Origin of the sequence: Rhodococcus sp. ZPP (assembly GCF_017656075.1) — a bacterium.
GTDB lineage: Bacteria > Actinomycetota > Actinomycetes > Mycobacteriales > Mycobacteriaceae > Rhodococcus_F > Rhodococcus_F oxybenzonivorans.
Genome location: NZ_CP058638.1, coordinates 1,261,050 through 1,317,293, shown reverse-complemented (window position 1 = coordinate 1,317,293; position 56,244 = coordinate 1,261,050). Strand labels below are relative to the sequence as shown.

Sequence of the window (56,244 nt, the reverse complement as noted above, 5' to 3'; positions counted from 1 at the left end):
ACTTCTGCTCGCGATGCCACGGGAACGACCGCTGCATCCTCGCTGCCGCCCGATGCGTTGCGTCGGCCGAGGACTTTACAATGCGTCGGGCAGCTGGAAGAGCATGCGGAACAAGCCGATTCGAATCTCGTCGCCAGCTGCCAGGTCTGCGCAGTCGACCGGCAGACGGTTCACATAGGTTCCGGTCAGCGATCCGCTGTCGCACACGACGTACCGCTCGCCGTCTCTGCGGATTCGGGCATGCCGGCGCGAGACTGTGCCATGCCGGAGCACGATTTCGGCGTCGGGGTGACTTCCGAGCGCGGTGAGATCACGGTCGAGGGGGAGTGCCACGCCCTTCGTCGGCCCCGGACCCCGGATAACGACCAGTTCTGGGCCGGGCCAGCGCTGGTCTCCGCCGCTGCGTTGACCCGGCAGATGCTCACGCGGTGGCACATCGGTCAGGTTCATGGTCGACACTCCCTTGTCACATACCCCGGTGGGTATGTCCTACAACCTGCCGGAGATGCCGGACATTCCCGGATCAGTCGGAGTGGTTCTTCCAGCGCCACGACGATGGGGACGATGCACGGTAGTCACCCACACCCGATCACAGCTACCACGGCCCGTGTTGCTGCCTGCGCATCCCACGGGCTCGCCACCTGTCCGGTCACCCACCTCACCGAAATGCCGGCGACTCGTACCCTCGTCCGGAAACCTCTCCGTGGACCCCGGGGTGCCCCAAGTACTCATTCGGGTGGGAGTGGCGACCATGAGCAGACGCTTCCGACCACATCTCGTCGTCCGCTGTCCGAAGTCCTCTTCAAGGTCCGGCCGGCGGCACCCGGACAGTGACACTGCGTCGATCACGCCGCAGTGCTGCCTCCGGATCAGATGCGTGCGAACAGGGCGGGATCGCTGCCCGGAACCTGTGCGACGAGGCCGCGGGCGACCAGGTGTCGCAGGTGGGCCGCGCCCTCGGAGAGCGCCATGTGCTTGCCCATCGGCGAGATGTCGGCCCACGGCTTGTACCACTTCATGCGTGCGGCCACATCCCACACGCTGAGCTGGTCGTCGCCGAACGCGTGGTGGAGGTGGTCGAGTCGTTCCTCGTGGTGTTCGATCAGCTCGCCGGCGCGACCCGCGACGTCGTCGATGGGGATTCCGTGGGCGCCGAGACCACGGGTTATCTCCATCTTCTGCACGCGGCGCAGCGAGTCGAAGAACTCGGCGAGGGCATCGCGCTCCTCGAGGGGATAGACGAAGTTGCCGACATGCGGGGTCGTCTTCTGCAGCACGTGGTCACCGGTGAACATGACGTCGGCGTCTTCGAGGTAGAAGCAGACGTGCCCGGGTGTGTGGCCGGGGGTGTAGACGGCGCGCAGCCCGCGGCCGGTGAGGGCGATCAGTTCGTCGTCGACGATAACGCGGTCGGGAGCCGAACTCGGGCCCGTGGGCGGCTCGGTGGTCGCCGCCTGCTCGAACGCCGCTACCTCCTCCGCGCCGGCCCCGGCACGCACCATGTTGAGGCGCTGAAACTCCAGCCACTCGTCGCTGCGACCCGAAGACATGTGCGCGAACAATTCGTGGTCCGATTCGTGCATCGCGATCCACGCACCCGACGCCTCCCGCACCCGTCCGCACAGCCCGGTGTGGTCGGGATGGAAGTGGGTGAGGACGACGCCCTCCACGTCCTTCACCGAGTGGCCGATCTCCTCCAGCCCGGAGGTGAGCCCGGCCCAGGCGTTGTCGTCGTCCCAACCGGCGTCGACGAGGATCAGCCCACCCGGGGATTCCATCGCGTAGACCAGTGTGTGACCGAGGGGGTTGTCCGTAATAGGGACAGGTATCTGGAAGATGCCATCACCGATGGCCGCCGCACCATTCATCTGCTTTACCTCGCACTAGAAACTGCTCTTGGGTTCCGAAACCAAATCGGTCTATCACTCCTTCATAGCCGCTGCGGACCGGTCGCGAAGAGCCGGGTCCCGTTTAGCGGGCGTTCAGACTGCAGGACAGTAAGTCCGTGACGTGTTGTATGACAGCGTCGCGTGATCCCTCGCCTGGTAGTTAAGCGGTCAGAGCCGCGAGTATCACCTTCTGCTTGGGTTCGTTCAAGGTGGTGTGGTCGCTGCGGACCGGGCGATCGATCCACGTGTTGCTTATCGAGGCCGGCGCCAACGAGTCGGATTAACAGTGCGGTCGGGGAAGGTGCCGACCACATCGGTCCGGCGCCGGATCTCGTCGTTGGAATAGATCTGCCGCAAGACTCGTTTCGGGAAGGCGGTGATGCCAGCAGTACGGTCGTGCGGCATTGAGTCGAGCGGCGACCTTCGGCAATTTCTCCGACAATGGGCGGATCCCCGGCCCTACGGCATGACGGAAACAGCGTCGGGCTGGACGCAAACCGACTGCAGCAACGTCATGACCCGAAACAGCTAGCCGACCGATCGGAGTCGAAACAATGAGTGGTACCGAGAAAGTGCTACCGCGAAGACCCTCTCCGACGTAGCTACAGCCCACACGTCCGCCCAGTCAACGAATCCGTCGACCGACTGCGCGATGAGTACCCCGGCGAGCGAGTCTCATTCTGTGTGTCGCCCGACGGACACCGGCGTCAATGCCCACATGCTCGCGCCGCACCAAGATCCGGGACCGGTCCACAGGCCGCACCTTCGGAACCGCGGTGTCACCGCTTAGTCCTGCCCCGTAGCGCGAGGACAGTGAGAGCGAGAAGTACTGGCCCCGCCAATCGAAGAATAAAGTCAACGACGGTCCCAGGCCCCGTCGTGGTTACGCTCGCGCTGGTACGAATCTGGAGTAGTGAGATGCTTTCTCTGGCGGCGAACTCAAGCGCCTCTGGAAAGCTCGGCGCGGTGATCGGCGGTGGGGTGCTGTAGGTGGCCGTACCGGTTATCGGTTGGATACTCTCGATTTGTGGTAGTGGAGGTGTTCGGGTAGCGAAGGTGGTGCTGGTAAAAAGCCCTGCTGCGGTGAGCAACACGAAAACCAGTGTTGCAATCGCACGCCAAGCACGCAGTCCGTAGCCAGAGACGGCCCAATAGGCGTGAAGCAGAGCGCTTTCCGTCAGTGCGGTAGAATCACTTCGGAAGTCGCTGGGCGTCCCGGTTCTCGATCCTCGGCGTGCAACGCGGCGCATCTCCATCTCGCCGTAATAGAAATCCGCAGCGCCTGGCTCGTTCTTCGTGTCTTCGAGTCCTTTGCGGAGGTCGCGATAGATGCTCGAGACGATGTGTGCTGAAGGAGCGTTCGGGGGGGTACCTTGGGCACCCCAGAAATGCCCATGCTGCTGCCGCCAAAGCACTTCCTCGGCGATCACGCGACGACGAGTGAATTGAGTCGGTCGCTGTAGAGACCACTTTGTGCGTTGGAAGGTGCAATCCTCACTGATTGTCAACGTGTCGAGACCGTGTGCGCCTGAGAACGAACACGAGTCCATCGCCGTCCCGGCGATCACGAGTTCGCCGACGTTGGCGCGAGATAATGATGTCACGCCACATCGGGCGGGCAGCTTTGACAGCCCGACTTCGTTCGCGAGTTGTCCTGCGAGGACCTTTGCCTCGTTCCGGGCCTCAGTGCGCGCGTCAGATGCGCGATCCGGGTCAGTAGCTGTAGATCTCCGACGGAAGGATATCTGACCTTTGGAGTCCGGAGGCCGATGAGGGATCCGGCGTGTGGAAGGAGGCGGCACCGACAGGATGCTGTGTCGGAGAAACTCTGCGTCACTAAGGTCCAAACTTTCTGTGTGAACCTCGAGGTGCACACTTTCGCGGCTTTGCAACCGACGAGCAATCACTTCTCTCGCCGTGAGAAAGATATTACTACTTTCGTGCAACACCGCGTTTGAGAGGTCAACTTTTATGCCAGTCCAGGGGCCTGGGTCGGATGCCAAGAACTTCGTCGATCGTAGGTTCCATTCGCGAGCGATCGCACCCGTGAATTGTGCAGTGTCGGTGAAAGTCACTTCATCGAAGTAAACCTGGTCGTGGGCGAACGTTGCGTCCAAGAATTGGACTGCGCCGGAGAACCTGGCGCGATCGAATCGGGCATCTTCAGTGAATATGGCTCTGGTAAAGACCGCGCCGCCAAAGGTTGCCCCACGGAAGTCGGCAAGGCGACCAAAAATCGCGTCCTCAAAGCTCGCGAAATGGTCGAACCTTACTCCTTGGAATGTGGAAGTATCTGTGAACGTGGTCTGGATGAACCATGCCACGGTGGCAAACTTAGCGCCTTCGAAGTCAGTGGCACCGTGAAAGTCGGCGCCTCCGAACATAACGTGGTCCGAGAAGGTCGCTCGTCCAAACTTCGCGTCCTTGCGAAATGTCGATGAGAGGAACCCTGCAGCATCCTCGAAAGTTACAGCGTCGAAACGGGCCTCGCCAGCGAATATCGCATCGTCGAACTTTACTTCACCGGTGAATGTCGTTCCATGGAAGTTTACGTCGCCGCCAAAGTAGGCCCCGTTACATAGGATGCCGTCCATGCGACAGTCGATCAAAGCGATCGGTACCACCTCGTCGAGTCCGGACGATCGGAGATCCCCCACGATCCGGGCTGCGCGCAGATCAATCGCTTCGACGTACTCCGTCAGATGCCTGTTATGCATGAGTTGCTGCAATAGCTCTGCACGCACCGTGCGGTCCTTGCCCCAGTCAGATGTTTCGTCTGACTGAACCAGATAGCTGCCGTCGGCGAGGTTGCACTCCTCATCCTCTCGAACGGCTTTCAGTAGTCTTTCCTCGGCAGGGGTCAGCGGAGACAGCTCGTCCATCTAGACAGAATGCCTCGACGCCAGTCGGCGAGATATTGTCAATACCTGTGGATGAGTGAGTTTCAGGCGACCTCCGATCCGGCGTTGGCGGGCTCGGCAGGTGAGGTGTCGGGGGTGATGTCGGTGGGACGCTCGAGCAGCTTGCCCTTGTGGAACACGGCGCCGGCTCGGACGAGCGCGACCAGATGCGGAGCGTTGACCGCACGCCAGCGAGCCTGTGCGGCGTCGATCAGCTTGTAGGCCATGGCAAGTCCCGCCGCACGGGATCCGGGGCCCTTGGTGACTTTCGTCCTCAAACGCACCGTGGCGAAGGTAGATTCGATGGGATTTGTGGTGCGTAGATGCACCCAGTGCTCGGCCGGGTACTTGTAGAATTCGAGCAGCACATCCGTGTCGTCGGTGATCTTCTTCACCGCCTTCGGATACTTCGCGCCGTAGTCGAGTTCGAAGGCTTTGATCGCCACTTGCGCCTTGTCGATGTCCTCGGCGTTGTAGATTTCCTTCATCGCCGCGAGCGCCCCGGGATGTGCCGTCTTCGGTAGCGCAGCAAGTACATTGGCCTGCTTGTGGAACCAGCACCGCTGCTCCCGGGTTTCGGGGAACACCACCCGCAGCGCCCTCCAGAACCCAAGGGCACCGTCACCGACCGCGAGGACCGGGGCGGTCATGCCGCGGCGGCGGCAGTCCCGCAGCAGGTCAGCCCACGACTCGGTGGACTCGCGGTACCCGTCGGTGAGGGCGACGAGCTCCTTGCGTCCGTCCGCACGGACGCCGATCATCACCAGCAGGCACAGTTTGTCCTGCTCGAGCCGCACCTTGAGGTGGATGCCGTCGACCCACACATAGACAAAGTCGGTGCCGGAGAGGTCCCGATCCTGGAAGGCCTTCGCCTCGTCCTGCCACTGCGTCGTCAACCGGGTAATCGAGGCCGCCGAGAGCCCGGCACCCGATCCGAGGAACTGCTCGAGTGCCGGGCCGAAGTCGCTGGTGGAGAGCCCGTGCAGATACAGCAGCGGCAGCACCTCGTTCATCTGCGGGGACTTGCGCACCCAGGCCGGCAGGATCGCGGACGAAAATCGCTGTCGCTCGCCGGTGTCCGGGTCGACGCGCTTGTCGTTGACCCGCGGGGCCTTCACGTTGACCGCACCAGCGGCGGTCAGGACGTCGCGTTCGTGGTGGTAGCCGTTGCGCACCACCAGGCGGCGACCGTTCTCGTCGACCTGGTCAGCGAACTGTTCGATATAGGCGGCGACCTCCGCCTGCAGCGCGGCCGCGAGCATCTGCCGGGCACCGTCACGGACGATCTCGTCGAGCAACGACCGCCCGTCGTCGTCGTCGGAGCGGTCGTTGTCGTGTACTACCGTAAGCACGGGCGTACCTTCCCAACCAGCGTTGCAGCGCTGGCCTTGATCGAATACCTGTTTTCTTGCAGATCATCATCCGGGAAGGTGCGCCCTCCCCGATCCACAGGTATTGATCATTTCTCAGTCGGCTTCGTTCAACGACTCACCGGATTGGCCGGCCCGGTTGTCGTTGAGGCTTAAGCTTGGCTCCTGGTAATCGCGGTGACCTGCGCGAACAAGCCTTCGGCGGTTCCATCCTCGTTGGATACTTAGTTGTCCGCTCTGGGGATGGCATACGTCCCGATTGTCTAGGCTTTCATGGATGTCCGTTGGGCTGCGAGTGGGCTCTCATTGTCGGATCAGCGCATAGTGCCCAAGTCGAATCGCGACTTAGACGTGAGGCTTGCGTCCGCTTGGGTGGACTCCTCTCAGAACCTTCGCTGGCGTCTACCCATGACATTCACATCCTCAGCTTTCGCCGCCCTCGGAGGAATTCAAGAGGTTATTCCGGCGAACTGGGCGAATGTCATGCGCACAATTCCCGGCGAACGCCGGTCCAACCATATTGTCAAACTTTCAGTGACGGTCTTCGAAAGGGTGAGAACCATGACTGAATGCGAGATGCAGCGCCTCACCTAGTCCTGAAAAACATCAGCGTTGCGGCGCGCGTTGCCGCCGTTCCTCAGCCGCCCGGCGAGCTCAGCGATCGCGCCATAAAACCGCTTTTTGGCATCCGCCGTGGCAATTCCCTGCCCGGAGCAGTGAGGGATGTCGCGACCTTGGCCGATCACGACTAGGCTACTGGGTCGTCCAGCGCGGCGCCATCCATCGCGTGCAGGTCCGCCTAACAACAGCACGAACTCGAGATTGCTACAAAGGGTGACAAGTTCGCGGGTCCAACGCGCGGCGCGTGCTCGTTCCGAGTCGAGAGATCTAGGGCCCTTGCTGGCGGTGGGAAATGGGCAGGAGTTCCAGTGAACGACAGACCGCCAGTCGACTCCCGCCTCCTTGTACGCCAGTCGGCAGGTCCACGCAGTGCGGTCGTCGTTGTCAAGGCTCAGCAAGCCAGATCCGGTACCGGCTTTGGCCTTCCTGCTTGGATTGTCCAGCAAGACCAGGACCCGTGCATGTATTCCGCCTAGATCCGGGTCGACGTAGGGGACGTGACCACGCGGGATACCCTCGGCATCGGCGATCCGGTTTGCCAGGTGATTAATCGGCGCGACGTGTGGCTCCCAAACTCGAGCATGTTTCGCCAGTAGGTGCTCGCGATGGCGATTGTCTCCGAAATCAGGCATAACCGGATAATGGCATAGGCGGCAGACGGAGTGGTCAGAGAGGAGTATTCTGCCGCCAACAGTGACTCCGCAAAGGTGACGGAATTGCCTACACGAACTCCGCCGGTCCACTAATTAGGTTCTTGACCAGGGTTCGCGGCGACGGCCGCCTTCGCAACGTACTAACTGGGTCGCTCTGACCCTATGAAACTCCTGTCCAGGCTCGGGTTCATCGTGGGATGAAGGTAATCGGATAGGTTGCGGCGCAGACTCTTCGCAGTCTACGAACCTCATCGAGGACTTGCAGCGGAGTATCTCGGTACCGTGCGACATTCCGGCAATGGGTTCCTCCCGATCCCTCGATCCGCCGCGGGTCGGCAAATGCTGTGGGATGCTCCCAATCGAGACGATCGATCGAGATCAGCCTGCGACGGGGGACGACTGATATGACAGATCAGCACACGAAAACACGGCGCCGCTGGTACACGAGCGGGGTGTGCGGGGCGGCCGTAGTCGGCGCATCCGCGCTGCTCGCGCCCAGTGTCGCCGTGGCCGCCCCGGCACTGCCGACGGGTTGCGTGCAGGGCCCGGGCAGTGCGGTGACGTGCACCTTCACGTTCACCGGCGGTGCCCAGTCCTTCACGGTGCCGGAGGGCATAACCAGCCTGGACGTGACCGCTACGGGTGCTCGCGGTGGAAACGCCGGTTCCGTTCTCGGCGGCGTCGGCGCTGTCGCAACTCGCGCACTTCCCGTCACGCCCGGCGACGCCCTGTATGTGCTCGTCGGCAGCAACGGTGGCGACGACACGGGCGCGGCCGGGTTCAACGGCGGCGGCGTCGGAGGGACCGGCGCGGGCGGGGGTGGCGGCGCGTCCGACATCCGGACCGGAACGGGTGAGATGGCCGATCGGCAGATCGTCGCCTCGGGTGGCGGCGGCGCAGGCGACACCTACATCGGTGGATCCGGCAACCTCGCTCCCAACGCGCCGGCGGGCCAGGCCGGCGGCGGGGGAGGAGCCGGTGGTGGCGGTCAGGCCGACGCGGGCGGTGTTGGCGGCAACGGTGGTGACAACCCCGACGGATCGGCGGGCCTCGTCGGAGTCGGCGGAGCCGGATCCGAGACCGGGGGCGGGGGAGGCGGCGGCTGGTTCGGCGGTGGCGGGGGCGCCGAGAACTTCGGTGGCGGCGGAGGCGGAGGCGGTTCGTCCTACGCGCCCGACGGGACCATCGGTGCTGCCGGTGTCGACGCCGTATCGTCCGTGGTGATCACCTACGGGGCCGGCTCGGGAACCGGGTCGTTGGGCGGCTTGTTCGGTAGTAGCTGAACGGCCACCGTCGCGGTAGTTCCGCCGTCGCAGCGGGCGGAAGTGATTGCGGTTCAATAACAACGGCAGCAGCCCGGACCTTTTGTCCGGGCTGCTGCCGTTGGAAAAACGCTGGGTGATTACACAACACGAACCGCCGAACTAGACAGCGACGGCGGTGGTTTCGTAGATCGATTCGATACGGCGTCTCGTGGCCTCGGGGGTCGTCTTCATGGCGAGGACGAGTTCGGAGATGACGAGCTGCATTGCGTGCTCGAGCTGGCGCTTCTCTCCGGCTGAGAGCGGCTTGGCCTGCGCACGGGTCATCAGATCGCGGATCACTTCACTCACCGTGAAGATGCCACCGACGGTGATCTTTTCCTGGTTGGCCTTGAACCGCCTGGACCAGTTGGACGGGTCGTCGATGGTCGGACCCTGCAGGATCTCGAAGACGCGGCCGACTTCGTCGTGATTGATCGCGTTGCGCACACCGATCGCCTCGGCTTTCGCCACCGGGATCTCGATCGACAGCCCATTCTGGGCGACTTCGAACTGCACGTATGCAGTGGGTAGATCGTTGAACATCCGGGTCGTGAGCTTCGTTACCGTCACGGACCCATGGTGCGGGTACAGGAAGATTTCACCGATATTGAGATTCATTGACTACCACCCTTCCCTGTCATTATGGCACACGCTGCCATATTGACAACCGGTGACCAGATGGGAACGATGACCGGTGAGTGCCCCTACTGATTGCGAGGGCCATTGATGACCAGACTTGGAACCCTCCCCGTGTCGCCTGATCTGCCTACCGGCCCGCTCGGCTTGCGTGAGCGGCGGCGTGTGCAGACGAGCGTGGAGATCAGCGAGGCTGCACTCACCCTGTTCGAGAGCAAGGGTGTCGAGGCCACGACGGTCGGTGAGATCGCGCAGTCGGCGGGCGTGTCTCAGCGGACCTTCTTCCGATACTTCGCCACCAAGGAAGAGGCCGCGCTGCGGGATCACTGGGCCTTCGAGGCGATCCTTGGCGCGGGGCTCGATCGGCTCGATTCCGATGTCTCACCAAGGCTCGCGCTGGAAGCGTCCTTCGCTGCGGCCCTCACGACTTATTCGGACAGTTCGTCGATCGCATCTCAGCGATTGTTGCGGGTGAACCGGATGATCAAGAAGGAGCCGACGCTGCGTGCCGTGTTGGCACGTGCGAGCGTGGGACGGACCGCGGCTCTGGTCGACGCGGTGTCGAAGCGATTCGAGTGTTCCGAACTGCAGATTCGACTGGCAGTCGATGTGTCGATCGCAGTACTCCGAGCTGCACTGGAAACGTGGGTGGACCGTTCATCCACCGACGAGGCGGCGAACCTGCCCGAAACTTATTCCACGGCACGGGCACTCGCGTATATGTGACTAGGAGTTCGCCCCCCACGTCAGCTCACCCGGCGAGGAAGCTGAATCGGACGCGGCGCACCGGGTTGTCGACGTTGGTGTCGACGAGGCACACGGATTGCCAGGTCCCCGTCGCAACGGTTCCGTCGATGACGGGCACCGACGCGTAGGGCGGCAGGAACGCCGGCAGCACGTGGTCGCGGCCGTGTCCGTGGCTGCCGTGGCTGTGCCTCCACCGGTCGTCGCGGGGCAGCACGTCGTCGATTGCCCGCAGGAGGTCGTCGTCGCTGCCCGCGCCGGTTTCGATGACGACGAGCCCCGCTGTGGCGTGTGGCACCCACACATGCAGCAGGCCATCGCCGGCGCCGGCCGAGGCGAGGAATTTCTCGATCTCACGGGTCAGGTCGTGCACCACCGGCTCAGCGCCGGTGCGCACCTCGATCTCTGTACTGAACATGGATCCGACGTTAGCGCGGTGGAGCGTGACATTCGATCCGAAGCGGTACGGCCCGCGCTGCTACTTGCGGCCGGCCGCCCACTTCATGCCCCAGCTGTAGGCCTTGTCGAGGTCGGCCTGGCTGCCTTCGATGTACTTCACTTCGCGGGTGACGGTGATGCCTTGTCCGGTGTTCTGCAGCATCGCGATGGCACAGATGCGAGCGGAGCTGTTCGACGAGTCGAGTCGAACTTCCACCTCGGGCCCGCTGGTGGGGAAGAGGGTGACGACACCGTCCACGGCTGCCCAGTTGGGTGCGCCGTCGTAGATCATCGCGAAGATGAGGATGCGCTTGAACATCTCCGGGCGATCCAGATTGATGTGCATGTTCTCGCCGCCGGTCACGGTGCCGGTGCGGTCGTCTGCGTCGAGCTTGATGAACGGGGCGTCCTGCAGCGATCCGAAGGTGTTGCCGAGTGCCTGGACCACGCCCTTCGATCCGTCGGCGAGTTCGTAGAGGCAGCCGAGGTCCAGGTCGATGCCGGTGCTTCCGCCGGCGGCCGCAGCGAGCTTCGCGAAGAAGCCGGTCTTCTTCGGTTGCGGCGCCACGCCAGTCGACCAGTTGAGGTTGACCCGCATCGCGCCCTGCCGCTCACCCGACTTCGTGAGGCTGACCGACGGTGCTGCCTTCGACAACGTCACCTTGCTCAGATTCACCCCGCCCTGCGGTGTGGCCGGAGTGGAGGGGCGACGGGTGTAGTCGATGGCCATGGGTAGAACCTTCCGTTTGACGACCGGGCGCCGTGCCGGATCGCTGTCCGATTTGCACGGTTTCGGTCCAGGGTAGTCATACGTTCGAAACTGCCCGACCCGACCTACGCTTGGATCGGCCAGTCAGCTCCGCTTGTTCCACTCGATTGCCGGGCACGTATCCATCACCATGGCCAGTCCCTTTTCGGTCGTGCGTCGGAACGCTTCTTCGTCGATGACGCCGAGCTGGAACCACACGCCTTTAGCCCCCACCTGGACGGCTTGGTCAGCGAATTCCCCCGCGGCGTCGGACTGACGGAACACGTCCACGACATCGATGGGGAACGGCACGTCCGCGAGAGTCGGGTAACCCTGCTCGCCCAGCACCGTCGGCGCGGAAGGGTGGATGGGAACGATGCGCTTGCCGCGTTCCTGCAGCAGCTGGGCGATGCGGTACGCCGTCCGGTCCGGGTTGCCGGAGAGTCCAACTATCGCCCACGTCTCCCAGTCGTCGAGCATCGACGAAACGGCGTCAGGGTCCTGCCATGAAGTGCTCATGACACAAAGATAACGAATTCTCAGTGCGGGATCTGGATCGAATTCGGTCATCGACGTGCATGAGATACCTGTTGTCAAGGAGCGCCGAGGCCGTAGGTTGCCTTCCCAGTGGTCCAGTTCATCGTTGCGTGGTATTTATAGCCACTCTTGGTGCCATCCCCGTTGTCTCGGGTCGCTGCGAAGCATTCGAAGACCGTCGTACTTTCTGTGAGATCGCCAGTCGAGCCCCCGCTCACGGGTGAACAAGTGACTGAAATAATTGAGCCGTCGATCAGGCCCTTCCCAGCGTGCTCCTCGGCCATCGTCTTGATGCTCGATTCGATAGCTGGCACCGATGCTGCCCTCGAGGCACGCTCAGCATCTTGGCGCTGTTGTTGACTCGCAAGGCGGGCTGCTTCCGCCTCCCGCGCTTCGTTCGCCCGTTCCTCTTCGGCTGCCGCCAAACTCGAGTCGTGCCAAATCTTCCACATGGTTCCTGCCCCACCTAGAAGAAGCACAACGGCGATGGCAGTGAGTGCCGCTCCTCGTGAGATTCTGGGTGCCCTGTTGGGTGGACTGCTCGACACAGTTGGCGAAGGCAAGTCCAGCCAGGACCTTCCGTCCCAATAACGTTGGCCGCCAGTTGGTGCTGGATACCAACCCGCAGGAGCCTTGTGAGGTTCGTCTGCCATCTTCAGGCCACCAACCTTTCATCTCCCTCGCGGACGCACCAGTGCATCGGCGGTATGCAGAGCCTATAGTGGAAGTGCCGACCGATGAGTGGAATACCTCGAACGAGCTAGGTATTCGCCGATCACACTGCTCGCAGCTTCTAGCGGAGACACGGTGCATGCGAGGTTGTCTCGGGTGTTCGCGTCGCCCCCTACCACGGCCGTGTCCTTGCTGAGCTTGCCGGGGAAGTCGGCCCGCTGTTCGTGGTGGCGTCTTCTCCACCGCCGCCTGTGGCGACGGCCGTGTCGTCGCCGCCGCCGACGCTCGAGACCACCGCGATCGAGCAGGCACCGAAGAGAAGTATCGGAACGCCGACGACGAACCAAGGCCGAATGTGGCGCGTTTTCGTCGGCTGCCGAGGGAGGGGCTGTCCGGGCTGTACTGGTTGGGCCGATCGGGAAAAGTCATCTCGCGCATCCCGCTGCGTCGTTTGGGACCAAGGCCGCGTCGAGAAGATCCTCGCTGAAACGAAACTCGGTGACGGCGTCGTCGCATCCCGCAATCCCGGTACCAGCGAGGGCTTCCTCCGCGGATGCCAAGTGATTCGTGAGTTTGTGGTCGGTGAGAAACGAGAGCAGCGTCGCGAAGGACGCCGACAACTCACCGTCAATCGTCTGCGATTCAACGAGTGTGGCCTCGCGGTGGGGCCCATCCTTACGTGGTTGGCAAGTGCTGGTTGTGAAGCCCATTCTGCGGAGGCGCGCAAGAGCTCGGTGTGACGTGAATGTTGACCGGGGATCTCCACTGAGTACTTGGTACACTTGTTTCGGTGGATAACGCACCCCGCCGACTTCCACCCAATGTTCTCGGATCGGCTCGGGCGCATGGTTTCCGAGGACTTTTGTTACTTCCTGAAAATCTGCCGGTCCTTCAAGCTTGCCCGTGTATGTCACATTGAAGATTGAACCATTGCGGGTTGAGCAGCCGGCAGTGCGGGAGGCATTGCTTCTGGCGCGCCAGGATCCCCGGCATGATCCGGCGCAGTGCCTTGGATGCCTACTGACCTCCACTACTGACTGCCAACCGCCCATCCGCGCGACTTCATGCGGGAGATGGGCGTTGGCTGACCCGTTCACCGAGTCCTCCACCGCCGGATGCTCGCTTGGACCTACGTCGATGCCATCGCGCTGTCACCACGACGGACAAGGCTCGGCAGTGGAAGGACGCCGATAAGCTGTGCAGAAATGAAGTAGTACCAGCTCGCCGCGCACTAACTTCAACGCTGAGGATCGAAACTCGACATAGTTCAAGTACAACCTAAATGCGCGTGTTCGGGATGGTGAGACTGACCGGAGTCGCTATGACCGCGTCGATCCCCTTACGCCCTGCACTCTCCTCTAGGGATTGGAGGACGTTCGTCTCGAGCTGTTGAGGAATAGTTGAGCTGATCCACTTGAATCATCTTTCCTGCTCGATACGCTTTAGTCCGCTCGTTAAAGTTGCCTATTTTAAACGCGCCCATCCGCTTGCCTATCTCCGCATCTTTGAGCGCCGATAGCGGCTGCGATTACATACCGGCTGAATTGGGCCGTAATAAACAAACTGATAGCTCAGGCTGAAGACTCTTACGCCCAAGAGCGAGTGCTGTCGGGATAGGCAAGATGTAGGGGGCACCATAATTTCAATCGCTACGAACCGGGTCAGAATTCTTGCGAGATCGTCGATACACTCGGACCCACAGTTATTGCGGTAAGCGGCACGATACTTTCTCTACCGCCATGACGTAGCCCGGCGGTTCAGCATCCAGCGGCCGGAGTTGTGACCGAGCAGAAATGCGAATAGGGACAGAAATGGCCGAGAGTCCTTTGTTGATGCATTGCTTAATCCCCTGCCGGTGGTGGGTAGGGAACTGTTCGCGAACTATCAGGCGGCGAGTTTTGGCACGGTGAGGCGATTGAATGGAGGAATGCGTCAATCCATTTTGAGCGCACAAGACATAGGCGGACCGGCTCGTCGTAGGTAGCGGACCACCTTCGCGGGTACTCAGGAAGTCTGTAGCTCTACTGGAGGCGCGATCGAGGAGGACGCCATGAAGCTGGGTACGGGGCTGGTTGCAGCGATGTTCGGCATCGCTACGCTCGCAGGTTGCTCGTCGGCCGACTCTGACGACGGTTCATCCGGCCCGAACCGGGCATGGGACAACGGTATCGCCCGTGAGCCGGTGCCTGAAGGAACGGATGAGGGGTTCAACGAGTCGCAGATAGCTGACTACAAAGTCGTTGGCGAGAATCCAAGAGGCAAAGTCGAGGTCATGTACGTTGCAAACACGCAAGACTTTGCGACGATGGTGGACAATGCCAAGGCGTGCGTCCAGCACTACCTGCCGAGCTTCCCAGCTGTTAACTGCTGGGTCTTTCCAACTCGAGAGGACTTCAATGTCACCGCGCCAGTATCTGAGCCGGGAGAGGTACCAGCGCGTCCCTGCTACAAGGTATTCCTATACATCCCACTAACCGGTGGTGACTATCCATCTGGGTACACAGACAATCAACCGCTGCCACCTTGGTGTCCGAGCACCTAGTCACACGCTAACAGCCGCACGATGGTGCTTGCCGCAACCATTTTTACCAGAGTGAACAGCCCGGCAGCACCGAAACCGTTCCTCGTGACGTTGTGCGGTCCGCCATAATCCAGTTCTCCTCGGACCGGTACCGGTCGACTGGGGCGTCGTCGAAGGTTGTGCGGAGATCGGGATCCTCCGGAGTCGTCGCGACCAAGACATGGACGTACATTGTGGCGAGCACCCGGTTGTCGACCCGTATATGTCGCGCGTTCCGCTGGCCGTCGGGGGACTGGCTCCGGTCGCTTCCAGTGACGACCAAAGGCGTCTCTAACGGTCCAGCCCCTATATTGGGACAGTTGTCAGCGGCCAGACGCATCGACGCCCGCAGCTTGACGCGTCAGAGCAACCGTCGCCGCTCGCAGCTGGTCGGCCGATTGGAGTGGCTCCGCGTACCCGACTCGCGTCATTGCGGCTCCGCGCGGGGTGACGACGCGCAGGTCCAACCCATACCGATCGGCACCCTCACAGGTGGCGGTGGTGGCGTCCGGGAATCCACCAAGCGCCTGGGCCATCGACAGCAGAGCGTCGGCGTGGTCGGCGTTGAGGTGCTCGACCGCGCGGCCGGCGTGCGGGGTGACCGGGTCCGGGGATGCCGCCGCATACGACTCGGCGGTGGCCGAGTCCATCCGCCCGTACCCGCCGACCCACCGCACGCGCTGGACGCGCAGCACCCAGAGGGCGAAGTCGCTGAAGTCGATGTAGACGTGCGCGGCCGGGATGGCTGCCAGGTGCGCCTCGCGTGCGGCGGCGAGCTCGTCGCCCTCGGGGCGATAGACGTACCCGGCGAGGGTGATGCGGGTGCTGGCCAGTGGATCGGCAGGTGGGTTGGGCGCGACGATCGCGATACTCGCCCGGGGGTTGTGCGCGAGGTTGCGGCCGTGCTCGGCCATGTGCGACACGCACAGCACGGGGGAGCCGCCCAGCAGACCGTAGGTCACGAACGACGCCCACGGGTCGCCGTCGGCGGTGAGGCTCGCAAGGGTGCCGATGTTGGTCGAGGCCGCCACCGTCCGGGCTTCCTCGGCCGCGGAGGGGCGGGCCGGATTCACGACCTCCGCCAGCGGCGGCGGCACAGTGGGGGCGTCGCCCGGATCTCCGTGATCTAAGTTGGTCATTCCCGAACGGTACGCCCGCGTCGAATTTCCGCTCACCATGCCTCGAACCGCGCGTGGACGTCGGCGCTGAGGGTGATGTTCTCCGGCTTGAGCGCGATGGCCTCGTTCGACCCGCCGGCGGCGAAGGCGCGGGCCCCGACAGCGCCATAGGACGACCCGGCGTCGACTCCGAGCATGCCAGGGTCGGCGATCGCGACGGGGTGAACGGTGTTGCGGCCCAGACTGCGGGCGTAGGTTTCGGCCTTCGACTGCGCGTCGCGGATGGCGAGTTCCCGCACCTGCACGATGCGGGCCGCCCGACTCTTGCTGGTGAGCGCCCAGTCGAAGTTGCCGACGTTCACCCCTTCGAGCGTCGACACCGAATCGACGAAGCCGCCGACGGCGCCCAGCTGGCTGAACTTCACCTCCAACCCGGCTTCCGCCCGGTACACATACGGCAACTGGAGACCGTCCTTGTTGTACGGGCGGTGCCGCGAATGACGGACCTGATCGAGCGACCACCAGTTGATCGGACCGTGATGGCTGTCGAACTGCGCGTTGATCAGCTCGGTGAGCCGGCTGACGGTGGCCGAGGCCGCCTTCACCGACCGTTCCACGTCGCCCGTCTCGATGCGGACGACGACCGTCACCGTGCACCGCTCGGGCGCAAACGTGGCCTCACCGTGGCCGGCGACGGTGACGACAACAGGGCTCGTATGCATGAGAAGAAGTGTGCCACCCAAGCGGGAAATTGCTGGTGGCGTGACCCCGCGCGCTCGCATACCGTGGATACCGAGGGCCCGATCGCCAGGTGGCTATGCGATGCGGCCGGGCCCTCGCGAAGCGTGATCGTGGGTGATGCGAAATGGCCGCGTTGGGTGTGCTGGCACTGATACTCGGTGTGCTGCTGATCGTGATCGAGGCACACGCACCGACCGCGGGTGTGCTCGGCGGGCTCGGTGCCCTGGCCTCCGCAGCGGGGGTGTGGCTGCTGTTCACCTCCAGCGACACCGCGCAGATGATCGCCGTCCCAGCGGCTGCGGGTGTCGCGGTGGTCGGACTCGGTAGCGCGGCCGTGATCGGCCGGAAGGCATTGTCGGCGCGGCGTATTCCCATCCGCTCCGGCCCGCAATCGCTGATCGGCACCGACGCCACGGTCCGCAGCTGGGCCGGGCGGCAAGGACAGGTGGAAACGGCCGGGGGACTGTGGAAAGCGCAGACCCAGTTCGGCGACGACGAGGAACCGACCGCCGGTGACGCCGTCATTGTCGAACAGATCCGCGGCCTCACCCTCACCGTGCGCCGCCGCGAACCGTGGGAGCTGTTATGACCGAACTCATCGTCATCGTGTGCGTCGTCATCATCCTTCTCGCCATGCTGGCGAGCAGCTCCATCCGCGTGCTCCGCGAGTACGAACGCGGCGTCGTGTTCCGGCTGGGCCGGCTGATCGACCTGAAAGGCCCGGGCCTGGTGCTGCTGATCCCGGCCATCGACCGCATGGAACGCGTCAGCCTGCGGACCGTGACGCTGAGGATTCCGGTCCAGGAAGTGATCACCCGCGACAACGTGCCGGCCAAGGTCACCGCCGTCACCTACTTCCGGGTGATCGACGCCGACCGGGCCATCGTCGAAGTCGAGGACTTCCTCGCCGCCACATCGCAAATCGCGCAGACCACCCTCCGCTCGATCCTGGGTAAGGCCGACCTCGACGCCCTGCTGTCCGAGCGCGAACGCCTCAACGAAGACCTGCAGCAGGTGATCGACCAGCAGACCGAACCGTGGGGCGTGAAGGTCACCACCGTCGAGATCAAGGACGTCGAGATCCCCACCAACATGCAACGGGCCATCGCCCGGCAAGCCGAGGCCGAACGCGAACGCCGCGCCAAGGTGATCAACGCCGAGGCCGAATTCCAGGCGTCTGCCAAACTCGCCGAGGCCGCCGACGTCATCAGCCGCAACCCGACCACCCTGCAACTGCGCTACCTGCAGACGCTGGGGGAGATGGGCGGCGACAACAACTCGACCATCGTCTTTCCATTGCCACTCGACCTGGTCCGCCCGTTCCTCACGCCCCCGACTGCCAACGGGCAGGACAAGGATCGGTCCGACGAACCGTCACAACTCGAGGCCAGACCCGACGTCGACCCGATGCGGGCCATGACGCGACCGGAACCCGTAGCGCACCCGCTGCGCAATTGAGCTTGGGCACGGTCAACGGCGCACCCGATAGCGCAGGTGAAGTACCCGATTGCCCTGAATCACCACGTCAGGATCTTCCACGAGGTGCTGTGCGTGGACCGACCCGAAGTAGCGCTTGCCGGACCCGAACACGACGGGTACGACGTCCATGCGCACCTCGTCGAGCAAACCTGCGGCAAGCACCTGGCCACCGACGTCGCCAGGGGCGACCTCGACGATGCGGTCACCCGCAAGCTCCTGCGCCTTGGCCACGGCTGCCTCGACGCCGTCGACGAAGTGAAACGGCGCCTCGGGGTCCCAGCCTTCGGGCTTCGGCCGGTGCGTCACGACGGCCATGTGGTCGATCCCGCCCGGAGGCTTGCCCTCCCTCCCAGCCTTGTCGATCGGATCGCGCCCTCGGAGCTCGTCCGAGGCCTGGCCACACTCGGGTGATACCGCACCCAGCCGCTGGGGCGCGGTAGCGACCCCTCGCAGTTCTCGCTATCATGAATTTGTGCCTGATAATCCGTGAAAGTGAGGGGGTTGGGTGTGATGAACGAGGCCACCGATACCAGCACCGAAGACCGCTACCTGCGCGGTGATCTCGGTTTCGAGGATGCCCTGCGGGAGGTGACCGGCACCGACGTCGGCCGCCAGTTCTTCGCCCAGATCCTGCACAGCCTGGCCGACCGGAACCCGGCGGCACCGCCGCTGTCCGACCACGACACAGCCCTGCTCGATCAGGCTGCGTTCGTCGACGACCCCGCCGCGGCGACGGCCGCACGGGTGAACCGCGACATTCGCATGCAGGAACTGGTCCGCAGATCCCTGTCGATCGCGGAGGCCGCGGACCGTCTCGGGGTGACCGCGGCCCGGATCCGGCAACGCCTCGGCGAGGGCACCCTGTGGGCGTTCCAGTCGGGCCGGAACCGATTGTTGCTGCCCGCCCAGTTCACCGACACCGGTGCGGTGCCGCACCTCGACCAGGTGATGCCGTTGTTGGCGAAGGACCTGCACCCGCTGACCGTGCAGGCGTTGCTGACCCTCCCACAACCGTCCCTGACCGTGGAGGGCCGGCCGGTGTCTATCGTGGCGTGGCTGACTGGCAGCGCCGGAACCGCCGCCGACATCGAACAGGTCATTGATGTGATCACCGCCGCCGAATGGGAATCGGCATAGATGGGGTCGATGCTGCCAGCACCACCGACCATTGCCGACCTTCATGACGCGGGCGTGCGCCCCGAGGAAGTGTTCGACTGGCAACCGGCACAGGTGGTGTGGCGAGTGCATCGCACCACCGGAACCCATGTGCTGCCGTGGAAGGCACTGCGCTCGTTCGGGCCGATCCTGCGGTTCGACCACCACCCGCCCCCGCGGGCCGAGCATCCCGGCTACGGCATCTGGTACGGCGCCTCCAGTCCCCGCGGTGGGTTGGCCGAGGCGTTTCAAAGCGCCCGCGTGATCGACCGCCACCGCGGTGACCCGTATCTGACCGGGCTGCGATTCACCCGGTCGCTCAGACTGCTCGATGTATCCGGCATCGGCGAGGGGGCGTGGGCGACCCGGGTCGGCGGCAACCATGCCCTCGACTCCGCCGCGCACGGCCGAAGCCAACACTGGGCCCGCACCATTCACCGCGCCCATAACGATCTCGATGGGATTGTCTACCGCGGCCGGTTCGCCGGCAGTGTCTGCATCGCGGTCACCGAACGGGCCACCGACGCGTTCCCTGCGCTGCCGGCGTTGTCGCTGCCGTTGTCGCATCCCGGGTTGTCTGGACCGATCGACAACGCGGCCTATCAGCTCGGCTACACCATCACCTGACGCTGCGACGACACGCGGGCAAACCGGCTGGGCCCACGGAACCTGCCCCGCTGGGAAACTGATCTCGGCAACTGGATTCACCCCCGCGACTGCAGCAGCTGTGAGAGGACGTGCGCCTGCTCGAGCAGCAGGGTGCCGAGTTCGGGATGACGTTCGGGGCGGAAGCGCGTCTCGACGCCGGTGAGACTCAGTGCCCACGCCGGCCGGCCGTCCCGGTCGAACACCGCCGCCCCCATGCCCCAGCTTCCCTCGACGATCAGACCTGGGTTGACCGCGTACCCGGTGTGGCGGGTGAGGGCGATGCGTTCGCGGAGTGCGTCCGTGCTGTGGTTCTCGCCCCAGCGTTCGGAGAGGTCGGTGCGCGCCAGGTACTCGTCGATGTCGCGGTCGGGGAGATGCGCCAGAATCACCAGTCCCGCGGAGGCGACGCCGAGCGGAAAGCGGATGCCCTCGTGCAGGACGTGGGAGCGGAGGGGGAAGCTGCCGTCCTCGGCGGCGATGCACACCGTCTCGTCGCCGCGCCGGGCCGAGAGGAAGGCGCTCTCCCCGGTGTCGCGGGCCAGTCGGTCGAGGACGCCGCGGGCGTGCCGGGTGATGTCGTAGCGGGTCGCGGCCGCCGCGCCCAGCAGATACAGCTCCGGGCCGAGGGTCCACCGGCCCGTCTTTGCGTCGCGGTCGAGGAGGCCCTCGTCGGCCAGCGAAGACAGCAAGCGGTGCGCGGTGGGACGGGCCAGTCCGGCGGTGCGCCCGAGCACCGTGGTGGACGCGCCGGCGGGTTCGTGTGCTCCGACCGCCCGCAACAGCGCACCCACCCGTCCGACTACGTGCGGTCCGCGTGTCTCCTCCGTCATGACACCATCGTAGCGTTCACTCAGTGAACGCTCAGCGCGTCGGTGTCCAGGCTGTGAACAACCTTGCCGAACTCCTTGAAACGTGAGGAAGAGCACGTTCTACTAGGGCTTACGCGTTCACCACGGCGGTCAGTGAAGCCCGCCAGGCGTGAAACCAGCGTCTGCTGGATGAACGCATGGAAGTGAACACCGGCTCGGAGGTCGAGCGGTAGCGAAGGGAGACACGATGACAGGGAAGGTTTCCGAGTCCGCGGCAGCGGCGGTCGCGGGCATCACCAGCGGCTCGTCACTGGCGGTAGGAGGGTTCGGGCTCTGCGGCATCCCCGATGCACTCATCGCCGCCCTCGAAGAAGCGGGCGTCGACGAGCTCGAGGTGTTCTCCAACAACTGCGGAGTGGACGACCACGGGCTTGGAATCCTCCTGTCGGCGGGACGGATTCGCCGCGTCACCGCGTCGTACGTGGGGGAGAACAAGGAGTTCGCCCGTCAGTACCTGGCCGGGGAACTCGAAGTGGAGTTGACCCCGCAGGGCACGCTTGCCGAGCGGCTGCGGGCCGGCGGCGCAGGCGTCCCCGCCTTCTTCACCCCGGCCGGTGTCGGCACCCCCATCTCGGACGGCGGCATGCCCTGGCGGTACGGCCACGACGGTTCCGTCGCCATCGCGTCACCGCCCAAGGAGACCCGCGTCTTCGGGACCAAGCGGTACGTGCTGGAAGAGGCGATCAACGCCGATTACGCGCTGGTCCACGCCGCGATCGGCGACACCGACGGCAACCTCGTCTTCGACAAGACGGCCATGAACTTCAACCCCCTCGCCGCGATGGCGGGCAAGGTGACCATCGCCCAGGTGGAGACCCTCGTCGAGCCCGGCGAGATCGACCCTGCCCACGTCCACCTGCCGGGAGTGTTCGTCCAGCGGATCGTGCACACCGGACCCCAGAACAAGCGAATCGAAAAGCGCACCGTGCGCGCGGAAGGACGCCCCTCGTGACCACACTTGCTGCCACCGGCTGGACCCGCGATCAGATGGCGCAGCGCGCCGCCGCCGACATGATCGACGGCGAATACGTCAACCTCGGTATCGGGCTGCCGACCCTCATTCCCGGCTACCTCAACGACGACGTGCGGGTGATCCTGCACTCGGAGAACGGGATCCTCGGCACCGGCCCGTACCCCACCGAGGAGGCCGTCGACGCCAACCTGATCAACGCCGGCAAGGAGACCGTGACCGTCAATTCCGGTGCAGCCTTCTTCGATTCGGCGTTGTCGTTCGGCATGATCCGCGGCGGCCACATCGACACGGCCGTACTGGGCGGCATGCAGGTGTCCCGCACCGGCGACCTCGCCAACTGGATGGTCCCCGGCAAGATGGTCAAGGGAATGGGCGGGGCGATGGACCTGGTGCACGGCGCCGAACGGGTCATCGTCGTGATGGAACACACCGACCGCGACGGCAACCCCAAGATCGTCGACGCGTGCACCCTGCCGCTCACCGGTCAGGGCGTCGTGAACCGGATCATCACCAACCTGGCGGTGATCGACGTACTCGGCGACGGCACGCTGGCCCTGCGTGAACTCGCGCCCGGGGTGAGCGTCGACGACGTGCAGGCCGCGACGGGCCCCACACTGATCGTCGACCTGGAGAACGCTGCCTGATCGGCACTCCAGTTCGACGACCCGCGGGATCGGGATCTAGACGCTGTCGTCGACCGTGTACTTCGCGAGGGTCGGGGCGCCGGCCAGCAGAGGTCCGAGGTCGGTGATGGCGCCCGGTCCCGCGCGGAAGGTGCGGTAGGCGGCGTCGTGCTCCTCCGACTCCCACTTCTCGATCAGCAGCCAACGGGCGGGATCGGCGGCGTCGACGAGCACCTCGACGCCCAGGCAGCCGTCGAACGCGCGGGTGGCCTTCAGCTCGCGGGTGAAGATGTCACGGGCAGCGTCCACGGACTCGGGCTTGAACTTCAGTTCCAGTGTTGCGGTGATCGGCATCTGGTCTCCTCGAAATCGATGTAAATGATATGACGTCGATCACGTTAGAGAACGCCCGCTCAGCATCGGTGGGCGGGCGGTCGATCAGCCGGATTCCGTCTGCGCCAATCGGTAAGCGGGATCGTCGTGCCACGTTCATTCGGTATCCGTCCGGCGTGCCCCTGGACGTTGCCTGCACGCACTTGTCTAGTGTGGATACCCAGCGGGAGTCCGCCTGGCTCCTGTCCCTCCGGGCGAGCGGAAGCGAGAGACCGATCAACGGTACCGAGGCAGCCGACCTACGTACGGCCGAGTATCCACGGCCGTCGCACTTCGTGCTCCATCTCAGCGACACGCATCTGGTCGACGAAACCCTGCTCTACGGGGCCGTCGACAGCGAAGCCAAACTGCGCCAGATCTTCGCCGAGGTGGAGGCGTCCCACGCCGCGCCCGACGCTCTGGTGTTCACCGGCGACCTCACCGACAAGGGGGAGCCGGGCGCCTACGAGAAGCTGCGCGACATCGTCGAACCCGTCGCGGAGTCACTCGGTGCGCAGGTGATCTGGGCGATGGGCAACCACGACGACCGCGGCCATTTCCGGACCGCACTGCTCCGGGAGGAGCCGTCGTACGCGCCGATCGACCACTCCTACGACGTCGACGGGCTGCGCATCATTACCCTCGACACCACAGTCCTCGGACACCACCACGGCGAGATCGAGCAGGACCAGCTGGACTGGCTGGCGGCGGAGCTGGCGGTCCCCGCGCCGCACGGCACCATCATGGCGCTGCATCACCCGCCGGTTCCGTGCGTCCTCGACCTGTCGGTCCTGGTGGAGCTGCGTGACCAGCCGCGACTCGCCGACGTGCTCCGCGACAGCGACGTCCGGGCCATCCTCGCCGGGCACCTGCACTACTCGACGACGGCCACCTTCGCGGGCATCCCCGTCTCCGTCGCCTCCGCCACCTGCTACACCCAGGACCTCAACGTCCCTGCGGGAGCGCTGCGCGGGCAGGACGGCGCGCAGGGCTTCAACCTGGTGCACGTCTACCCCGAAACGATCGTCCACTCCGTGGTCCCGCTGGGCTCCTACGAGACTGTCGGCGAATACGTCACCGCCGACGAGACCGCGCGCCGGCTCGCCGACAAGGGTGTGCGCATCCCGGACGCCGGGGAAGATTTCGTTTCGCGCCCGACCGTCCGGGTGTAGTCAGCTTCGACGCGGAAACTGCTCCCGATGCGCCAGCACATCAGAGAGCCGGAACCGGCGGTGGGTGCCGCGCATCTCGATGGGCAGCGCCCCCGAATCGGCGAGCCGGCGCACATATGTGTCCGAGACACCGAGAACCTCCGCCGCCTGTGAGGTGGTGAGCAGATCCGCCACCGTCCCGAGTGCCAGGCTCTGACCCTCACCGAGCAGCGCGAGCAGTTGGACGACGGCGTCGCGGACGGGGGCGGGTAGTTCGACGCGGTCGACGCTCACCGTGGGAGGGGCGCCGTCGGACAGCGCGGCGAGGACCGCCCGGAGTTCCGTGACGGTCTCGGCGTCGAGCGCGGGAACGATGTGGTCGATGCTCATGCTGGACGCTTCCTGCCGGGGGACGGACGTTTCACGATCTCACGACACCCGCAGACGGACCGTCACGGCGGTAGCCTTTCATTGTGGACGAGCTGCACGCTTCCGACCGATTCGAAGTTGCCGGCGACAACGACATCGATGTGACGCCGGAGATCGACGAGATCGGTGAGTTGCTGCGCAGGTCCGGCCGCAAACGGGGCATCGCCGAGGTAGACGAGCCGTGGAAGCACGGATACCCGTACGACGAGAAGATGACCCGCCGCCAGTACGAGGCCCGCAAACGCAAGCTGCAAATCGAACTGCTCAAGCTGCAGGCCTGGGTGAAGGAGAACGGCGAGAAGGTGGTCATCATCTTCGAGGGCCGGGACGCGGCGGGCAAGGGCGGCGCGATCAAACGGTTCACCGAACACCTCAACCCCCGTGGTGCGCGGGTGGTGGCGCTCGAAAAGCCCACCGAACGCGAGCGCACCCAGTGGTACTTCCAGCGGTACGTCCAGCACCTCCCGGCGGGCGGGGAGATCGTCCTGATGGACCGGTCCTGGTACAACCGCGCCGGCGTCGAACGCGTCATGGGGTACTGCACGCCCAACGAGTATCTGGAGTTCACCCGGTCGGCCCCCGAGTTCGAGCGGATGCTGGTGCAGTCGGGCATCCGCGTCGTGAAATTCTGGTTCTCGGTGGGCAGGGAAGAACAGCACGCCCGGTTCGTGGCCCGCAGCACCGACCCCGTCAAGCAGTGGAAGCTCTCACCCACCGACCTCGCGAGCCTCGACAAGTGGGACGCCTACACCGAGGCCAAAGAGGCGATGCTCTTCTACACCGACACCCCGCACGCGCCGTGGACCGTCGTGAAGTCGAACGACAAGAAGCGGGCCCGCATCGAGGCGATCCGGTGGGTGCTCCACAAGTTCGACTACACCGGTAAAGACGAGAAGGCCGTGGGCACACCCGACCCGCAGATCATCGGCCCGCCCGCCACCGTCTACGACGAGGGCGAGCGGCCCGGCGACTCGATCCCCGCGGTCTGACGGAGCCTCCCCGGAGGGCGGTCGCTCAGGCCCCGGTCTCCCACGGCGCCGGGATGGGGAAGTAGCTTTCCAGGAAATCGGTGACCCTCTTGGTGCGCAATTCCAGGTCGATCTCCGGTGCGCTGCCGTCGTTGAGGCAGAAGAAGTCCATGGACCGCTTGGCGAGCAGCGAATCCATGTCGCGCAGTCCCGCCTTCACAGTGGTATCGACGTACTTCACCCGCGCCGACGTCTGCACCACCGCCCGCCCGCTCATCAACGCGTAGTAGTGATACAGCGAGTTCGTCACCGAGATGTTGGAGCTGGCGCGGAAGGTGCTCGCGGCGGTGGCAGCGAACTCGTCGGGGAACTCCTTCTCCATCTCCTCGAGCACGCTCCGGCGGAGCGGTGTGGCGGCATGTTCGAGGTGCCGGGTAGTGGTCACACCGAAACGGTTCTGCAGCAACCGGCGGTTGACGCGTGCCGCGTTCTCGAAACCGCTGCGCTGTTCATCGTTGTGGCCCAGCCCGATTCGGGTGGTTGCCTCGATGAACATGCTGATGCCGCCGGGGGAGAAGAACATCTCCGGTCCCACCGGGCGGCCGAAGAACATGTCATCGTTGGAGTACAGGAAGTGCTCCGACAGGTCCGGGATGTGGTGCAGCTGGCTCTCCACCGCCTGCGAGTTGTGCGTAGGCAGCACCGACGGGTCGACGAAGAATTCCTCGCTGGGCACGAACGTGACCCGGGGATCGTCGGCCAGCCACGCCGGACGATCGGAGTCGGTGGCGACGAAGATGCGGCGAATCCACGGCGCGTACATGTGGACCGAACGCAGCGCATACTTCAGTTCGTTGATCTGCCGGAACCGGGCCGCGGAGTCGTCGCCCTCGCCCACCACATAGTTCTGCATCCGCTTGGCACGTTGCGCCTGAAACTCTTTGGACGATCCGTCCACCCACGAGAACACCAGATCGATGTCGAAGTTGATGTCGGAGGCGTGGTCGGCGAACATGTTCTCGATCGTCGGCCACACCCGGCCGAACCGCTCGACGGTGCCGCGGACGGCTTCTTCCGGCCGCACGATGTGGCGGGTCAGCGAATTCTCCATCGGCAGCACGATCTCGTCATCGTCGAACTTCCACAATTCGATCTGCACACCCGTCGATGCCCCGTAGCTCAGGCCGCTCGCAACGTGCACCCGCGGCCGGAACAGCCGGAAGATCCGCGCCTTCGAGTTCGCGGACAGGGCGCCGTCGGCGACGAGAACGGCCGAATCGCGCTTGGCGTCGACGGGTTTCGAGTAGAACGGGCGGTTTCGGCACGCGGCCACGAGGGCGGTGCGCAACTGCTTGCGCAGAGCCCAGTCGATCGCGATCACCGGACGTTCGTCGTTGCCCCGCACCAGGAGATAATCGATGCCCGCGCCGTCCAGTACATCGCGGATGAACAGCAGATCCTCCACCATCGCCTCGTGCGGCGTCGTGGTGGTGATGGTCAGCGCGAAGCGACCCTTGACCCGCACCACATCGGGTCGGTGTTCCAACCTGGACTGTGCCGCGGCGGAAGCGTGAGCGACGGCGTCGCCGCTCTCCTGCTCGGGTGGAACCAGGTAAACATCGTGCGGAGCAGAAGAATGAGTAATCTTGGGGGCCTTTCCGGTGACGGCTGCGAGTGCGGCGAGGCCCATTCTATGCCCTGAACCGGCGTTCCGAAGGACGGCGCCCTGCGAAACCTCCGCCCTAATCTGTTAGACAGGGTAAATGCCGCATAACGGGAATTCCGATACGACGCAGCACGACGACGGACAGGCGTTCGAGGACGTCGTCGCGTTGCTGAACTATCCGATGTTCGTGGTCACCACCCGCTGGGAAGAGCAGCGGTCGGGGTGTCTGGTCGGGTTTGCGTCGCAGGTCAGCATCAACCCACCGCGATTTCTGGTGGGCTTGTCGAACAAGAACCACACCTATGGGGTCGCGGTGAACGCCGAACACCTCGCCGTCCATCTGCTGACCCGGGAGCACCTCGCGCTGGCGACTCTCTTCGGTGAACAGACCGGTGACGAGATCGACAAGTTCGCGCAGTGCGAGTGGCGCCCCGGTCCGCACGGGCTGCCGATCCTCGACGACTCCGCGGCCTGGTTCAGCGGCAGAATCCTCGAACGCCTCGAACTCGGCGATCATGTCGCGTTCCTCCTCGCACCCGAAAGTGGTTCGGCGCCGGATGATCTGGGCGAACTGATCACCTTCTCGGACGTGCGGGACCTCGAACCCGGACATGAGGCATGATGCCGACCATGCGCACACTGAACATGGGCACGGACGAGGTGTCGGCCGAGGAGTTCTACCGCGACCCGCCCGACGGAGTCCGGGTGAACATGGTGGCCAGCTTGGACGGTGCCGCTGCCTTCGGCGGCCGGGTCCGGCCGCTGTCGGACGCGGTGGATCACCAACTTCTGCGAGCCCTGCGCACCTACGCCGACGTGGTTCTCGTCGGAGCCGGCACCATCCGGGCGGAGCGGTACGGGCCGGCGGTGCTCACCGAGGAGCAGTCGCGCTATCGCCTCGAACGGTGGGGCCAGGGCGCACCACCGCCGATTGCCGTCGTGACCCGCTCCGGGAACATTCCGCTCGACACGCCGCTGTTCACCGGGGACGTGCGGCCGCTCGTCATCACCTCGCAGAGAACTGCGAACGAGCGCGGCTCAGCACTCGAAGAGGCCGCGGACATCGTGGTCGCGGGCGAAGGCACCGTCGAGATGCCCACCCTGATCGCCGCACTCCGGGACCGCGGGCTCCGCCGGATCCTGTGCGAGGGAGGTCCCACGCTGCTGGACGACCTCGTCACGCACGACCTCGTCGACGAAATGTGCCTCACCGTTGCGCCGAGACTGGCCGGACCGCAACCCCAGCAGGCGACCGCCGGCCCCACCCTGAAAGCGCCGCGGACGCTGTCACTCCAGCACGTTCTGACCCACGACGACTTCCTGTACCTCCGATACGGCCGGGTTCGCTAAATTAGTCGACGACGGTGAAGAACGAGTCGCCGTCCTCGGCGGCGCCGTCGATCTGTCCCCTGTCTGTGCGCGAATCCTCGACGATGACACCCTCCACCACATCGGCATGCTTGGTGCCCAGCACCGGGATCACGATGTCGTCCTCGCCGTCGATGATGCGGTCGACGTCCTCCGACAGCTGATCGTCGGGCAGCTCGGCGATCGGGATGTCGAGTTGCTCCTCGAACGCGATGTCGGGCTCCTCCTCGGCCAGCTTCTCGTCCAGCGACTCGCCCTCGCGCTCCTCCCGCGCCGTGGTACCGAATTTGTCGGCCTCACTCCAGCCGTCGGGAGGATCGACCACATCGTCTCCGTCGTTGTTGCGCACATCGTCGGAGTCGAGGCTTTCGCTGGGACTCAGCGTCTCGCCGGGGCCGTCTTCGATACTCATGGTGCAGAAATGCCCAGTTCAGGCGCTCTCGAAACGCGGCGGTCGTGAAACCGACGTCATCGCGACGGTGTGACTGATGCGGTGCTCAGCGTCTCCAGAGCTGCAACCTGAGCCGGTGACCAGGGCGCCGAACCACGACGGCTCGAATCGAGTTGAACGAGAGTGGCGGTCACCTCGGCGGCCTGTGTGCCGTCCTGCTCGATGCCGATCTGCAGGGTGAGCGACGTGGTGCCGATCCGGGTCACGGTGAGGTCGACGTACGCCTCCTCCGTGAACAGTTCGCGGCGGAAGTTGCTGACGACGTTGACGGCGGCCATCTGCGTGGCCGGGTCGAGGAGGTCGCCGCACGCCTCACCGAGCGCTCGCACCCATGCTTCGGCGGCCGCTTCGTGCGCGACGTGAAACGGCACGTGCCGGCTGATGGACGCCGGCGCGTCGGGATCCGCGCGGTTATGCAGGGTCGTCGTGTATCGGGGCATTCTCCGGACACTACCCAGCACCTGCGGCGACCCTCGCGCCCGACTCCGTCTCGGCGAACCAGGACCGAAGTCGACCTCATTCCCTTTCTAGTGTCGAAATCGACGTGAAGGCCGCGCTCAGAGTGCGGTGCGGATGTGGTCGGCCAGCCGGGCGATTGTCTCTTCGTCGCGGCGGTAGTGGGTCCACTGGCCGATCCGATGGCTCGTGACCAGTCCGGCGCTCTGCAGGGCGGCCATGTACTGCGAGGCCGTCGACTGAGAGACCTCGGCCCGCGCCTGGATGTGTTTCAGGCACACGCCGACCTCTTCGGCTGGTTCGAGCTGCGGGGGAAAGGTGTCCGGTTCCTTCAGCCACTGCAGGATGCGCACGCGGGTCGGGTTCGACAGCGCTTTGAAGACCAAGGCCAGGTCGGTCGGGTCCGGAAGTTCACTCACGTGGTCCATAGTACCGCTATATCGCGATTTACCGATATGTGTGCTTGACTCGGTATATCGCAACTTCGCGATATACCGATAGGGGAGAATGATGACGAAGCGCAGAGTGGCAGTGGTTGTCGGTGCGCGCGGGGTGATCGGCGGCAATCTGATCGACCACCTCGAGGCGACCGGGGAGTGGGACGTCGTCGGACTGTCGCGCCGGGGCGGACTCGACACCGACCGAGTGCGGCACATTGCGGTCGATCTGCTCGACGAGCGCGACGCCGCCGACAAGCTGGGCGAACTGCGCGACGTGACCCACATCTTCTATGCCGCCTACCAGGACCGCCCGTCGTGGGCGGAGCTCGTCGCGCCCAACGTCGCGATGCTGGTCAACACGGTGAACGCGCTCGAACCGGTGGCTGCGGGACTCGAGCACATCAGCTTGATGCAGGGGTACAAGGTTTACGGCGCCCACCTCGGGCCGTTCAAGACGCCGGCGCGCGAGAGCGACCCGCCGCACATGCCGCCCGAGTTCAATGTGGATCAGCAGCAGTTCCTCGAGGACCGTCAGCGTGGCAAGGGCTGGACGTGGTCCGCGATTCGCCCGTCGGTCGTGTGTGGGTTCGCGCTCGGGAACCCGATGAACCTCGCGCTGGTGATGGCGGTTTACGCCACGATGTCGAAGGAACTCGGAGTGCCGCTGCGGTTTCCGGGTAAACCCGGCGCGTACACGAGTCTGATCGAGATGACCGACGCCGGGCTGCTGGCGGAGGCCACCGTCTGGGTCGCGACCACGCCCGAGTGCGCCAATCAGGCGTTCAACATCAACAACGGCGATCTGTTCCGCTGGGACGAGATGCTGCCGAAGATCGCGGATTTCTTCGAACTGGACGTCGCGCCGCCGCTGCCGATGTCGATGGACGTCGTCATGGCGGACAAGGAGCCGGTGTGGAACGACCTCGTCGCGAAGCACGGACTGAAACCCACGCCGTACGCGGAAGTCTCATCGTGGGCGTTCGGCGACTTCGTCTTCGGCTGGGACTATGACGTCATCGCCGACGAGTCCAAGGCGCGCAGGCTGGGGTTCCACCGTCACGTCGAGACCGAGCAGATGTTCCTCGACATCTTCCGCGACCTCCGGGCCCGGAAGATCATCCCCTGAGGGTGGCCGCAGTAACAGCACAGCCGGCGTTTGCGACGTTGAACGTGTGCGGACACTGACATTGATCGGAACGGCCCTCGGTCTCGGTGCGGGCCTGGTGTGTATCGGCCTGTTCTCCTGGTGGCTGTCGTACCCGGTGCACTTCTACGTGGGCAGCTACGAACCCGTCGGCGCCGCGGGAAGCACCGCGCACATGGACTCAGTGGACCCCCTGCCATTTCTCGCGGCCGGCCTGATTCTCAGTGCACTCATCGGTGCGGTGTCGGGTTTCATCGCCGCACGCCGTGGCTGGCGGCTGACCCGACTTGCTGTCTGAATCGGTGAGCCGGCTCGGCGCGCACCTTGACTCGACTGGGTGTTGATGCCCGGGATCGGGCACTCTTGGGTATGGGATCGAAGGCAGGTCGTCCCCACAGCCCGTCGGCTGCAGCTTTGGGTGGTCGACTGATGAAACTGGTCGGTGACCGTGACGCCGCCTTGTTCTCGCGGGAAATCTCCCGAGTGTGCGCCGAACCGCAGGCGACCGACGGTCAGCCGCACTACGGCGATGTGCTGGCCTGGGTCGTCGATGCCATCGTCGGCGTGATCACCGCCCGATTGGGCGCCGCGGGGCCAGGGGAGAGGTTCGTCCTCGATCTCCACTTCACGGACGGGACACATGTCGACGTCGACGACTTGTCGGCCTCGGAGCGTTGGGTGCTGCAGACGGTAGCGGGCTTCCTGGCCGAAGAAGTCGCGGCGGGGGAACGATTACTCGCCATCGCTGAACAATTCGACCCCACCCTGCGGGCGGACACTCTGGCCGACGCGATCATTTGGCTCGACTTCGTTCTCGATGTCGATCTCCCCGACCCACCCGACGTCACCACCACGTAGCACGGTGACCGGTCAGTTCTCGCGAGATCGCCGAACGGTCCCTGCGCTTCGGCACAGAACGATCGTCCGGTGAGGCGAGGATGGAACGCCCGACTAGGTCGTCGCTGGTGTGTAGGTCTCAGCCAGGACGATGGTGAGTGCTTTGCCCTGGTCAGCCCAGCGATGAAGTGGTCGCAATGCCGGTTGCGACGGTGATCCGACTGTGTACCGTTGCGGCGACCTTCGCGTGAGCCGAACGACTGCTAGGGCGGCGTTCTCGGCCGAGGCACTATTCTGGGGTGGTCGTGTGATGGGTGGAGCGGGGATGGAGAACCATGTGTGCTGCGAAGGTGACTGATTCCAGTGCGCGCACCGGGCGGCAGGTGATCCTCGACTCTGCGGTGGCGAATATGAATGAACGCGGATATCACGGCACCTCGATGCGTGACATTGCCCGCGGCGCCGATATCACTGTTGCGTCGATCTACCATCACTTCGCGTCGAAGCAGGAGATTCTGCAGGAAATCATGGTGCGGGCCTTACACGACGCCCTCGCGATGACTCGGGGCGCATTGTTGCGCTCGGGGGGTTCCCCAGCCGATCAGCTGCAAGCGTTGATTCGGGCATGGATCTTGTTCCACACCACTCGTCAGTTGGATGCGATGGTCGGCGCCACCGAGTTACGCAGCCTCGACGACGTCGGCCGGCGACTCGTGGTCGCCCTTCGGGACGAACAGGAGCACCTGTTCCGCGACGTCATCGAGCGTGGTGTGGAGGAGGGTGATTTCGCGACGAAGTACCCGCGGGACGCCGTCCGAGGAATCATCAACATGGGCCAGTCGGTGTGTGCGTGGTGGCGCCCTGACGGCCCTATGAAGCCCGACGAACTCGCCGATCGCTACGCCGACTTGGCCCTTGCGATGGTGAGACCGGTCGTCCCGCCGCGGGGTTGAGCAGTAAGCCGGTTTTGTCAGCGCACCGATGTGTTGGCGAAGCGTTCCTTCAGCGTGCGTTTGACGAGCTTTCCGGTCGGTGTCCGGGGGAGGTCGTGGGCGAATTCGATCCGGCGGGGCAGCTTGTACTTGGCGATGCGTTCGCGGAGGTAGTCGAGTAACTCGGTGGCGAGGGCGTCGTCGCCGTCGACCTCGGTTCCCGGGTCGATGACTGCGGTGACGATTTCTCCCATCTCGTTGTCGGGCAGGCCTATTACGCAGGCGTCGAGAACTTTGGGGTGCTCGACGAGTGCGTTCTCGATCTCCTGGGGGTAGATGTTGACGCCGCCGGAGATGATCATGAACGAGTCACGGTCGGTGAGGAAGAGGTAGCCGTCCTCGTCGAGGTAGCCGACGTCACCGGTGGTGGTCCAGGTGGGGTGGACCGGATGTTGTGCGCCGCGGGTCTTCTCCGGTGCGTTGTGGTACTCGAACGGCAGGGTGTCGCGTTCGAAGTAGATCGTCCCGGTCTGCCCTGCCGGCAATTCCTCGCCCCGATCTCCACAGATGTGCACGATGCCGAGCGCGGCGCGTCCCACGGTGCCGGGCTTGGACAGCCATTGTTCGGTGTCGACGAGGGTCATGCCGTTGAGCTCGGTGGAGGAGTAGTACTCCGACAGGATCGGCCCCCACCACTCGATCATCTGCCGTTTGATCTCGACCGGGCAGGGCGCGGCGGCGTGCACGGCAACCTGGAGGCTGGAGACGTCGTAGCGGGCGCGCACGTTCTCGGGGAGTTTGAGCATGCGCACGAACATCGTCGGTACCCACTGGCTGTAGGTGACTCGGTAGCGCTGGATGTACTCGAGCGCCTTCTCGGCATCGAAGCGGTCCATCACGACGACGGTCCCGCCGAGGGCTTGCACGGCGGCGCACGTGCGCAGCGGCGCCGCGTGATAGAGCGGCGCCGGCGAGAGGTAGACCGTCTCGGCGGTGACGCCCCACACCGTGGCGTTCATGGAGGTCATGGTGTCGCCGGACTCGTCGAGCTGACGATCCGGCAGGGCTGGTTTGATGCCCTTGGGACGGCCGGTGGTGCCGGACGAGTAGAGCATGTCGGCTCCACGAGGTTGATCCTCGAGCGGTACGTCCGACTCTGCGGCGGCCGCCCGGTCCAGGTCGGCATAGCCTTCGAGGGGACCACCGAATGCCAGCCGGTGCTCGGTGCCGAGCGCCAAATCCCGGAGTTCACCGGCGATCTCCGTGAGTGTCGCATCGACGAGCACAGCCTTCGCGCCGCAGTCGGTGACGATATAGGCGGCCTCTGCGGCCGTGAGATGCCAGTTGACCATCGTGATGTAGAGACCGGAGCGCATTGCCGCCCAATAGATGTCGAATACTTGCGGCGTGTTGCGAGCAAGTACGGCGAGATGGTCCCCCCGCCGCAGCCCCAGCGCGCGCAGATGTCGCGCGATCCGAATCGAGTTGGTTTCGAGCTCGGCGAAGGTGACGGTCTGACCGGACCCAGCCATGATGAGGGCCGGCTTGGTGGGTGTGGTGTCGACGTACGCACCGGGATACATCAGGTCTCCAAACGATCGTGTGCTGTATAGGTCAACGTCGCCGGGTGGCGAGAACGACGAGGCACCCGAGCGCGAGAGCCGACAGTGCGGTGATCAGCAGGCCCACCCGCCAGAGATTAGCCACCTCGCCGTTGATGAGAGCAACCATAGCCATGGGCGCCATGCCGCCGAAGATCGCCGCAGCCTGGTATCCGAGCGAGGCACCCGAGTAGCGGATCTCCGGCGGGAAGAGCTCGGCGAACAGGGCCGCTTGGGGTCCGGTCTGGAACGACATGACCAGGCAGGAGACGATCAGCGCCACGGCCAGCGGCCAGATGTTCTGAGCGCTCGACGCTCCGACGAGCTGCCACATCGGGACGGCCCACAGGCCCATGCCGACGATCCCGATTCCGTAGATCAGCTTGCGGCCGTAACGGTCCGACAGGTATGCGGTGAACGGCACCATGGGCACGAGCACACCGGCGGCAACAAGGATGATCGCCAGTACGTCGGAGCGGGCGATGCCGAGGGTGGTGGTCGCGACCTGCACAGAACCCGTAATGGTGATGTAGAACATCACAATGCCGACCAGGTAGGTGCCGCCCGCCAACAGCACCGTGCCCGAGTTGTGCCGGAGAACTTCCAGGATCGGTGAGCGCCGTTGCGTGGGCGCGGTCGCGAGCTTGGCCTCGACCCGCTGGAATTCAGGCGTTTCTTCGAGGTAGCGGTGAATCGTGAAGGCAACGAACAACATGAACAGGCTGATCCAGAACGGCACTCGCCAGCCCCACGACGTGAACGCGTCCGGAGAGACTGCCCAGGCCACGATCAAGAAGATCGCATTGCCCGCCACCACGCCGATCGGAATGCCGAGTTGGGCAAAGCTTCCATAGAAACCGCGCCTGTTCGCCGGGGCGTATTCGGTGGCGAGCAGCACCGCACCGCCCCACTGCGCACCGACGGCCAACCCCTGGCAGATGCGCAGCAGGACGAGCATCGCGGGGGCGAGCCAGGCGATCGACGTGCTGGGGACGAAGCCGATCAGGGTGGTCGCAATTCCCATCAGCAAAATTGCGGTAACCAGAACGGGCTTGCGGCCGACTTTGTCACCGAAGTGACCCGAGACGATCCCGCCGATGGGACGGGCGATGAAGCCGACGGCGACGGTCGCGAACGAATTGAGGGCGGCGACGACTTCACTGTCGGTAGCGAAGAACGTCTTGTTGAACACCAACGCCGCGGCGGTGGCATAGATGAAGAAGTCGTACCACTCGAGAGAGGTCGACACGGCGGCGGCGAGCGCCGCCTTACGGGCGGCCTTCTGTTGGGACGGCGTGGTCTCTGTCGAGGACGCGCCCGTTGCGACGTGTTGCGCCGGGGAGGTCGGGGAGGTGGCCATGAATGCCTCTTTCACGGTAGATCCGAGATGTCGCCTAGCGATCGTTCGGTTGCTGCCGGAGAACCTATGTGACACGGCGCACTGTCGTCAACACCCTTTCAGGCGGATGTTGGGATTCGGCACGCAGACCAGGCGTAACGGACTATTCACCAGGTGTAGCGGGAGGTCGTGCACCCAGGCGGCGGGCCTTTGAGCCGGCTCCTTCGGCGTTGACATTTAGCGATCGTTAAGGCAACACTGGGGAAGGAAGCCGATCGATCGTTCGGCGATGAAGGAACAACGAAGGGGCCCACGCGAATGACGACGTCCTCCGCCGACGCGACCGCACGTGACGATCGGGAGATGGCCGCGGGTCTCGATGTGGCGGCGCTGAGGACCTATCTCGCCGACGCGCTCGACGAAGGACTGGGTGGGCAGCTGACGGCGTCGTTGATCAGCGGTGGTCGGTCCAATCCGACGTATCGGGTGACCGACGGGAGTCGAACATGGGTGTTGCGGCGTCCGCCCTACGGGCACGTGTTGCCCAGTGCCCACGACATGAAGCGCGAGTTCACCGTGATCCGGGCCCTGTCGGGTACCGGCGTGCCGGTGCCGCAGGCGGTGTTGCTGTGCGAGGACACCGAGGTGCTCGGCGCGTCGTTCTACCTGATGGAACTGGTCGACGGCACACCGGTGGGCACCGTCGAACAGGCCTCCGCTCTCACACCGGCCGAGCGGCGGCGACTCGGATTCGCGCTGGCCGACACCCTCGCGGACTTGCACGAGGTGGATCCGGACGCAGTCGGACTCGGCTCGTTCGGCCGACCGGACGGCTATCTCGAACGTCAACTCGATCGGTGGGCGCGTCAGTGGGAGGCCTCGCGCACCGCAGACCGCCCGGAGGTGGCGGTGCTGCTGGACAAGCTGCGCCGCGCGCTCCCCGTGACCCGGTTCCCGGGCATCGTGCACGGTGACGTCAAACTCGACAACGTCCTTGCCGCGCCCGCCGATCCGGGACGGATTGTCGCGGTGCTGGATTGGGAGATGGCCACCCTCGGTGACAGTCTCGCGGACGTCGGGATCATGCTCAGCTTCTGGGACCAGCCCGGCTCGGTGGACAACCCGATCACCAAGGGTCTGGCTCGTCTCGACGGATTCCCCACCCGCGCGGAGCTCCTCGACCGGTACGCCACCCGGCGGGGGATCGAACTCCCGGACGTCGACTGGTACACGGTGTTCGCCGACTTCAAGATCGCCGTCATCCTCGAGGGCATCGGCGCCCGGCACGCGCAGGGCGGCACCGTGGGGGAGGGCTTCGACCACATCGCCGACATGGTCGGGCCGTTGCTGCAGCGTGCCCTCGACCTGGCCGCGACCTCGACAGTGACCGAACTGCGTCGCTGACCGCATCGACAAGAGAGACCACCGAGAGATGGATTTCGAATACAGCCCGAAAGTGCAAGACCTGCAGGCGAAGCTGACCACGTTCATGCAGGAGCGGGTACTGCCGGCCGAGGCAGTCGCCGAGCAGCAACTCGCCGACAAGCCCGACCACTGGGGTGCACCGCCGATTGTGGCCGATTTGAAGGCGGCCGCGAAACGCGAAGGCCTGTGGAACCTCTTCCTGCCCGCGCGAGAGGGTGCAGGTTTGACGAACCTCGAGTACGCACCACTGGCCGAGCTCACCGGGTGGAGCCCGCTGATCGCGCCCGAGGTGTTCAACTGCAACCCGCCGGACACCGGCAACATGGAACTGCTGCACCTCTACGGCACTGACGAGCAGAAGCGGCAGTGGCTCGAACCGCTTCTGGCCGGTGACATCCGGTCGTGCTTCTCGATGACCGAACCCGAGGTCGCGAGTTCGGACGCGAACAACGTCCGGCTCGAGATCGCCGAGGACGGTGACCACTGGGTGCTGACCGGCCGCAAGTGGTGGTCGACTGCGGCGCTCCGGCACGACTGCCGGGTCGCGATGGTCATGGGCGTCACCGACCCGGATGCCCCCGTCGGACAGCGGCACAGCATCGTCCTCGTGCCGATCGACACACCGGGGGTGACCATCTCCCGGTCCACCACCGTTCTCGGCTTCACCGACCGCCACGAGGGCGGGCACGGCGAGGTCGTCTTCGATCAGGTCCGCGTGCCCAAGGCCAACCTTCTCGGCCCGCGCGGCAAGGGCTTCGCCGTCGCGCAGGCCCGCCTCGGTCCGGGTCGTATCCATCACTGCATGCGGTTGATCGGCATGGCCGAGCGGGCGATCGCGTTGATGACCGAACGCGCCCGCACCCGAGTGGCTTTCGGCAAGCCCCTCGCCGACGAGGGCGTCGTGCAGGCGACCGTCGCCGATGCCCGCATCCACGTCGACGCCGCCCGGTTACTGGTGCTCCGGGCCGCCTGGCGGATGGACGCCGAGGGCACCAAGGCGGCCCGCCACGACATCCCCGCCGCCAAGGTGATGGTCCCGCTCACGGTCAAGCGGATCGTCGACGACGCGATGCAGATCTTCGGCGGCGCCGGACTGTCGCAGGACACCATCCTGCCGGTGCTGTACGCACAAGCGCGGTTCTTGCAGATAGCCGACGGCCCCGACCAGGTGCACCGCCGCTCCCTGGCCCGCGCAGAATTCGCCGCCACCCCGGTATTGAACGAAGTCCGCTAGTCACCGCGTGATCGCCACGCCCCAGGGCGCTCGCCAAGCTGAACGCCCACGTCATGGAAGGTAGCAATCACCGTGCCCGGTCCACTCCACGGTCTCGAGGTCCTCGAACTCGCCGGCATCGGCCCCCGGCCGCACGCGGCAATGATCCTCGGCGACCTCGGAGCCGATGTCGTGCGAGTCGAACGCCCCCACGGCGGACTCGATGTGACCAATGGAAAACCCGATCACATGCTGCGAAACCGGCGCTCGGTCAGCGCGGACCTCGAGACCGACGAGGGTCGGGATCGCGTTCTCGCGCTCGCGTCGGTCGCCGATGTGCTGATCGAAGGCTTCCGGCCCGGAACGGCGGAACGACTCGGGCTCGGGCCGCAGGACTGTGTCGAGGTCAACCCCGGACTGATATATGCCCGCATGACCGACGGCGACGCAGCTGAAGCCGCCCGTTGCGGACCCCAGCGCCCTTGTCACCATGGCTGAGGCGTGTCGTTATCCGCTTATATGATGTGGATCGATCTCACGCGGGCACCGCTTCGAGGACGGAGGAGCGGGGGCCGGGTGTGATCGATTCCAGCGTGAAACCATGACCACTCAACAGTCGGCGCCATTCGGTGGCGGTCCGTTCCCGACCACCCAGCAGAACCAGCATGTGGAGGTCCAGTAGGGCCATGGGGTGGGCTGTAGCCACTTCGGGTAAGACTTGCTCGACGATCAGCAGGCGGCCCTTTCTGGGGATCGCTCGCCGACAATTGCCGAGGATCTTGCCGGCGGATTCGTCGTCCCAGTCGTGCAGAATCTGGGACAACACATATACATCACCATTCTGCGGGACCTCTTCGAAGAAGTTGCCGCCGACAACAGTCGTTCGGTCACCGATGCCGGCCGAGCAGAACTTCGATGCCGATTCCGCGACGACGTGCGGCAAATCGAACACTGTGCCCCGCAGATGGGGGTGACTCCCGAGCAAGGTTTCGATCAATGTGCCGGCCCCGCCGCCGATGTCGACGACGGTCGTTGTTTTCGCCCAGTCGCGGTTGAGCAACGGCAACAAGCGCACCTCGACCAGTCCTGCTTGGCACCGGTCGAATTCATCGGAAGCCGAGGGGTTATCGGACAACCACTCGAAGTATGGCCTTCCGAACGCCTCGGTGAACGACTCTTTCCCGGTTCGGACAGAGTGGAGCGAGTGTCCCCACACGGTGTAGGCCTCCTTCGACATCAGTCCGACCAGGTGACGCAGTGAACCGGGAGTGTCGACCCGTAAGAGCTCGCCGGCCTCCGTCAACGCAAATCGTTCCTCGACCTCTTCCATGAACAGTCCTTCTGCTACGAGTACCCGCATGAATCGACCGAGCGCATCCGCGTCGGCGCCGACACTGGTTGCCAGATCGGGCAGCGAGCGGGATCCATTCGACAACTTGTCGGGCACCCCCAGTTCGCAGACGGCAGCAATAGCTTGGGACACGATGTATCCCATAATCTGCTTTCTGACCCGGTTGTTGATGTCGCTCATGCTCATGCCGCCTCGGGGAGTCCGGGAAAGAGTGACACCTTTGCGGCACTCTGCAAATACGACGCGCCTGCCGTGCCACCGGTTCCAGGTACCGTGCCGATGACCTTCAAGGTGATGCCCCAGTGGCCACGCTTCATGGCAACCCACGCGCGGTCGAGACGGCGCATCGATTGCTCGAGAGGCACTGCATCAGGGAGTACATGCCGCATCGCCAGAAATACGGCCTCCAGAGTCGGCTGCTCGTCATGAACTTTCGAAATGTGGTCGGTGCTGCGCTGACTACGCGGTGCGCACGCGAACTCGACGTCGCGGAATGCGCGCGACTGCACAGCGCTCCGCCCATGGGTGAAGCCGCGAATGATGGAGAAGGCGTCAACCGGCATCGTCGTCAGAACCCGGAAGAGAGCAGGTATCGCCTCGAGGCGACCTGACGCCCGATCGAGGCGATCCTTCGCATCAGCGGCATTTCCGTCGAGGAGATCCGTGATCGCCGTCGATATCGCCGTTGCAATCTGCCGGTACAGTCCCTCGAATATTTGAATGCATCGGATGAACATCTGCTCGTCGTGCAGACGAGTCGTCGGCAGCAAGGTCAGCCGAACTGCGGCTCCGATGTCTTCGGGAACACTTCTCAGCGCCAGCGTCGCAGCAGAACCAAACGAGTCGTAGTTAGTTCCTGCCTCGGCAAGCGCTGCGACACCCTCCGCAGCCACACTGGGATTGAGCTTGAAATCGGGTGCGAGACGGGAGAGTTGCGACACGACTCGGACGGCCGCACGCGTCCTGACCGATTGGGGAGGTCGGGGCGCCGCCGCTAACGCTCTCGTCTCCAGCAGTGCGAGGTCGATGGCAGCCGCGGCTACGAATGCGTCGACACGCTGGCAGTCGGCCGATCGGACGACCTGGTCGAAGTAATCGAGTCCGACATACGACGAATAGGAGGCATCGTTGTCGTCGAACGTCATCGGTAGCCATTCGGCGAGCACCGGGTCGGATCGGGATTTGCCGTGGAGATCGCGCAACATGGCCACCACGTGTGGCCGCACACCGCTTCGTCCGACTACCTGATAGTGGTCGACGACGGCCGTGAACGGAAATTCGGTGTGTCCCGCCGCCCATTGCCGAAGCGCTTCCGGTACCTTGCGACCGGACCGGGTATCGGGCGACGCGTCAGCGGCCTGAAGGCACGTGCCGCCGACACCGATCGGGGTGCCGTGAACGAGTTCGGCCTCAGCTTCGAGCAACGTTTCGGAAATCAACAAGGGATGTGCCTTTCATCCGTTCTGCTCTGCGGTATTCCGCAATCTTGTGCGCCGCCAGGCAGAAACGGATAGGCACCCTAGGGAGTTGCATCGGCCACCCCTGCTGCTGGGGTGTAGCTTCGGCCCCCCCTAGGGTGCCTATTCGCCGGGCCAACGCGCGCTGACCATTGGGTATCAGAGAAGCCAGGGTTTGGATAGCGAGGGCAATTTGACCACCGACGACGGGCAGCGCAGGAGACACATCGTCCTGATCGGCGGGCACGATGAAACGTTCCCGCATTTCGCAGGGTTGGGCTACGAGTTCACCGTTCTACAACTGCACGGCGCGATCGGTCCGAATCTGCGCGGCCTTACCGAACGCATCAGTCCCGTGGCCGATTTCGACCCGGACACCGTGGTCGCTGAGATCACACGAATAATGAGGTCCGAACGGGTCGACTACATCTTCTCCTTTACCGAGGGCGGGTTGCTTTCCGCGGCCCTTGCAAGCCACCGCCTCTCTGTCCCGGGTCTCGACCTCAGCGCATGCGAGCTGTGTATCGACAAACAATTGATGCGGACATTTCTCGACAGCACCGAGTTCGCCGTCGCGAACACGATATGTCGCACGCCGGCCGAGGTACGAGCCTTCCTCCTCCATCACCCTCAGGGGTTGGTCCTCAAGGATCCGGCTGGGTCGGGCAGCGAAGGCGTGTTCATCGTCCGCGACGAACGCGACCTGACCGCGGCGCTCGACGAGCTGCGAGGGGGCGGTTTCGTCATGCTCGCCGAAGAGTACTTACCCGGACGCGAAATCAGTGTCGAAACCCTGACAATCGACGGGAATCATCGGGTGCTCGCTGTGACGAACAAGAAGCTGCACAGGAATTCCCTTGCAGAAGAACAGCACGTCATCTCACCGGATGTCGTGGACGACGACATGTTCCACATTATCAGTGCCTACTGCGAAAGACTGCTCACACGAATCAATTACCAGCACGGGCCGTGTCACATCGAAGTGAAGATCACGGCTCGAGGGCTTCGCCTGATCGAGATCAACAACCGGGTCGGCGGTGACTACATCGGACTTCTGGTCGAACTCACGACCGGCGTCAGCCAATTCAGAGAAACGCTTCGTTGCTGGAGTGAAGTCGACTCGTCCGGCGTCGGCCCGGAACAGGCGCGATATGCGTACGCCGCATCGCACCAATTCTACGAACCCATCGACCCCGAGTGTCTTCGGAGCGCGCTCCGAGGCGTCGACATCATCAGGCTCCATATCGAGCCTGCACCATCGCGACTCGACAGACCCCGGACAAACGACGACAAGATCGGTTGGATTGTTCTCGCCTGCAACGAGAGTGAGCCATTCAAGCGAGCGATCGACTATCTCGACGTCAACTGTTCCTGAAAACTGACGCGATCATGGAATCCGCGTCCTCTCATCAAGAAGGGAAGAAATCGATGCAGATTATTGCCAGAAGCGCACTCGACACGATCAACGAGGTGGTGGTCGACGGCCACGTCCACAACCTGGGTGTCGTCAAGATCTTCTCCCAACACCCCGAACTGGCCCAGTTCATTCCCGCTTCCAGCAATCTGGCGATCAGCTGGGTCAGGTTGGAATGCGGTCAGGTGCTCTCTGTGCACAAACATCCAGAAGCGAGCCTCATCCTGGTCTGCGAGGGTTCCGGACGAACAATGGGGAGCGCAGAGCAGGACGTCGCTGCGGGAGATATGATCCTCGTACCCGGCGACTCATGGCACGGCTTCGAGGGAACTCGCAACGGGTTCTGGGCGCTGTCGATCCAGTTCAACGGCAAGGCCCTGTACGAGGATACCGACAACCCGAACGCCATGTTCGCAGCCGCTGAGTCCAGTCCGGCGGTCGCTCTCCTCGAGGACAACGAGAAGTACCTGGAGCACTTCAGAAACAGCAGTCTGCTGCGGTTGATCGACGCCCCTTCGATGACCGACCCGGACGTTCGCGAAAGACTACTCGACTGCCAGCAAACCTGGTCGGATGTGTTCCAAGATCTGCTGCATCTGCGTGTGGCGATGACTACTGATCCGCAACACAAGCATGTCGCACTCGATCATCTGGTCGAAGAACTGGGACACAACAACAACCTCAGACAGCAACGGAACTCGTCGCACTCGCCGGTCTCCGACGCGACGTTCGTATCGACAATGGACTGGTTCAGGCAGCAGATGCTCTGCAGGAGCGACATGGTGCGAACATTGCTGATGCACGTGGTGCTGGAAGGTAGCGGCGAAATCTGGCACCGAGAAGCGGCGCGCGCGTTTCCCGGCATTCCACACTTCGAAGAGCACGGTGAAGACGACGGCCACCATGTGAGCATGGGGATCGACCTTCTCGATCGAGCAAACCCAACGGAGATCCAGGAATTGCGGGAAGCGCTCGGTGAGGGATGGACCATGATCACACGACTGTGTGACCGAATCGCTTCCATCGCGGTAGACGACTCCGCAGACGCCACGCTGTCCACATGCTGAGTGTGCTCGCGAGAGTCGTCTGGTTCGAGGTTCCTCGTTCTGGAACCCAGTTCGACCGGCATACCAACGCTTCTCACCTTTCGCGATGGCAGCGCTGGTGCGATGCTGCGCGACGAGACGACCTGAACGCGCCCCAAGACGAGCGACTCCACAGATCCGTACTCAGAGCGCTCCGTCGCGATGTTCTGCTTGCGCTCCTCGCCATAGCGTTCAACGCTGGTTGCGCATTCGGTGCAGCCGTCACGCTGCGATCACTGATCCAGCACCTCGTCGAACCCGGCACACCGCCGATGGTGAACCTGACGCTGGGGATCACCTGCATACTGCTGACGTACTCGGCGTGGTTGGCGCTCAACCACACCTTCCTGTCAGCCGAACTGGCAGGCATCGGAGCCCGGACCTACATCGAGCAAAGACTGCTACGGAAGAAGCGCGACGGTGGCAATTCCGACCGACCCTCCGGTGTTGTCACGCTAATGGACCGTGAGGCGGCGCGCGTCGAAGCTGCCTGGTCCGGCCTGGTATTCATGATTCTATCGCTCGCCACGTTAACTTTCACCTCTGCGTTCTTCTTCGTGGCGCTGGGACTGAGTGCATTGTCGGCGCTGGCGATCATTGTCATCAGTTCGATGGCAATATTCTCGATTGCCGCACAACTCACCAAGGCCCACACAGAACTATCGGCAATTTCGGCGGAACGCATCGACGTCGGCATGTTCTCGATCAACAACCGAGGGGTTGCGTGGCTGAAGAACTGGAACGACGAACTGATACGGCGCTACGCCGACAAGCGTGATGGCGAAGAGCGCTCACTCGAGAAGGCGGCGCGTCTTGTCGCGGCGATCAACCTCATATCTACTCTGACACCGGTCGTAGGGATGCTCGCCGCAGCATTTACCCAGCTGGCTTATCAAGGTCATGTGGATCCAGCGGGCCTGCTGTCTGCTATGGCGTTGATCGGGGGTTTGAGATCGGTCGCCAACAATGTGCCCGAAATTGCCCAGAGCATTTCCCAAGGCGTGGTCGGGCACACCAACGTTGCGAAGTATCTGTCCGGCGCCGGCCCGTCAGACGCCGATGCGAGCGCCGTCCAGCTGCCGACGACAACGGCAAAGCACATTGCCGTCGTCGGAGCAGCGGGTTGTGGTAAAACGTCGATTCTGAAAGCCGTCGCGCGGCGGAACAACCGACTCGATACGACGACGATCTTCGTCCCGGACGAACCATGGATCTACCCGGGCGGACTGTACGAGAATCTGTGTCTCTATCGTCGCGACTTCCCGGACGACGAAGCCGCGCGAGCACTGGCGCAGTCCAGGCTGCCCGGCACCTTCTATGCCGAGTACCTCGACAGCAAGTCGCCACCTCGAACCGAGGCCTGGGACGTCTCCCGCGGGCAAGGAAAGCGGCTGGAACTGGCGCGGGCATTGCTGGCCGAGCCGGCGTGCGTTCTCATTGATCAGCCGACATCAGGGCTGGACGACGACCTGGGGAGAGGGTTGCTGAGCTCACTCCTCCGGGGGCCGTGGAGCGACACCACCGTTGTCTATGCAACAGACAAACCCGACGAGATCGACTCCGCGGAGGAAATCTGGGTGGTGGCCGACGGCGAAGTGGTCGAAGTCATACGTGATCTACCGACACAGTCGGATCTTCTACCCGAAAGCTCGGGTTGGCGCACTCCCGAACGTTCACTCCCTCGCCACCCTTCCCGCCGCGCGGATGTGACCGAAGTCCGGACGCCGTCCAGGCGTAGTTTGATCAGGTTCGGCATCGCGAAGGTCGCACTCGTTGCGTGTGTCCTGTTCGTGTGCCGAGAAGTTCTGACGATCGTCGGTGACTACGTTGCTGTCAGTGGACTGTCGACCGCGAATGTGGGTGCGTCGTCGACGATTCTGGTCTGTGTGGTGTCGGCCGGTGCACTCTTGTCGATCTCCGGCGCCTTGCTGACGGTGCGGCGCAGTATCGGTGCGGCATCGCGACAGTGCGTGCGGTACTTCTCGACGATCATGAGCCCGACGCTCGATGTCGAGGCAGTCGATCAGGTCAACCAAGACTCGCAGAGCAAGCTCACGTGGGATCAACGACGTGTCGACGAAGTGTTGCCTGCAATACTGCTGCATACGTTGGGTGCGGCGGCGCTTCTGATCACAACCACCGGTTTCGTCCTGAGCAAGAACATCTTTGCGCTGCTACCTTGTGCTGTGATGTGCCTGGTCTACTGGCACACTTCACGGCGATCAGGCAACCGACTGCGGTACTTCAACGAGTGCGAGATAGGTACGACATCGACCTTGTTCGCGCGTGTCGAGGCAACGACACGGAGTTCGAGCAGATTCGAGTTGGCCAGAGACAACGCGGTTCTCGTGAGTTGGCTGAACAACAGCCTGATGGATCGCGCCCTGGCTTCGATGAACAATGCGGCGGCGCGGCGATGGTTTACCTACAAGCTCGATCTGATGGGGGTGTTGTTCCTGTCGGCCATCGTGGGTTCAACGGTATTCGTCTACGCCCAGGGCGGCCTCGGCCTGGCCAATGTCCTGGCGCTGAGTCTCTCCTACAGCCTGATTGCACTCTTCGCAAGGTTGGGTAGTTGCCTGGTCGAACTCAGGCAGGTGCTGGACAGCGCGGATCGTCTGCTCACACCTCCGCTCCCCGCCGCGCCGAACCGAACGTGTCCGGCGATGAAAGACGACGCACTCGTGTCGTTCACCGATGTCGCATTCGTCGCCAGGCACACCGGCGCAGTGCTGCTCGAGAACCACACGGAGTCGTTCTATCGCCGTGACATCGTGGTGATCACGGGAGCCAGTGGGGTGGGTAAGTCGACCTTCGCAAAGCTTGTCGTGGGTTCGTTGCGCCCGACCACTGGTGTCGTTTCCACATTGGGCCGGACGACAGGATACGTGTCGGATTCGCACGACCAAGACGTCCTCCTGCTGACATCGAGCCCGATATTCAAGCCGGGACGATTGTCCGAGCACTTCCACAACCACTCACCTCAGGAACTGGCTCGCGTGGTCCGATACCTCGACGCTGAGGATGTCGTCGAACGACTACCTTCCGGGTTCGACGAGATAGTCCCCAGCAGCGGTCTGTTGAATCTGAGCAAGACGGAATTGCAACGACTGGCACTGCTCGACGTGATGATCAACCCACCCGCTATCGCGATTCTCGACGAAGCCACGTCGGAGTTGAGTGCCGCAGCGGAGCTCTCCGTATTGCGTGCCCTCACCTCTGCACTTCCGGACACCCTCTTCTTCATCATCACCCACAATCGCGAGCTGGCGAGACTTGCCAACCGAATCTTCCATTTCAACGATGAAAGCCGTCTACTCGAGATTTCGGGCGAGCCGCCCGCAACAGCCATCGATCGATGCTGGACCGACAAGGAGGAAGTCGATGGAATGGCAACCCCAGCGAATTGCATTCTGTGACAGCCATAATGTTTCGCAGCCGCACCTCCCTCTGATGGACATCGCTCACTGGGATGCTGTCCTCCAGAGAAAGGAGATCAGGAACTACGCGCTACACCAAGAGCGCGCCTATGTCGGTCCGGGATACTTCTATATGCCGGTGTCCGACGAGCCCGACGAAGGGCGACTGGCCGAGTTGCTGGATCTGGCGTCCGCCGCCGACTGGTTGTTGGTTCCCTCTCTTCTCAGATCCCAACGCTTACCCGATTCCCGGGTCATCGCGGTTCCGTTCATGCAAGCAGCGTACTTTCGGGCATCCGGACGTGTGGATTCGACTCTGCGAGCAACCGTCGGAGATCGGCAATACAAGGCAATCAGAAAGCTCACCACGAGGGCCGAGGCGGCGTGTGAAACCCAGATACACCGCCTGTCAGAGCTGGCGGACGGCGACCGCGCCCTGCACGATTTCGCCGTTCTCCAAGCCCTGAATGTGGCGAAGTATGGGCACTCCAGGAATCTATATACTGCCGACGTTCTGCGAATGTTGGCACGTTCGCCGGAAGGAACAAAATACTATCTGAAATTGGACTACGAGAAGTCGACCAATGCGCCCGTGAACGGATCGCTGAGCTATGCCGACGACGAGCGCGGTGTGTTCACGATGCTCGTTCAGGGGCTGGACCGTGATCGAATTCCGCGGGGGCTCAACCTGTATATCACCGACTATTACCAGTTGTACCAGTTCGCCGATCGGCTGGGTTTCGAGGACATCTGCCTGGGCCGCGGCGCAATCGAGAGCAAGGTTCGGGTGGGCGCAAACCATATTGTCGACCTGGACAACTGGCTGATTCCGGTCAACACACGCCAGAGGCAAGCGATGCACGACTATGCGATATCGGGGTAGGGAAACTAGATGATCAGCGACATGTCCTGGGCGGACGGTAGGTTCGTCCGTTACGACGAGATGACTCTGTCACCCGCGACTCATTCATTGTCCTATGGGTCCTCGGTGTTCGAGGGTATCCGTAGCTACGGCGGGAACATCTTCAAGCTCGACGATCACTTGGACCGGCTGCGGCGGTCTGCTGACGTGTTCGGGCATACGGTGCCGTATTCGAATGCAGATCTGGCCGATGCGTGCTACGAGTTGCTGAGAGTGAACGAGCTGAGCGACGCATACCTGAAGTGCCTGGTTTTCTACGACGATTCGGATGTCAGCTTCAGGGCGCAGGGATGCTCCAGTCGAGTCGTCGTTTTTGCGCTGCCCTTTCCTGCGAATTCTGCGCCAGCGAATTATCGGCTTGCGACGGCAACGTGGAGGCGTGCGCCGGCATCGTGCCACCCCTATCAGGCGAAGACATCGTCGACGTACGCGTTGAGCTATTTGAGCTACCGTCAAAAGGCCGATGGTTATGACGACGTCATCTTCCTCTCGACCACCGGCACGGTGTGTGAGTCAAGTGGTTCGAACGTGTTCTTCATCAAAGGGGATGCTTTGCTCACACCCACCACGGAATTGGCGCTCGCCGGAATTACCAGAAAGGTGATCATCGACGAGCTGTCTCCACGGTTGGGCGTATCTGTCACAGAGCGCAATATTTCCTACGCCGAGCTCGAATCGTTCGACGGCGCATTTTTGTGCGGAACTGCGATGGAGATCACGCGGATTGCCTGCATCGACGAGATTCATTACGAGGCGGCTCCCTTGGCTGATGTGCTTGCAACCGAGTATCAGTGCCTGACGAACAAGAAGTCGGCGCTGTGAAGCCCGGGCCCCGACCTCAGGTGAGGTGCCGGGCGAAGAACCGGTTGCCGTCGTCCCCCTCGAACTGCGGGACTCCAGTGTGCCCGCCCATATTGGCGTGCAGTGTCTTCTCCTTGGAGCCGAAGGCGTCGAACAGGTCCAGGGCCTGCTGCCGATCATTTCCTTCGTCGTCCCACTGCAGCAGGACCTGCAGCGGAATGGTGACCTGCCGCGCCTCGTCGAACATGCTGCGGGGCACAAAGCTCCCGGCGAACAGGAGGGCGGCCGAGATGCGTGGTTCCACCACCGCCAGCCGGATGCCGATGGCGATCACCCCTCCCGATAACCCGACCGCGCCGCGGATGTCGGGCAGCGCGAGGAGACCGTCCAGGGCGGCCCGCCATTCCGGGACCGCCTTGTCGACCAGCGGGAGGACGAGCCGGTCGACGATCTCGTCGTTGACCGGCTCACCGGCCTCCAGCGCCCGGCGCAGGTCGGCGCGGGCCTGCTCGGCGGCGGAGGAACGGGGCCGGTCACCGCTGCCGGGCAGTTCGATGGTGGCCGCGGCGTAACCTGCCGCCGCGGCGTGCCGGGCCCGGGCTGCCAGTCGCGGGTACATCATGTGCAGTCCGCCGGGATGGCCGACCAGGATCAGCGGCGCCGGTGTAAATGCGAATTCGGGCGTCCACAAGATGCCAGGGATCTCGCCGAGAATGAATTCGCGTTCGAGGACGCCGTCGTCGAGGCGTTGCTCGGAGGTGAAGTGCATGGTGGTGCCTTTCGGAGTGCTCGTGAACGGCGCTCCCGGACGACCTATCGCCCGACCGTGACCCCGGAGGGGAGCACCCATGTCGATACTGCGTTCACGGGTACCACCTCCTCGTCCTCTCGCACGGCCTCCGAAAGGTAGCAGTGGCCGCCGTGGCCCGCCAACAGTTTTTGCTGCCGCGCGCTTGCCTGCCGACCACCGGCGACGACGTCCTACCCGCCCCGATCGGAGTCCCGAGCGCGCACCCGCACGTCGCCCTGCTGATCGGCACCACACTCGAGGAAGCCAACCTCGGTCTCGTTCAGCCCGGGAGCAGGGCGCGCACGGCGCCGATCGTGTCGGCGTCCGCGGGGTCCTTGTCGGGCCGGTACCGCAGAACCCGGGCGAATCGGAGCGCGACGCCGCCGGGGTAGCGGGAACTGACCTGCACGCCGTCGAGTTCGATCTCGACGACGATCCTCGGGTGCAGGAATACGGTGTGGGAGTCGCGGGCGCGTTCGTGGCGCGGGAATTCGTCCGTCTGCCACTGCAACAACGCGTCGGTGAGGCCCTTGAACGTTTTGCCGACCATGATCGGATCACCGCCGTCGGGGTCGCGGGCACCCAGATGCAGATTGGAGAGGTAGCCGGTACGCCGGCCGTAACCCCACTCGGCGCCCAGGACCACCAGGTCCAGGGTGTGCTCCGGTTTCACCTTCTGCCACGCCCGACCGCGACGCCCCGCCGCGTAGGGGGCCGACAGTGACTTCACCATGACCCCTTCGTGCCCGGCGGCCAGGGCGTCGTCGAAATGTGTTGCTGCTGTGTCGGCGTCGGGTCGGCGCAGTCCTGGGACACGATGCTGCGGGGCCACGGTTTCGAGGGCGTCGAGACGCTGCTCGAGTGGGGCGTCCAGCAGGTCGATCCCGTCGAGATGCAGACAGTCGAAGAAGTACGGGTGCAGCAGTAGCTCGCGGGCACTTTCCGCGCCGAAACGACTCATTGTTTCCTGGAAGGGGCGGGGACGACCAGAGTCGGTCAAGGCCAGCGTCTCACCGTCGAACACCGCGGATTCGCACGGGAGGCCGGCGACGAGTTCGACCAGTTCGGGGACACTGCCGGTGATCTCGCGCAGCGTGCGGGTGAAGATATGAATTTCATCGCCATTGCGGTGCACCTGAATTCGCGCACCGTCGAGCTTGTACTCGACGCTGACGTCGCCGCCGAGTTCCGTCCAGGCGTCCGCGAGGGATTCGGCGGGAGAGGCCAGCATCGGCCGGATCGGCCGCCCCACCTCGAGCCGGAACGCACCGAGCGCCTCGACGCCGCCACTGAGCGCCGCGGTAGCAGTGGCCGGCAGCCGCCCCGACAACATGAACGCGCGCCGAACCGGCTCGACGGGCAGAGCGGCCGCGGCGGCGATGGCGTCGGTCATGATTCCTTCGAGTGCGCCCTGTCGCAGATCTCCTGTCAGGAGCCGAACGAGGAAGTCGCGTTCGTCCGGCGTCGTTCGGGTGAACAGGTCGGTGAGCAGAGTGCGTCGTCGTTCCGTCGAGCCCGATCCGGAAGTCCCGGCCACCTCCGTGAGCAATCCGTCGACATCGGCGACGGACACGGTGGAGTGATCCGCGGGCGTGGCGGGGAGGTCGGCGAGCGTCCGCCAGCCGATGCCGATACGGCCCTGCCGCAGTTCCCCGGAGAGCCAGGCCACCACGGGCTCTACCTCTTCGGGTTCGAGGTCGGCGAGTAGTGTGCGCAGCGCCTCGATCTTCACTTTGCGGGACCGGGTGGCCCCCACAGCGCGCGACGTGTCCACGATCCGCGAAACCAGCATTCCCCGACGGTAGCTGGATCGATGCTGCGGCGCGCGGCGTTTCCGGCCTCGCGAGGATCAGGCGTCGACGTGTAGCACCTTCGGCCCAGCACCTTCCGCCTCGCCTGGTCGCCCGCGGTCATAACCATCAGCGCTCGAGATGCTTCAGCGCCGACTGGGCGGCGTTGTAACCGCACATGCCGTGGACACCGGCCCCCGGCGCGGTCGCGGAGGAGCACAGGTATACCCCGGGGATTCCGGTGGAATACGGGTCGAGGCCGATGCGGGGCCGCATCGCGATCTGCAGTGCGGTGTTGGCGCCCACTCCGATGTCGCCGCCGATGTAGTTGGCGTTGTGCTGTTCCATCTGTGCCGCCGAGCGCACGTGCTGCCCCACGATGCGGTCCCGGAACCCGGGTGCGAACCGCTCGAACTGGTCGATGATCGCCTGCGTGGCGTCGCCCGAATAACCATGGGGCACGTGCGCGTACGCCCAGATCGGGTTGACACCCCCAGAAGAGCGGGACGGGTCCGCAAGGTACTGCTGCCCGACGAGCACCGTCGGCCTCGCGGGCATGACACCACGCACGATCTGTCCTTCGGCCTCAGCGACCTCTTCGAACGTTCCGCCGAGATGCAGCGTCCCCGCGGCGCGGCAGTGCTCGTTGGTCCACGGAACATGGCCGTCGACGGCGAAATCGATCTTGAAGGCCGCCGGCCCGTACTTGTACCGGCGGTAGGCGCGGGCGACCCTGCCCGGCAACCGATCACCCGCTATTCGCAGCACGGCACGCGGCGCCACGTTGAGCATCACGAGGTCCGGTGAGCCCAGCGACTCGAGGGAATCCACGGACACCCCGGTCTCGATGGTGCCGCCGAGCTTGCCGAGCAGCGACGCCATCGCGTCGGTGATCGACCGGGAACCGCCCTCCGCGACCGGCCACCCGTACGCATGGCCGGCGGCGGTGAGCATCAGACCCACGGAACTGCTCATCGGGGTGTGCAGAGAACTGAACGCGTGGGCTGCCACCCCGCCGAACAGGGCTCGTGTCTCCGGTCGCTTCCACCGGCGGGCCGTCAGTGCCGCCGGGGCGAGCGCGTTGACGCCGAACTTGGCGAGCTGCAGAGGATGTGCGGGCCAGTGCGCGATCGGACGGAACACGTCGCCGGTCAGCTCGTCGAACGACGTCGACAGCCGGCCGAACATCCGCTGCCAGGCCTTGCCGTCCTCGCCCATGTTCGCGGCGGTGCGATCGATGTCGCGCCACAGCACCCCGGCCGATCCCGAGTCGAGGGGGTGGACCAGGTCGATCTCGGGCCACAGCCACCGAAGTCCGTAGTCGCCCAGACCGAGCGACTGCAGAAAAGGCGAAGCCACCCCGGTGGGGTGGAACGCCGAGCAGTCGTCGTGGATGAGGCCGGGGAGGGTGAGTTCGGAGGAGCGGGTGCCGCCGCCGATCGTGTCCTTCGCCTCGAGCACCCGCACCGACACGCCCTGCCTGGCCAGGTGGATGGCGGCAGCGAGCCCGTTGGGCCCGCTGCCGACCACTACCGCAGTTGTCACGAGGTAGTCCTCACTTCAGTGCCATCGCCATCGGCGCCTCGGTCACCACTTCGTGTGCGAGTTGCGAGGCATCCCGTAAGACCATTCAACCTCGAGGGGGATGGGCCCGTCAGGCAACCAGGGCTGCGCGTCCACTGCATCCTTGACCAGGTACGACCCCCGTTCGATGACGCCGAGTGCTGCATCGACCACCGTGTATTGCTGACGATCCTTGTGGAGGGGCTGCGACTCGATCCACAACTTAGACGGCCGCCTTGTGCAAAAGGGACAACGTTCCGGTCATCCTCGCGATCGGGACACGACGGCGCGCACCCAGTACACGGCAACGCCGATACCGAGGACGGCGATGCCCCACACCACCGAGGGTGGGGGAAGGAACGCGGCGAGGATCATACATCCGGCCGCACCCGTCGACGCGACGAGCCGGGGCCGTAGCTGCGCAGACAACGTCCACGCAGAGGCGTTCGCGATCAGGTAGTAGACCAGCACGGCGAACGACGAGAACCCGATGACGCCCCGCAGATCCGCTGTCGCGGCGAGGACAGCCACGACGGTTCCCACGGCCAGCTCGGCGCGGTGCGGTACCGAATAGCGAGGGTGGACGGCGTCGAGGACCCGGGGCAGGTTTCCGTCGCGGGCCATCGCGAATGTGGTGCGGGATACGCCGAGGATCAGCGAGAGCAGGGAGCCGAGTGCGGCGACGACAGCGGCGACCCGCACGACGGGCTCGGCACCAGCGAATCCGGCGGCTGCGACCGCCTCGGCCAGCGGGTCGGTCGCTGCGGCCAGCCGGTCCGGACCGAGGACGGTCAACACTGCGACCGCGACGAGGAGGTACACGAGCAGGGTGACGGCGAGCGCAAGGGGGATGGCCCGGGAGATGGTTCGGCGCGGGTCCCGGACCTCCTCACCCAGAGTGGCAATACGGGCGTACCCGGCGAAGGCGAAGAACAACAAGCCGGCCGCTTGCAGAACGCCGGTCACGCCATGACCCCGGGTCAGAACCGGACCGTCGAAACCCGTGTCGGTAGCGGCGAGGCACAGCAACACGACCAAGGCCAGGACGGCGAGGACGAAGAACACGATTCCGCGGGTGGCCCACGCCGATTTCTGAACACCCAGATAGTTGACCGCGGTAATCACCGCGACGGCGACGACCGCGATGACGTGCTCGTAACCCGGCCAGGCGTAGGCGCCGACGGTCAGGGCCATGGCCGCACAGGAAGCAGTCTTCCCGACGAGGAAACCCCAGCCTGCCAGGTATCCGAAAAAGGGGCCGAGCCGTTCGCGGCCGTACACGTACGTCCCGCCGGAGTGGGGGTAGAGCGCCGCCAGGCGGGCCGAGGAGTTGGCGTTGCAGTAGGCGATCACCGCTGCGACCGCCAACCCGAAGAGCAACGCGCCGCCCGCCGCGGCAGCAGCCGGAGCGAGCGCCGCGAAGATGCCGGCCCCGATCATCGACCCGAGGCCGATCATCACCGAGTCGAACACTCCCAGTCGGCGTTTCAGCTGCGGCGCCGATAGCGGCTCGGTCATGCGGTCCCTTCCGGCGGTCGACGATGGTCGGTGGCCGACGCTACCGCGCCCGGCCCGATACCGCCGATCACGCCGATCGGGTCACTCGCTGAATTCGCCCATCACCGGATGCCATTCGCTCACTCGCATGTTCTCCACGAGTTTCGCCTGAACGAATGGATCCTGTTGGAACAGTCGAGTGATCGTTTCTTCGTCGGGCCCATCGGCGATGATGAAGGCGCCCGTGCCGTCGGCGAGGGGACCGGTCGAACGCACCACCTTCCGCCGGATCATTTCCGCGATCCAGCCGCGATGATCGCCCCGGTGATCGTCACGCCGCGACGACGTCTCCGGGTTGTAGGTGTATTCCACGACGAACAGAGACATGCTGTTCTCACTTCCTCAGGTGCTCCGCGCCCGTGCGCCCTTCTGGTTGCCAGAGCTACCAGAAAGGCGCACGGGCGGAGCCGTTGCACGGTAGGTCCAACCCTTCTCGGTCGAAAACGGGCGGTCAAGGTTCGACACGCCACGAGTCGACGCCCCGGCTCACCACCAGTGCTGCGACTCCGGCGCTGACCGCCCAGAGGATGAAGGGGTACAACGCAAGCCGTTCGGCGGAGCCGAACGACGTGCCGGGGACGACGATGGCGATGGTGCCGAGCATTCCCGCGAGGCAGCACGATCCTGTCCAGACGGCGAATCCGCGCCACCGCTCGAACAGCGCCACAGCGAGGAAGGCGAGGGCTGCGTTGCGTGCCACGAATGTCGGGGTGGCGACGATCTGATGCAGGTCGGCGTCCACGTTGATGGGCACCAGTCCGGTCAGTGCCGCGCTCAGTGCGGCCAGCCCGAGCAGAGCCAGGGCGGTCACCCGCAGCCGCCCGGCGGGGAGGAATCCCCGCAATCCGGCAGCACCCACGACGATCAGCACACCGGTCATGACGAAAGCACCGTTCATCAGCGCGTGAAGGGGTGAGCAGATTCGGGCGACCGCCAGCTGGGATGCGGATCCGTCGCATCCCGTCGCACCGAGCTTGCTAATCGAGTCGGCAGTCGCCTCGTACCGTCTCGGCCACGCTGCTGCGGTGATCACCTCCGCGACGAAGTACAGCGAAATCAGTACCCACGCAACGCCGCCTACGCGCACGGTACGTGCATCGTGTGCTGAGCTCATGTTCAGAACGCTCACCTCTTGTGAACCGTCGCGCGGTACGCGGCCTCGACCCACGCTACAGACGCTCACCCACTATCGTGTGATTGTTGACAATCTCAGGGCGCGACTCGACCATGTAGCCATGGCCTTGCCGACTACGCTTCCTGGACGGGACTTCGAGACGGAGGGGCAGGACGCGCGTGGCTGAGCTGACCGGTCTTGCCGCCGACCTCCGCGCTGATCTGGCAGCGCGGGGCATCGACCTCGACACCGGGTTGCGCCGGCGGGCCGAGTACTCCTTCGACGCCTCGAACTACCGCGTGCCGCCGCTGGCCGTGGCGTTTCCACGCACCGTGGACGATGTGGTGTCGATCGTCCGGGCATGCACCGACCGTGCGGTACCCATCACCAGTCGTGGCGGCGGTACCTCGCTCGCCGGCAACGCCATCGGCAGGGGAGTGGTCCTCGACTTCTCCCGGCACATGGCCGCCGTCCACTCGGTGGATGCCGCCGCGCGCACCGCCGTCGTCGA

Annotated in this window: 54 protein-coding genes and 4 pseudogenes (1 of these 58 cut by a window edge); 26 read left to right on the top strand and 32 right to left on the bottom strand. The window is 64.3% G+C overall.

The annotated features are described in order from the left end of the window. Positions 1 to 75 precede the first annotated feature (75 nt). The 6 genes and pseudogenes from HYG77_RS06225 to HYG77_RS06205 all read right to left on the bottom strand — a co-directional run bounded on the left by HYG77_RS06225 (position 76) and on the right by HYG77_RS06205 (position 7,412). Complete coding sequence (locus HYG77_RS06225) at positions 76 to 450, bottom strand: FHA domain-containing protein (RefSeq protein ID WP_208962149.1); 375 nt, start codon at positions 448 to 450, stop codon at positions 76 to 78. 419 nt (positions 451 to 869) lie between these two features. Next, positions 870 to 1,868 (bottom strand): MBL fold metallo-hydrolase, encoded by a 999-nt coding sequence (locus tag HYG77_RS06220; RefSeq protein ID WP_208962148.1) that lies wholly within the window; start codon positions 1,866 to 1,868, stop codon positions 870 to 872. Between the two features lie 266 nt (positions 1,869 to 2,134). Beyond that, positions 2,135 to 2,408, bottom strand: a pseudogene (locus tag HYG77_RS39455) (transposase); the annotation flags it as partial. A gap of 260 nt (positions 2,409 to 2,668) precedes the next feature. Next, on the bottom strand, positions 2,669 to 4,771 hold the full coding sequence (locus tag HYG77_RS06215; protein WP_208962147.1) for a pentapeptide repeat-containing protein: 2,103 nt from the start codon (positions 4,769 to 4,771) through the stop codon (positions 2,669 to 2,671). Positions 4,772 to 4,833: 62 nt separating this feature from the next. Further along, complete coding sequence (locus tag HYG77_RS06210) at positions 4,834 to 6,141, bottom strand: IS256 family transposase (protein ID WP_208962146.1); 1,308 nt, start codon at positions 6,139 to 6,141, stop codon at positions 4,834 to 4,836. Positions 6,142 to 6,749: 608 nt separating this feature from the next. Then, entirely contained in the window at positions 6,750 to 7,412 is a 663-nt protein-coding gene (locus tag HYG77_RS06205) for a uracil-DNA glycosylase (RefSeq protein ID WP_208962145.1), read from the bottom strand. A 425-nt stretch (positions 7,413 to 7,837) separates the two neighbouring features. On the opposite strand from HYG77_RS06205, the gene HYG77_RS06200 reads away from it, so the two are divergent. Beyond that, complete coding sequence (locus tag HYG77_RS06200; RefSeq protein WP_208962144.1) at positions 7,838 to 8,716, top strand: glycine-rich protein; 879 nt, start codon at positions 7,838 to 7,840, stop codon at positions 8,714 to 8,716. Positions 8,717 to 8,857: 141 nt separating this feature from the next. On the opposite strand, the gene HYG77_RS06195 is transcribed toward HYG77_RS06200, so the two are convergent. Beyond that, positions 8,858 to 9,307, bottom strand: coding sequence for a CarD family transcriptional regulator (locus tag HYG77_RS06195; protein ID WP_244373494.1), 450 nt, complete (start codon positions 9,305 to 9,307; stop codon positions 8,858 to 8,860). A 156-nt stretch (positions 9,308 to 9,463) separates the two neighbouring features. Between HYG77_RS06195 and HYG77_RS06190 the strand changes: the two genes are divergently transcribed. Next, on the top strand, positions 9,464 to 10,099 hold the full coding sequence (locus HYG77_RS06190; RefSeq protein WP_208962143.1) for a TetR family transcriptional regulator: 636 nt from the start codon (positions 9,464 to 9,466) through the stop codon (positions 10,097 to 10,099). Positions 10,100 to 10,124: 25 nt separating this feature from the next. Here HYG77_RS06190 and HYG77_RS06185 read toward each other — a convergent pair whose 3' ends face one another. The 4 genes from HYG77_RS06185 to HYG77_RS06170 all read right to left on the bottom strand — a co-directional run bounded on the left by HYG77_RS06185 (position 10,125) and on the right by HYG77_RS06170 (position 12,493). Next, on the bottom strand, positions 10,125 to 10,535 hold the full coding sequence (locus tag HYG77_RS06185; RefSeq protein ID WP_208962142.1) for a secondary thiamine-phosphate synthase enzyme YjbQ: 411 nt from the start codon (positions 10,533 to 10,535) through the stop codon (positions 10,125 to 10,127). A gap of 60 nt (positions 10,536 to 10,595) precedes the next feature. After that, a complete protein-coding gene (locus HYG77_RS06180) occupies positions 10,596 to 11,285 on the bottom strand; it encodes a tellurium resistance protein (RefSeq protein ID WP_208962141.1) in 690 nt (229 codons plus the stop codon). A gap of 123 nt (positions 11,286 to 11,408) precedes the next feature. Continuing rightward, entirely contained in the window at positions 11,409 to 11,822 is a 414-nt protein-coding gene (locus tag HYG77_RS06175) for a CoA-binding protein (protein ID WP_208962140.1), read from the bottom strand. 74 nt (positions 11,823 to 11,896) lie between these two features. After that, complete coding sequence (locus HYG77_RS06170) at positions 11,897 to 12,493, bottom strand: DUF2510 domain-containing protein (protein WP_208962139.1); 597 nt, start codon at positions 12,491 to 12,493, stop codon at positions 11,897 to 11,899. 2,069 nt (positions 12,494 to 14,562) lie between these two features. On the opposite strand from HYG77_RS06170, the gene HYG77_RS06165 reads away from it, so the two are divergent. Then, a complete protein-coding gene (locus HYG77_RS06165; RefSeq protein WP_208962138.1) occupies positions 14,563 to 15,054 on the top strand; it encodes a hypothetical protein in 492 nt (163 codons plus the stop codon). A gap of 341 nt (positions 15,055 to 15,395) precedes the next feature. On the opposite strand, the gene HYG77_RS06160 is transcribed toward HYG77_RS06165, so the two are convergent. Continuing rightward, complete coding sequence (locus tag HYG77_RS06160) at positions 15,396 to 16,211, bottom strand: DUF2470 domain-containing protein (protein WP_208962137.1); 816 nt, start codon at positions 16,209 to 16,211, stop codon at positions 15,396 to 15,398. Between the two features lie 32 nt (positions 16,212 to 16,243). After that, on the bottom strand, positions 16,244 to 16,912 hold the full coding sequence (locus tag HYG77_RS06155; RefSeq protein ID WP_208962136.1) for an SIMPL domain-containing protein: 669 nt from the start codon (positions 16,910 to 16,912) through the stop codon (positions 16,244 to 16,246). Between the two features lie 143 nt (positions 16,913 to 17,055). On the opposite strand from HYG77_RS06155, the gene HYG77_RS06150 reads away from it, so the two are divergent. Together HYG77_RS06150 and HYG77_RS06145 are read left to right on the top strand one after the other, a co-directional pair. Further along, entirely contained in the window at positions 17,056 to 17,520 is a 465-nt protein-coding gene (locus HYG77_RS06150; RefSeq protein WP_109328458.1) for an NfeD family protein, read from the top strand. Continuing rightward, positions 17,517 to 18,389 carry a slipin family protein gene (locus HYG77_RS06145; protein WP_208962135.1) on the top strand — a complete coding sequence of 291 codons (873 nt, stop codon included), beginning with the start codon at positions 17,517 to 17,519 and terminating at the stop codon, positions 18,387 to 18,389. The genes HYG77_RS06150 and HYG77_RS06145 overlap by 4 nt, the downstream gene beginning before the upstream one ends. Positions 18,390 to 18,401: 12 nt before the next feature. Here HYG77_RS06145 and HYG77_RS06140 read toward each other — a convergent pair. Continuing rightward, positions 18,402 to 18,755: pseudogene (locus HYG77_RS06140) on the bottom strand (dihydrofolate reductase family protein); the annotation flags it as partial. A 165-nt stretch (positions 18,756 to 18,920) separates the two neighbouring features. Between HYG77_RS06140 and HYG77_RS06135 the strand changes: the two are divergent. Both HYG77_RS06135 and HYG77_RS06130 read left to right on the top strand, forming a co-directional pair. Beyond that, entirely contained in the window at positions 18,921 to 19,547 is a 627-nt protein-coding gene (locus HYG77_RS06135; RefSeq protein ID WP_244373492.1) for a hypothetical protein, read from the top strand. Beyond that, positions 19,548 to 20,192 (top strand): RES family NAD+ phosphorylase, encoded by a 645-nt coding sequence (locus tag HYG77_RS06130; protein ID WP_208962134.1) that lies wholly within the window; start codon positions 19,548 to 19,550, stop codon positions 20,190 to 20,192. It abuts the gene before it with no gap. 77 nt (positions 20,193 to 20,269) lie between these two features. Here the strand turns inward: HYG77_RS06130 and HYG77_RS06125 are convergent, their stop codons facing one another. Beyond that, positions 20,270 to 21,043, bottom strand: a complete 774-nt coding sequence (locus HYG77_RS06125) for an IclR family transcriptional regulator (protein ID WP_208962133.1) — start codon at positions 21,041 to 21,043, stop codon at positions 20,270 to 20,272. Positions 21,044 to 21,269: 226 nt separating this feature from the next. On the opposite strand from HYG77_RS06125, the gene HYG77_RS06120 reads away from it, so the two are divergent. Both HYG77_RS06120 and HYG77_RS06115 read left to right on the top strand, forming a co-directional pair. After that, entirely contained in the window at positions 21,270 to 22,034 is a 765-nt protein-coding gene (locus HYG77_RS06120) for a CoA transferase subunit A (RefSeq protein WP_109328468.1), read from the top strand. Continuing rightward, on the top strand, positions 22,031 to 22,699 hold the full coding sequence (locus HYG77_RS06115) for a 3-oxoacid CoA-transferase subunit B (protein WP_280123295.1): 669 nt from the start codon (positions 22,031 to 22,033) through the stop codon (positions 22,697 to 22,699). Before HYG77_RS06120 ends, HYG77_RS06115 begins: the two co-directional genes overlap by 4 nt. Positions 22,700 to 22,735: 36 nt before the next feature. Here HYG77_RS06115 and HYG77_RS06110 read toward each other — a convergent pair whose 3' ends face one another. Beyond that, complete coding sequence (locus HYG77_RS06110) at positions 22,736 to 23,032, bottom strand: putative quinol monooxygenase (RefSeq protein ID WP_208962132.1); 297 nt, start codon at positions 23,030 to 23,032, stop codon at positions 22,736 to 22,738. A gap of 254 nt (positions 23,033 to 23,286) precedes the next feature. Between HYG77_RS06110 and HYG77_RS06105 the strand changes: the two genes are divergently transcribed. Next, positions 23,287 to 24,222 carry a phosphodiesterase gene (locus HYG77_RS06105; RefSeq protein ID WP_208963295.1) on the top strand — a complete coding sequence of 312 codons (936 nt, stop codon included), beginning with the start codon at positions 23,287 to 23,289 and terminating at the stop codon, positions 24,220 to 24,222. On the opposite strand, the gene HYG77_RS06100 is transcribed toward HYG77_RS06105, so the two are convergent. Beyond that, positions 24,223 to 24,591, bottom strand: coding sequence for a helix-turn-helix domain-containing protein (locus HYG77_RS06100; RefSeq protein WP_208962131.1), 369 nt, complete (start codon positions 24,589 to 24,591; stop codon positions 24,223 to 24,225). It abuts the gene before it with no gap. A gap of 83 nt (positions 24,592 to 24,674) precedes the next feature. Between HYG77_RS06100 and ppk2 the strand changes: the two genes are divergently transcribed. Beyond that, on the top strand, positions 24,675 to 25,619 hold the full coding sequence (gene ppk2, locus HYG77_RS06095; protein ID WP_109328475.1) for a polyphosphate kinase 2: 945 nt from the start codon (positions 24,675 to 24,677) through the stop codon (positions 25,617 to 25,619). 25 nt (positions 25,620 to 25,644) lie between these two features. Here ppk2 and HYG77_RS06090 read toward each other — a convergent pair whose 3' ends face one another. Beyond that, positions 25,645 to 27,123: a stealth family protein gene (locus HYG77_RS06090; RefSeq protein WP_230990216.1), complete on the bottom strand. Its 1,479-nt coding sequence runs from the start codon at positions 27,121 to 27,123 to the stop codon at positions 25,645 to 25,647. 238 nt (positions 27,124 to 27,361) lie between these two features. Here HYG77_RS06090 and HYG77_RS06085 point away from each other — a divergent pair, with 238 nt between their 5' ends. Further along, on the top strand, positions 27,362 to 27,886 hold the full coding sequence (locus tag HYG77_RS06085) for a flavin reductase family protein (RefSeq protein ID WP_208962130.1): 525 nt from the start codon (positions 27,362 to 27,364) through the stop codon (positions 27,884 to 27,886). Beyond that, positions 27,886 to 28,614 carry a pyrimidine reductase family protein gene (locus tag HYG77_RS06080; protein ID WP_208963294.1) on the top strand — a complete coding sequence of 243 codons (729 nt, stop codon included), beginning with the start codon at positions 27,886 to 27,888 and terminating at the stop codon, positions 28,612 to 28,614. Before HYG77_RS06085 ends, HYG77_RS06080 begins: the two co-directional genes overlap by 1 nt. A 1-nt stretch (position 28,615) precedes the next feature. On the opposite strand, the gene HYG77_RS06075 is transcribed toward HYG77_RS06080, so the two are convergent. From HYG77_RS06075 to HYG77_RS06065, 3 genes are all read right to left on the bottom strand, one after another. After that, positions 28,616 to 29,044: a hypothetical protein gene (locus HYG77_RS06075; protein WP_109328481.1), complete on the bottom strand. Its 429-nt coding sequence runs from the start codon at positions 29,042 to 29,044 to the stop codon at positions 28,616 to 28,618. A 56-nt stretch (positions 29,045 to 29,100) separates the two neighbouring features. Continuing rightward, entirely contained in the window at positions 29,101 to 29,523 is a 423-nt protein-coding gene (locus HYG77_RS06070; protein ID WP_208962129.1) for a hotdog domain-containing protein, read from the bottom strand. A 117-nt stretch (positions 29,524 to 29,640) separates the two neighbouring features. After that, entirely contained in the window at positions 29,641 to 29,958 is a 318-nt protein-coding gene (locus HYG77_RS06065) for a metalloregulator ArsR/SmtB family transcription factor (protein WP_208962128.1), read from the bottom strand. Positions 29,959 to 30,046: 88 nt separating this feature from the next. On the opposite strand from HYG77_RS06065, the gene HYG77_RS06060 reads away from it, so the two are divergent. From HYG77_RS06060 to HYG77_RS06045, 4 genes are all read left to right on the top strand, one after another. Beyond that, a complete protein-coding gene (locus HYG77_RS06060) occupies positions 30,047 to 31,105 on the top strand; it encodes an SDR family oxidoreductase (RefSeq protein WP_208962127.1) in 1,059 nt (352 codons plus the stop codon). Between the two features lie 46 nt (positions 31,106 to 31,151). Continuing rightward, positions 31,152 to 31,421, top strand: coding sequence for a hypothetical protein (locus HYG77_RS06055; protein ID WP_109328487.1), 270 nt, complete (start codon positions 31,152 to 31,154; stop codon positions 31,419 to 31,421). Positions 31,422 to 31,552: 131 nt separating this feature from the next. Then, the gene (locus HYG77_RS06050; protein ID WP_230990138.1) at positions 31,553 to 31,981 is read left to right on the top strand and encodes a hypothetical protein; all 429 of its coding nucleotides are present in this window, start codon (positions 31,553 to 31,555) and stop codon (positions 31,979 to 31,981) included. A gap of 314 nt (positions 31,982 to 32,295) precedes the next feature. Next, positions 32,296 to 32,913 carry a TetR/AcrR family transcriptional regulator gene (locus HYG77_RS06045; protein ID WP_208962126.1) on the top strand — a complete coding sequence of 206 codons (618 nt, stop codon included), beginning with the start codon at positions 32,296 to 32,298 and terminating at the stop codon, positions 32,911 to 32,913. A gap of 17 nt (positions 32,914 to 32,930) precedes the next feature. Here HYG77_RS06045 and HYG77_RS06040 read toward each other — a convergent pair whose 3' ends face one another. Further along, positions 32,931 to 34,475 carry an acyl-CoA synthetase gene (locus HYG77_RS06040; protein WP_208962125.1) on the bottom strand — a complete coding sequence of 515 codons (1,545 nt, stop codon included), beginning with the start codon at positions 34,473 to 34,475 and terminating at the stop codon, positions 32,931 to 32,933. 31 nt (positions 34,476 to 34,506) lie between these two features. Then, positions 34,507 to 35,853: an MFS transporter gene (locus HYG77_RS06035; protein ID WP_244373490.1), complete on the bottom strand. Its 1,347-nt coding sequence runs from the start codon at positions 35,851 to 35,853 to the stop codon at positions 34,507 to 34,509. 297 nt (positions 35,854 to 36,150) lie between these two features. Between HYG77_RS06035 and HYG77_RS06030 the strand changes: the two genes are divergently transcribed. From HYG77_RS06030 to HYG77_RS06020, 3 genes and pseudogenes are all read left to right on the top strand, one after another. After that, complete coding sequence (locus HYG77_RS06030; protein WP_208962124.1) at positions 36,151 to 37,236, top strand: phosphotransferase family protein; 1,086 nt, start codon at positions 36,151 to 36,153, stop codon at positions 37,234 to 37,236. Between the two features lie 28 nt (positions 37,237 to 37,264). Beyond that, entirely contained in the window at positions 37,265 to 38,491 is a 1,227-nt protein-coding gene (locus tag HYG77_RS06025) for an acyl-CoA dehydrogenase family protein (RefSeq protein WP_208962123.1), read from the top strand. Between the two features lie 72 nt (positions 38,492 to 38,563). Then, a pseudogene (locus HYG77_RS06020) lies at positions 38,564 to 38,908 on the top strand (CoA transferase); the annotation flags it as partial. A gap of 97 nt (positions 38,909 to 39,005) precedes the next feature. Here the strand turns inward: HYG77_RS06020 and HYG77_RS06015 are convergent. Further along, a complete protein-coding gene (locus HYG77_RS06015) occupies positions 39,006 to 40,001 on the bottom strand; it encodes a methyltransferase (RefSeq protein WP_208962122.1) in 996 nt (331 codons plus the stop codon). A gap of 2 nt (positions 40,002 to 40,003) precedes the next feature. After that, on the bottom strand, positions 40,004 to 41,263 hold the full coding sequence (locus tag HYG77_RS06010; RefSeq protein ID WP_244373488.1) for a hypothetical protein: 1,260 nt from the start codon (positions 41,261 to 41,263) through the stop codon (positions 40,004 to 40,006). Positions 41,264 to 41,471: 208 nt separating this feature from the next. On the opposite strand from HYG77_RS06010, the gene HYG77_RS06005 reads away from it, so the two are divergent. The 5 genes from HYG77_RS06005 to HYG77_RS05985 are packed head-to-tail and all read left to right on the top strand — an operon-like array spanning position 41,472 to position 48,940. Further along, complete coding sequence (locus HYG77_RS06005) at positions 41,472 to 42,653, top strand: ATP-grasp domain-containing protein (protein WP_208962121.1); 1,182 nt, start codon at positions 41,472 to 41,474, stop codon at positions 42,651 to 42,653. Between the two features lie 53 nt (positions 42,654 to 42,706). Further along, positions 42,707 to 43,759: a cupin domain-containing protein gene (locus HYG77_RS06000; RefSeq protein ID WP_208962120.1), complete on the top strand. Its 1,053-nt coding sequence runs from the start codon at positions 42,707 to 42,709 to the stop codon at positions 43,757 to 43,759. Next, positions 43,753 to 47,196 (top strand): ATP-binding cassette domain-containing protein, encoded by a 3,444-nt coding sequence (locus HYG77_RS05995; RefSeq protein ID WP_208962119.1) that lies wholly within the window; start codon positions 43,753 to 43,755, stop codon positions 47,194 to 47,196. Before HYG77_RS06000 ends, HYG77_RS05995 begins: the two co-directional genes overlap by 7 nt. Further along, positions 47,162 to 48,079: a hypothetical protein gene (locus tag HYG77_RS05990; RefSeq protein WP_208962118.1), complete on the top strand. Its 918-nt coding sequence runs from the start codon at positions 47,162 to 47,164 to the stop codon at positions 48,077 to 48,079. Before HYG77_RS05995 ends, HYG77_RS05990 begins: the two co-directional genes overlap by 35 nt. Positions 48,080 to 48,088: 9 nt before the next feature. Beyond that, complete coding sequence (locus HYG77_RS05985; protein WP_208962117.1) at positions 48,089 to 48,940, top strand: aminotransferase class IV; 852 nt, start codon at positions 48,089 to 48,091, stop codon at positions 48,938 to 48,940. Between the two features lie 16 nt (positions 48,941 to 48,956). Here the strand turns inward: HYG77_RS05985 and HYG77_RS05980 are convergent, their stop codons facing one another. From HYG77_RS05980 to HYG77_RS05950, 7 genes and pseudogenes are all read right to left on the bottom strand, one after another. Continuing rightward, complete coding sequence (locus HYG77_RS05980) at positions 48,957 to 49,688, bottom strand: alpha/beta hydrolase (protein WP_208962116.1); 732 nt, start codon at positions 49,686 to 49,688, stop codon at positions 48,957 to 48,959. Between the two features lie 301 nt (positions 49,689 to 49,989). After that, on the bottom strand, positions 49,990 to 51,501 hold the full coding sequence (locus HYG77_RS05975) for an ATP-dependent DNA ligase (protein WP_208962115.1): 1,512 nt from the start codon (positions 51,499 to 51,501) through the stop codon (positions 49,990 to 49,992). Positions 51,502 to 51,628: 127 nt separating this feature from the next. Next, positions 51,629 to 53,044 (bottom strand): NAD(P)/FAD-dependent oxidoreductase, encoded by a 1,416-nt coding sequence (locus HYG77_RS05970; protein ID WP_208962114.1) that lies wholly within the window; start codon positions 53,042 to 53,044, stop codon positions 51,629 to 51,631. Positions 53,045 to 53,054: 10 nt separating this feature from the next. Next, positions 53,055 to 53,281: pseudogene (locus HYG77_RS05965) on the bottom strand (DUF3556 domain-containing protein); the annotation flags it as partial. 42 nt (positions 53,282 to 53,323) lie between these two features. Further along, the gene (locus HYG77_RS05960) at positions 53,324 to 54,580 is read right to left on the bottom strand and encodes an amino acid permease (RefSeq protein WP_208962112.1); all 1,257 of its coding nucleotides are present in this window, start codon (positions 54,578 to 54,580) and stop codon (positions 53,324 to 53,326) included. A gap of 81 nt (positions 54,581 to 54,661) precedes the next feature. Further along, complete coding sequence (locus HYG77_RS05955; RefSeq protein WP_109328517.1) at positions 54,662 to 54,946, bottom strand: YciI family protein; 285 nt, start codon at positions 54,944 to 54,946, stop codon at positions 54,662 to 54,664. 124 nt (positions 54,947 to 55,070) lie between these two features. Continuing rightward, positions 55,071 to 55,733: a DUF998 domain-containing protein gene (locus HYG77_RS05950; RefSeq protein ID WP_109334976.1), complete on the bottom strand. Its 663-nt coding sequence runs from the start codon at positions 55,731 to 55,733 to the stop codon at positions 55,071 to 55,073. A 179-nt stretch (positions 55,734 to 55,912) separates the two neighbouring features. Between HYG77_RS05950 and HYG77_RS05945 the strand changes: the two genes are divergently transcribed. Beyond that, positions 55,913 to 56,244, top strand: the start of a protein-coding gene (locus tag HYG77_RS05945; protein ID WP_208962111.1) for an FAD-binding and (Fe-S)-binding domain-containing protein. The gene runs 2,569 nt beyond the window's last position; only the first 332 of its 2,901 coding nucleotides appear in the window; it begins with the start codon at positions 55,913 to 55,915; its stop codon lies beyond the right edge, outside the window.

What these genes read in the sequence shown, in the direction of transcription:
- HYG77_RS06225 (WP_208962149.1), bottom strand. Translation starts at nt 450, where the DNA reads ATGAACCTGACCGATGTGCCACCGCGTGAGCATCTGCCGGGTCAACGC.
- HYG77_RS06220 (WP_208962148.1), bottom strand. Translation starts at nt 1,868, where the DNA reads ATGAATGGTGCGGCGGCCATCGGTGATGGCATCTTCCAGATACCTGTC.
- HYG77_RS06215 (WP_208962147.1), bottom strand. Translation starts at nt 4,771, where the DNA reads ATGGACGAGCTGTCTCCGCTGACCCCTGCCGAGGAAAGACTACTGAAA.
- HYG77_RS06205 (WP_208962145.1), bottom strand. Translation starts at nt 7,412, where the DNA reads ATGCCTGATTTCGGAGACAATCGCCATCGCGAGCACCTACTGGCGAAA.
- HYG77_RS06200 (WP_208962144.1), top strand. Translation starts at nt 7,838, where the DNA reads ATGACAGATCAGCACACGAAAACACGGCGCCGCTGGTACACGAGCGGG.
- HYG77_RS06190 (WP_208962143.1), top strand. Translation starts at nt 9,464, where the DNA reads ATGACCAGACTTGGAACCCTCCCCGTGTCGCCTGATCTGCCTACCGGC.
- HYG77_RS06185 (WP_208962142.1), bottom strand. Translation starts at nt 10,535, where the DNA reads ATGTTCAGTACAGAGATCGAGGTGCGCACCGGCGCTGAGCCGGTGGTG.
- HYG77_RS06180 (WP_208962141.1), bottom strand. Translation starts at nt 11,285, where the DNA reads ATGGCCATCGACTACACCCGTCGCCCCTCCACTCCGGCCACACCGCAG.
- HYG77_RS06175 (WP_208962140.1), bottom strand. Translation starts at nt 11,822, where the DNA reads ATGAGCACTTCATGGCAGGACCCTGACGCCGTTTCGTCGATGCTCGAC.
- HYG77_RS06170 (WP_208962139.1), bottom strand. Translation starts at nt 12,493, where the DNA reads ATGGCAGACGAACCTCACAAGGCTCCTGCGGGTTGGTATCCAGCACCA.
- HYG77_RS06165 (WP_208962138.1), top strand. Translation starts at nt 14,563, where the DNA reads ATGAAGCTGGGTACGGGGCTGGTTGCAGCGATGTTCGGCATCGCTACG.
- HYG77_RS06160 (WP_208962137.1), bottom strand. Translation starts at nt 16,211, where the DNA reads ATGACCAACTTAGATCACGGAGATCCGGGCGACGCCCCCACTGTGCCG.
- HYG77_RS06155 (WP_208962136.1), bottom strand. Translation starts at nt 16,912, where the DNA reads ATGCATACGAGCCCTGTTGTCGTCACCGTCGCCGGCCACGGTGAGGCC.
- HYG77_RS06150 (WP_109328458.1), top strand. Translation starts at nt 17,056, where the DNA reads ATGGCCGCGTTGGGTGTGCTGGCACTGATACTCGGTGTGCTGCTGATC.
- HYG77_RS06145 (WP_208962135.1), top strand. Translation starts at nt 17,517, where the DNA reads ATGACCGAACTCATCGTCATCGTGTGCGTCGTCATCATCCTTCTCGCC.
- HYG77_RS06135 (WP_244373492.1), top strand. Translation starts at nt 18,921, where the DNA reads ATGAACGAGGCCACCGATACCAGCACCGAAGACCGCTACCTGCGCGGT.
- HYG77_RS06130 (WP_208962134.1), top strand. Translation starts at nt 19,548, where the DNA reads ATGGGGTCGATGCTGCCAGCACCACCGACCATTGCCGACCTTCATGAC.
- HYG77_RS06125 (WP_208962133.1), bottom strand. Translation starts at nt 21,043, where the DNA reads ATGACGGAGGAGACACGCGGACCGCACGTAGTCGGACGGGTGGGTGCG.
- HYG77_RS06120 (WP_109328468.1), top strand. Translation starts at nt 21,270, where the DNA reads ATGACAGGGAAGGTTTCCGAGTCCGCGGCAGCGGCGGTCGCGGGCATC.
- HYG77_RS06110 (WP_208962132.1), bottom strand. Translation starts at nt 23,032, where the DNA reads ATGCCGATCACCGCAACACTGGAACTGAAGTTCAAGCCCGAGTCCGTG.
- HYG77_RS06100 (WP_208962131.1), bottom strand. Translation starts at nt 24,591, where the DNA reads ATGAGCATCGACCACATCGTTCCCGCGCTCGACGCCGAGACCGTCACG.
- HYG77_RS06085 (WP_208962130.1), top strand. Translation starts at nt 27,362, where the DNA reads ATGCCGCATAACGGGAATTCCGATACGACGCAGCACGACGACGGACAG.
- HYG77_RS06080 (WP_208963294.1), top strand. Translation starts at nt 27,886, where the DNA reads ATGCCGACCATGCGCACACTGAACATGGGCACGGACGAGGTGTCGGCC.
- HYG77_RS06075 (WP_109328481.1), bottom strand. Translation starts at nt 29,044, where the DNA reads ATGAGTATCGAAGACGGCCCCGGCGAGACGCTGAGTCCCAGCGAAAGC.
- HYG77_RS06070 (WP_208962129.1), bottom strand. Translation starts at nt 29,523, where the DNA reads ATGCCCCGATACACGACGACCCTGCATAACCGCGCGGATCCCGACGCG.
- HYG77_RS06060 (WP_208962127.1), top strand. Translation starts at nt 30,047, where the DNA reads ATGATGACGAAGCGCAGAGTGGCAGTGGTTGTCGGTGCGCGCGGGGTG.
- HYG77_RS06050 (WP_230990138.1), top strand. Translation starts at nt 31,553, where the DNA reads ATGAAACTGGTCGGTGACCGTGACGCCGCCTTGTTCTCGCGGGAAATC.
- HYG77_RS06045 (WP_208962126.1), top strand. Translation starts at nt 32,296, where the DNA reads ATGTGTGCTGCGAAGGTGACTGATTCCAGTGCGCGCACCGGGCGGCAG.
- HYG77_RS06040 (WP_208962125.1), bottom strand. Translation starts at nt 34,475, where the DNA reads ATGTATCCCGGTGCGTACGTCGACACCACACCCACCAAGCCGGCCCTC.
- HYG77_RS06035 (WP_244373490.1), bottom strand. Translation starts at nt 35,853, where the DNA reads ATGGCCACCTCCCCGACCTCCCCGGCGCAACACGTCGCAACGGGCGCG.
- HYG77_RS06030 (WP_208962124.1), top strand. Translation starts at nt 36,151, where the DNA reads ATGACGACGTCCTCCGCCGACGCGACCGCACGTGACGATCGGGAGATG.
- HYG77_RS06025 (WP_208962123.1), top strand. Translation starts at nt 37,265, where the DNA reads ATGGATTTCGAATACAGCCCGAAAGTGCAAGACCTGCAGGCGAAGCTG.
- HYG77_RS06015 (WP_208962122.1), bottom strand. Translation starts at nt 40,001, where the DNA reads ATGAGCGACATCAACAACCGGGTCAGAAAGCAGATTATGGGATACATC.
- HYG77_RS06000 (WP_208962120.1), top strand. Translation starts at nt 42,707, where the DNA reads ATGCAGATTATTGCCAGAAGCGCACTCGACACGATCAACGAGGTGGTG.
- HYG77_RS05995 (WP_208962119.1), top strand. Translation starts at nt 43,753, where the DNA reads ATGCTGAGTGTGCTCGCGAGAGTCGTCTGGTTCGAGGTTCCTCGTTCT.
- HYG77_RS05990 (WP_208962118.1), top strand. Translation starts at nt 47,162, where the DNA reads ATGGAATGGCAACCCCAGCGAATTGCATTCTGTGACAGCCATAATGTT.
- HYG77_RS05985 (WP_208962117.1), top strand. Translation starts at nt 48,089, where the DNA reads ATGATCAGCGACATGTCCTGGGCGGACGGTAGGTTCGTCCGTTACGAC.
- HYG77_RS05980 (WP_208962116.1), bottom strand. Translation starts at nt 49,688, where the DNA reads ATGCACTTCACCTCCGAGCAACGCCTCGACGACGGCGTCCTCGAACGC.
- HYG77_RS05975 (WP_208962115.1), bottom strand. Translation starts at nt 51,501, where the DNA reads ATGCTGGTTTCGCGGATCGTGGACACGTCGCGCGCTGTGGGGGCCACC.
- HYG77_RS05960 (WP_208962112.1), bottom strand. Translation starts at nt 54,580, where the DNA reads ATGACCGAGCCGCTATCGGCGCCGCAGCTGAAACGCCGACTGGGAGTG.
- HYG77_RS05955 (WP_109328517.1), bottom strand. Translation starts at nt 54,946, where the DNA reads ATGTCTCTGTTCGTCGTGGAATACACCTACAACCCGGAGACGTCGTCG.
- HYG77_RS05950 (WP_109334976.1), bottom strand. Translation starts at nt 55,733, where the DNA reads ATGAGCTCAGCACACGATGCACGTACCGTGCGCGTAGGCGGCGTTGCG.